This is a genomic window from Pseudomonas sp. BF-RE-21 (assembly GCF_019947305.1).
Lineage (GTDB): Bacteria > Pseudomonadota > Gammaproteobacteria > Pseudomonadales > Pseudomonadaceae > Aquipseudomonas > Aquipseudomonas migulae.
In genome coordinates this window covers 1-44939 of the sequence record NZ_JAGYGF010000054.1, presented here as the reverse complement: position 1 = coordinate 44939, position 44939 = coordinate 1, and the positions used below count along the sequence as shown (strand labels likewise).

41 protein-coding genes are annotated in these 44939 nt (G+C 61.5%); 23 read left to right on the top strand and 18 right to left on the bottom strand.

The features are described 5' to 3' along the window. Positions 1-189: 189 nt before the first annotated feature. Genes KGB25_RS25230 through nirS form a run of 11 tightly spaced genes read right to left on the bottom strand, consistent with a single transcriptional unit; the run spans position 190 to position 9085 of the window. The gene (locus KGB25_RS25230) at positions 190-1680 is read right to left on the bottom strand and encodes a cytochrome D1 domain-containing protein (protein WP_223437167.1); all 1491 of its coding nucleotides are present in this window, start codon (positions 1678-1680) and stop codon (positions 190-192) included. Further along, a complete protein-coding gene (gene cobA, locus KGB25_RS25225; RefSeq protein ID WP_008043667.1) occupies positions 1677-2516 on the bottom strand; it encodes a uroporphyrinogen-III C-methyltransferase in 840 nt (279 codons plus the stop codon). The genes KGB25_RS25230 and cobA overlap by 4 nt, the downstream gene beginning before the upstream one ends. A 52-nt stretch (positions 2517-2568) precedes the next feature. After that, positions 2569-3747: a heme d1 biosynthesis radical SAM protein NirJ gene (nirJ, locus tag KGB25_RS25220; RefSeq protein ID WP_223437164.1), complete on the bottom strand. Its 1179-nt coding sequence runs from the start codon at positions 3745-3747 to the stop codon at positions 2569-2571. A gap of 26 nt (positions 3748-3773) precedes the next feature. Further along, entirely contained in the window at positions 3774-4277 is a 504-nt protein-coding gene (locus KGB25_RS25215; RefSeq protein ID WP_008043669.1) for an Lrp/AsnC family transcriptional regulator, read from the bottom strand. Next, the gene (locus KGB25_RS25210; RefSeq protein ID WP_008034421.1) at positions 4252-4695 is read right to left on the bottom strand and encodes an Lrp/AsnC family transcriptional regulator; all 444 of its coding nucleotides are present in this window, start codon (positions 4693-4695) and stop codon (positions 4252-4254) included. Before KGB25_RS25210 ends, KGB25_RS25215 begins: the two co-directional genes overlap by 26 nt. Further along, positions 4688-5203, bottom strand: a complete 516-nt coding sequence (locus KGB25_RS25205) for an Lrp/AsnC family transcriptional regulator (protein ID WP_008034419.1) — start codon at positions 5201-5203, stop codon at positions 4688-4690. The genes KGB25_RS25210 and KGB25_RS25205 overlap by 8 nt, the downstream gene beginning before the upstream one ends. Continuing rightward, on the bottom strand, positions 5200-5658 hold the full coding sequence (locus KGB25_RS25200; RefSeq protein WP_008043670.1) for an Lrp/AsnC family transcriptional regulator: 459 nt from the start codon (positions 5656-5658) through the stop codon (positions 5200-5202). The genes KGB25_RS25205 and KGB25_RS25200 overlap by 4 nt, the downstream gene beginning before the upstream one ends. 1 nt (position 5659) lies before the next feature. Continuing rightward, the gene (locus KGB25_RS25195) at positions 5660-6838 is read right to left on the bottom strand and encodes a cytochrome D1 domain-containing protein (protein WP_207286764.1); all 1179 of its coding nucleotides are present in this window, start codon (positions 6836-6838) and stop codon (positions 5660-5662) included. Beyond that, positions 6835-7158 (bottom strand): c-type cytochrome, encoded by a 324-nt coding sequence (locus KGB25_RS25190; protein ID WP_223437171.1) that lies wholly within the window; start codon positions 7156-7158, stop codon positions 6835-6837. Before KGB25_RS25190 ends, KGB25_RS25195 begins: the two co-directional genes overlap by 4 nt. Before the next feature lie 19 nt (positions 7159-7177). After that, on the bottom strand, positions 7178-7492 hold the full coding sequence (locus KGB25_RS25185) for a c-type cytochrome (RefSeq protein ID WP_008043673.1): 315 nt from the start codon (positions 7490-7492) through the stop codon (positions 7178-7180). Positions 7493-7516: 24 nt separating this feature from the next. After that, complete coding sequence (gene nirS / locus KGB25_RS25180) at positions 7517-9085, bottom strand: nitrite reductase (RefSeq protein WP_223413864.1); 1569 nt, start codon at positions 9083-9085, stop codon at positions 7517-7519. 313 nt (positions 9086-9398) lie between these two features. On the opposite strand from nirS, the gene KGB25_RS25175 reads away from it, so the two are divergent. The 6 genes from KGB25_RS25175 to KGB25_RS25150 all read left to right on the top strand — a co-directional run bounded on the left by KGB25_RS25175 (position 9399) and on the right by KGB25_RS25150 (position 16198). After that, complete coding sequence (locus tag KGB25_RS25175; RefSeq protein ID WP_008034410.1) at positions 9399-10202, top strand: CbbQ/NirQ/NorQ/GpvN family protein; 804 nt, start codon at positions 9399-9401, stop codon at positions 10200-10202. Beyond that, a complete protein-coding gene (locus KGB25_RS25170) occupies positions 10186-10773 on the top strand; it encodes a cytochrome c oxidase subunit 3 family protein (protein ID WP_223437162.1) in 588 nt (195 codons plus the stop codon). The genes KGB25_RS25175 and KGB25_RS25170 overlap by 17 nt, the downstream gene beginning before the upstream one ends. A 10-nt stretch (positions 10774-10783) precedes the next feature. Next, on the top strand, positions 10784-11041 hold the full coding sequence (locus KGB25_RS25165) for a cytochrome C oxidase subunit IV family protein (RefSeq protein WP_223437160.1): 258 nt from the start codon (positions 10784-10786) through the stop codon (positions 11039-11041). A gap of 1366 nt (positions 11042-12407) precedes the next feature. Further along, positions 12408-12848 (top strand): c-type cytochrome, encoded by a 441-nt coding sequence (locus tag KGB25_RS25160; protein WP_008029662.1) that lies wholly within the window; start codon positions 12408-12410, stop codon positions 12846-12848. 3 nt (positions 12849-12851) lie between these two features. Next, positions 12852-14279, top strand: a complete 1428-nt coding sequence (locus tag KGB25_RS25155; protein WP_008029660.1) for a cbb3-type cytochrome c oxidase subunit I — start codon at positions 12852-12854, stop codon at positions 14277-14279. A gap of 77 nt (positions 14280-14356) precedes the next feature. After that, entirely contained in the window at positions 14357-16198 is a 1842-nt protein-coding gene (locus tag KGB25_RS25150; protein WP_008029658.1) for a nitric oxide reductase activation protein NorD, read from the top strand. 8 nt (positions 16199-16206) lie between these two features. Here KGB25_RS25150 and KGB25_RS25145 read toward each other — a convergent pair whose 3' ends face one another. Further along, positions 16207-16389 (bottom strand): protein DnrP, encoded by a 183-nt coding sequence (locus tag KGB25_RS25145; RefSeq protein WP_223437169.1) that lies wholly within the window; start codon positions 16387-16389, stop codon positions 16207-16209. Positions 16390-16394: 5 nt separating this feature from the next. Continuing rightward, a complete protein-coding gene (locus tag KGB25_RS25140; RefSeq protein ID WP_008029654.1) occupies positions 16395-17078 on the bottom strand; it encodes a Crp/Fnr family transcriptional regulator in 684 nt (227 codons plus the stop codon). A gap of 471 nt (positions 17079-17549) precedes the next feature. On the opposite strand from KGB25_RS25140, the gene KGB25_RS25135 reads away from it, so the two are divergent. Both KGB25_RS25135 and KGB25_RS25130 read left to right on the top strand, forming a co-directional pair. Next, positions 17550-18740, top strand: a complete 1191-nt coding sequence (locus KGB25_RS25135; RefSeq protein ID WP_223437158.1) for an NnrS family protein — start codon at positions 17550-17552, stop codon at positions 18738-18740. A 28-nt stretch (positions 18741-18768) separates the two neighbouring features. After that, the gene (locus tag KGB25_RS25130) at positions 18769-19206 is read left to right on the top strand and encodes a CopD family copper resistance protein (RefSeq protein ID WP_008029649.1); all 438 of its coding nucleotides are present in this window, start codon (positions 18769-18771) and stop codon (positions 19204-19206) included. A gap of 108 nt (positions 19207-19314) precedes the next feature. On the opposite strand, the gene ytfE is transcribed toward KGB25_RS25130, so the two are convergent. Then, positions 19315-19989 carry an iron-sulfur cluster repair protein YtfE gene (gene ytfE / locus KGB25_RS25125; RefSeq protein ID WP_008029646.1) on the bottom strand — a complete coding sequence of 225 codons (675 nt, stop codon included), beginning with the start codon at positions 19987-19989 and terminating at the stop codon, positions 19315-19317. 155 nt (positions 19990-20144) lie between these two features. Here ytfE and norR point away from each other — a divergent pair, with 155 nt between their 5' ends. The 7 genes from norR (at position 20145) to KGB25_RS25090 (ending at position 27718) form a co-directional block, all read left to right on the top strand. Then, positions 20145-21674 carry a nitric oxide reductase transcriptional regulator NorR gene (gene norR, locus KGB25_RS25120; protein ID WP_223437156.1) on the top strand — a complete coding sequence of 510 codons (1530 nt, stop codon included), beginning with the start codon at positions 20145-20147 and terminating at the stop codon, positions 21672-21674. A 78-nt stretch (positions 21675-21752) separates the two neighbouring features. After that, positions 21753-22400 carry a pyridoxamine 5'-phosphate oxidase gene (gene pdxH, locus KGB25_RS25115; RefSeq protein WP_008043454.1) on the top strand — a complete coding sequence of 216 codons (648 nt, stop codon included), beginning with the start codon at positions 21753-21755 and terminating at the stop codon, positions 22398-22400. Positions 22401-23491: 1091 nt separating this feature from the next. After that, entirely contained in the window at positions 23492-24046 is a 555-nt protein-coding gene (gene moaB, locus KGB25_RS25110) for a molybdenum cofactor biosynthesis protein B (RefSeq protein ID WP_008034780.1), read from the top strand. Then, on the top strand, positions 24043-25278 hold the full coding sequence (gene glp, locus KGB25_RS25105) for a gephyrin-like molybdotransferase Glp (protein WP_223437154.1): 1236 nt from the start codon (positions 24043-24045) through the stop codon (positions 25276-25278). The genes moaB and glp overlap by 4 nt, the downstream gene beginning before the upstream one ends. Positions 25279-25356: 78 nt before the next feature. Continuing rightward, entirely contained in the window at positions 25357-26352 is a 996-nt protein-coding gene (locus KGB25_RS25100; RefSeq protein WP_008034782.1) for a peptidase U32 family protein, read from the top strand. 11 nt (positions 26353-26363) lie between these two features. Beyond that, on the top strand, positions 26364-27254 hold the full coding sequence (locus KGB25_RS25095; protein ID WP_192226468.1) for a U32 family peptidase: 891 nt from the start codon (positions 26364-26366) through the stop codon (positions 27252-27254). After that, the gene (locus KGB25_RS25090; protein ID WP_008034784.1) at positions 27248-27718 is read left to right on the top strand and encodes an SCP2 domain-containing protein; all 471 of its coding nucleotides are present in this window, start codon (positions 27248-27250) and stop codon (positions 27716-27718) included. Before KGB25_RS25095 ends, KGB25_RS25090 begins: the two co-directional genes overlap by 7 nt. Before the next feature lie 1010 nt (positions 27719-28728). On the opposite strand, the gene KGB25_RS25085 is transcribed toward KGB25_RS25090, so the two are convergent. From KGB25_RS25085 to KGB25_RS25070, 4 genes are all read right to left on the bottom strand, one after another. Continuing rightward, complete coding sequence (locus KGB25_RS25085; protein ID WP_207286272.1) at positions 28729-29115, bottom strand: putative zinc-binding protein; 387 nt, start codon at positions 29113-29115, stop codon at positions 28729-28731. A 74-nt stretch (positions 29116-29189) separates the two neighbouring features. Then, the gene (locus KGB25_RS25080) at positions 29190-29864 is read right to left on the bottom strand and encodes a Crp/Fnr family transcriptional regulator (RefSeq protein ID WP_008030978.1); all 675 of its coding nucleotides are present in this window, start codon (positions 29862-29864) and stop codon (positions 29190-29192) included. A gap of 86 nt (positions 29865-29950) precedes the next feature. Beyond that, on the bottom strand, positions 29951-30598 hold the full coding sequence (gene narL, locus KGB25_RS25075; protein WP_008030980.1) for a two-component system response regulator NarL: 648 nt from the start codon (positions 30596-30598) through the stop codon (positions 29951-29953). Then, positions 30595-32397, bottom strand: coding sequence for a HAMP domain-containing protein (locus tag KGB25_RS25070; RefSeq protein WP_008043728.1), 1803 nt, complete (start codon positions 32395-32397; stop codon positions 30595-30597). Before KGB25_RS25070 ends, narL begins: the two co-directional genes overlap by 4 nt. A gap of 406 nt (positions 32398-32803) precedes the next feature. On the opposite strand from KGB25_RS25070, the gene KGB25_RS25065 reads away from it, so the two are divergent. The 8 genes from KGB25_RS25065 to moaA all read left to right on the top strand — a co-directional run bounded on the left by KGB25_RS25065 (position 32804) and on the right by moaA (position 44276). Then, a complete protein-coding gene (locus KGB25_RS25065; protein WP_008030986.1) occupies positions 32804-34108 on the top strand; it encodes an MFS transporter in 1305 nt (434 codons plus the stop codon). Beyond that, a complete protein-coding gene (locus KGB25_RS25060) occupies positions 34086-35483 on the top strand; it encodes a NarK family nitrate/nitrite MFS transporter (protein ID WP_008043731.1) in 1398 nt (465 codons plus the stop codon). Before KGB25_RS25065 ends, KGB25_RS25060 begins: the two co-directional genes overlap by 23 nt. 69 nt (positions 35484-35552) lie before the next feature. Then, positions 35553-39326, top strand: coding sequence for a nitrate reductase subunit alpha (locus KGB25_RS25055; RefSeq protein WP_008043732.1), 3774 nt, complete (start codon positions 35553-35555; stop codon positions 39324-39326). Between the two features lies 1 nt (position 39327). Continuing rightward, a complete protein-coding gene (gene narH / locus KGB25_RS25050; protein WP_008030993.1) occupies positions 39328-40866 on the top strand; it encodes a nitrate reductase subunit beta in 1539 nt (512 codons plus the stop codon). 2 nt (positions 40867-40868) lie between these two features. Next, positions 40869-41624, top strand: a complete 756-nt coding sequence (narJ, locus tag KGB25_RS25045; RefSeq protein WP_008043733.1) for a nitrate reductase molybdenum cofactor assembly chaperone — start codon at positions 40869-40871, stop codon at positions 41622-41624. Then, positions 41617-42297: a respiratory nitrate reductase subunit gamma gene (gene narI, locus KGB25_RS25040; protein ID WP_008030998.1), complete on the top strand. Its 681-nt coding sequence runs from the start codon at positions 41617-41619 to the stop codon at positions 42295-42297. The genes narJ and narI overlap by 8 nt, the downstream gene beginning before the upstream one ends. Before the next feature lie 10 nt (positions 42298-42307). Then, the gene (locus KGB25_RS25035) at positions 42308-43258 is read left to right on the top strand and encodes a peptidylprolyl isomerase (RefSeq protein WP_207286276.1); all 951 of its coding nucleotides are present in this window, start codon (positions 42308-42310) and stop codon (positions 43256-43258) included. A 25-nt stretch (positions 43259-43283) separates the two neighbouring features. Next, positions 43284-44276, top strand: coding sequence for a GTP 3',8-cyclase MoaA (gene moaA / locus KGB25_RS25030; protein WP_223437152.1), 993 nt, complete (start codon positions 43284-43286; stop codon positions 44274-44276). The last annotated feature ends 663 nt before the right edge of the window (positions 44277-44939 follow it).

Here is a 44939-nt window from a genome sequence, read left to right as displayed (position 1 = left end):
CCATGGATGGCCGATGGCGGCGGGCCCACGGAGCAGGACCGGAGCGAGGGCATGCCGAGCCTAGGCGAGGCACCGAACGAAAGGGGCAAGAGCCCTTGGTTACTTGGGGCTTTTCCAAGTGACTCGCCGTAAGGGCGAAACCGCCAGCCGCCATCACCAAAAAAACGGATATACACCCAACCCCAACCCCTAATGCGAAGTCCCCTCCACAAACTCAATCTTGTTGCCAACGTTGTACTTGCCCGACGGCTTGTTCATCGGGATACGCTTTATCTCCTCAAGCGTGTCACTGTCATAAACAATCAGCGCCCCATCGGTGGCCCAAATGCTCAGCAGCAAGTGCCGACCATCGCGAGTGAACTCGACGTGCGCCGCCGTCTTGCCAGGCATCGGACGCAAGGTACGGGCGATTTCCAGAGTCTGTTTGTCGATCAAATGAATCGCATCGTTGTCCGGCCCGAAGAACACATCCGTCCAGGCATACCGCGAATTGACGTGACTGCGCATGAAAAACCCCGGCCCCAACGTCGGGATTTCCTTGATCAGCTTCCAGGTCTTGAAATCGATGACCGAGATCAGCCCCTTGCTGATGTTCGGCGTGGCAAACACCCACTGACCGTTGCGTTTCCAATAGGTCCCGGACCCCAGGTGCGGCATGCCCGGTAACGGAATGTCGGTGACCACCTTGCCACTGTCGAGGTCGATCACCTGACCACCTTTGGCCTTGCGCGACGTGGCCAGCAACTGCTTGTAGTCCGGTGAAAAGGAAAAGTCGTCGAGCATGTCCTCAGCCTCGATCCGTCGCGGTTCGAAGTCCGGAGTCCCGGCGCTCGATAGTTCCCAGACTTCCTTCACGTCCTTGAGCGCGACGATGAAACTGTCCCGTGGCGGCGCGGTGTAGACCGCGCTGACCCGTGACGCGGTGCCGTCCTGGCCGATGGCTGGAATGGTTTTGACCAGCGACAGATCGCGGGCATCCAGCACGACAAGATTGCCCGGCAAATAGTTACCCACCAACACCCAGCGACCATCCTTGCTCACCGCCAGGTTACGGGTGTTGAGCCCGGCGCGGACCTCGGCGATCAGCTTCAGGTTGTGCAGGTCGTACAGGCTGACCCAGCCATCGCGCGAGGCGACGTAGACGAAGCGCCCGTCGGGTGAGAACTTCGGCCCGCCATGCACGGCAAAGTGCGAGGTAAACCGCGCCAGCACTTCGAAACGATCGCCGTCGAGGATGTTGATGTGGTGATCGCCAGCTTCCACCACCACGAACAGGTTCAGCGGATCGGCGCCATGCTGGGGCGTGGTGGGCAGCTTGCTGATGTCGGCGAGCATCGAGTGACTGCCGCGAATCTCGTCGTTGCTCCAGGTCGGCGGGGTGGCGGGCGGTTGCTGAAGGTAGCTCACCAGCGCGTCGATCTGCGCCGGGTTGAACACGTTGGCAAACCCGGCCATCTGGCTTGCGGGGCGGCCGTTCTGGATCACGCTGCGGATTTCATCGGGTTTGATCCGGCTCAGACTCTCTGGCAACAACGCCGGCCCGGTACCGCCGAAACGGTTGGCGCCATGGCAGCTTTGGCAATGCTGGCGGTAGTCGTTCGCGGCGTGTTCAAGTGCCGGATCAGCGGCGCCAGCGACAGCACTGACCCATAACAACGGCAGCAGCAGCCCGCGCTTCATAGCGCCACCTTGCCGTGCCGTTGCAACGCCTGGACAGGATAAAAGCGCGCCGGGTATTCCATCGGTTGTGCCGCGAACAGATCGACCACCTTGCCGATCACCGTCAGCGTCGGGATACCGGGCGGGCACTCCAGCGCCAACGTCGGCAGTTGGTGCAACAAACCACGGGCAACGTGCTGGTCGGGTCGCGTGCCGTTGCTGATCAGCGCTGCCGGTGTGTCGGCCGACAACCCGGCCTCGATCAGGTGCCGGGCGATCACCCCGAGGTTCGATAAGCCCATGTAAAACACCAGGGTCTGGCTGCTGTCGGCCAGATCGCGCCAAGGCAGTTTCAACTCGCCGTCGTGTTGCAAGTGGCCGGTGATGAATCGACAGGAATTGACCAGGTCCCGGTGCGTCAGCGGGATGCCGGCGTAAGCGCTGCACCCGGACGCGGCGGTGATGCCCGGCACCACCTGGCAGTCGATGTTGCGCTGCAGCAGATACTGCAACTCCTCGGCGCCGCGACCGAAAATGAACGGGTCGCCACCCTTGAGCCGGACCACGCGTTGCCCTTGCTCGGCAAGGTCGGCCAGCAGCTCGTTGATTTGTTCCTGGGGCAGGCTGTGGCAGCCGCTGGCCTTGCCGACGTAATGCCGGGCGCAAGTGAGGGGGATCAGCGTCAGCAGGTCGGGGCTGATCAGACGGTCGTAAACCACGGCGTCGGCCTGCATCAACAGGCTCCAGGCGCGCAGGGTCAGCAGGCGTGGATCGCCGGGACCCGCGCCGACCAGGGCGACTTCGCCCGGTCTGAACAGGGACGCAAGTGCGGCCGGTAAAATAATCGATGGGTACATGGGACGTCCTTGGTTCTTCATCAGGTTGGCCGGGGCTTGCCAGGCGGATGCTTCAGTGCATGACGCAAGGGATTGTCGTGATGGGCGGCACACCGATTTCTTCATCGCTGAGGTGGCAACCGGGGTCCTGCCCCCACAGATCGCCTTCGGCCCAGGCGCGGGTTCGGGTGTTGCCGTTGCAGATGTCCAGCCAGCGGCATTGGCCACAGCGGCCGCCGACGGCGCGCGGATGCGCCCGCAGCTGTTGCAACAAGGTGTCCGGCCGGTCCAGCCACAGCGTGCGAAACGGTGTGTGCCGCACGTTGCCCACCGAGTGCTGCCACCAATAGGTGTCCGGGTGCACTTCGCCGGTGTTGTCGATGTTGGCGATGCCACTGCCCGAGGCATTGCCGCCCCAGGCGCGCAGCATGTGTTCCAGGCGCGGGTAATGTTCGGGCAGATGCAGCCCTACCCATTGCAGCAACAGAACCGCGTCGGCATCGTTGTTGCCGCTGACGAAATCGCTGTCGCGACCCTGCGCGATGTCTTCCCAGGCGCGTTCGAAAATCTGCGTCATCGCCTCGCGGCTCATCTGTTGCCGGGCGTCGAGCTGGCGGCTGCGTTTGCCGCGACCGCTGTAGTTGAGGTGCGACAGGTAAAACTTTTGCACGTCGTACTCGCGCATCAGCGCCAGCAATTGGGGAAGCTGCGCATGGTTTTCCTGGGTCAGGGTGGTGCGCAGGCCGACCCGAATACCTTGTTCGCGACAGAGGCGGATCGCCCGCATGGAACTGGCAAAACTGCCCTTGAGTTGGCGGAAGGCGTCATGGGTGGCTTCCAGGCCATCGATGCTGATCCCGACATAGTCGAAATTCGCCGCACGGATCTGCGTGATGTTGTGCTCATCGATCAGCGTGCCGTTGGTGGACAAGGCAACAAAGAAACCCTTGGCGCGGGCATAGGCGCTGAGCACAAACAGATCGTCACGCAGCAGCGGTTCACCGCCGGACAGGATGAGCACCTTCACTCCGGCAGCGTGCAGATCATCGATCACGCTCAGTGCGGCGGGCGTATCCAGTTCATCGCGAAAGACACTGTCGGCCGAGGTTGCGTAGCAGTGTTTGCAGGTCAGGTTGCAGCGCCGCAGCAGGTTCCAGATCACCACGGGCGGCCGGTTGCTGCCCGGTGGGCTGGTTCTGGGGGCGGGCGCCTGGCCGGCCAGCGCACGCAGGTATTGGCTGATCCTTAACATGCAACTCTCCTTGAGTCGGCGCGCCTTCAGTGCGTTGCGGGTGGCAGGCGCAATCCGGTTTTTTTCAGGATGCGGCTGCTCACCAGCATCTCGTCGGCGGCACAGGCATCGCCCAGCAAGTAGCGCAGGTGTTCGCGGTAGCTGTCGATTTCTTCGCTGCTGCGTCCGTGCACCATGGCAAACAGGTTGTAGCGCCAGTCCTCACGGCGCGGGCGTCGATAGCAATGGCTGACAAAGGGCTGAGCACCGATCAGCGCACCGAGGCGCGGCATGTCGGCGTCGCGCACATCCCAGACCGTCATGCCGTTGTAGCGATAACCCAGGCGATAGTGGTTGGGGACGGCGGCGATGCGCCGGATGGCGCCCTCGGCCTGCAAGCGCTTGAGCAAGTCCAGGGTGGATTCGATGCTCAAGTCCAGCTGCTCGGCGAGCCAGGCCCAAGGGTCGTCCAGTAAGGGCAGGCCGGTCTGGGTCAGCTCGATCAGGCGATGGGCCAGGGTGTCTTCAGACCGGGAAATACAAACCGACATGGTAGGTCTCCTCTTTGGGCAGATTCAGCAGCGGCAAGCCGGTCAGGGATTCAATGCGCTGCAGGGTCTCGGCGATGCCTTGTTCGGTCGGGCAACCGAGCACAAACCACATGTTCCAGGGGTGTTCGCGTCGATAGTTGTGGGCCACTTCCGGCAGGGCGTGCAGTTGCTCGGCGACGTCTTCGAAGCGTTCTTCCGGCACCGCCAGCGCCGCGAGCGTGAAGGCACCGCCCAGCCGTTCAATGTCGAACATCGGGCCGAAGCGTGTGAGTACGCCGTCTTCCAGCAGTGCGTGGAGCCGATCGAGCAGTTCGCTGCTGCTGCTTTGCAGTTCGGCGGCCAGTACTTTCCAGGGATGGCGCACCAGCGGCAGGCCCAGTTGCAAGCGGTTGATCAGTCGACGGTCGAGGTCATCCACGGTCGGAGGCTCCTGTTGATGAAGGCGCAAAGCGCCCGCCGCATTGTTTGAAGGCGTGGGTGCTGAACAGCAGTTGGTGGGGCAGGTCGCTCAGCAGGTGTTCTTCGAGCAGCGCCTGAATGTGCGCCGCGACTTGATCGCGTTGGCGACCGTGAACCATGCAGAACAGGTTGTATCGCCAGTCAGGCAGGCGTCGCGGCCGCTGATAGCAGAGGGTGATGCCGGGCGCTCGCCCAAGGCGCTGGCCGACTTCGTCGATCAACGCGTCCGGAATGTCCAGCACCAGCATCGCGTTGGCGGTAAAGCCCAGCGCGCGATGGTTGAGCACCAGGCCAACCCGGCGGAACAACCCTTGCTCGTGCCACTGGTGCATTTGCGCGAGCACCTGGTTTTCCTCGGCGTTGATCCGTTCGGCGAGTGCCTGATAAGGACGCGAGACCAGCGGCAACCCGCCTTCCAGGTGCCGACGCAGGGCCAGTGCCTGTTTGGGATTCAATGGCGCTTTCATCGGCTTTCTCCCAGGGCAAAGCCGAGGTCGATGCGGTAAGCGGTCAACATCGGCAGGTCCAGTGGGGTGAGGCCGGTGTCGTACTCCAGTTCTTCGAGAATGCGCTCGATGTGTTGGCGATCGGGGCCGGTCAACACAAACCACAGGTTGTAGTGATGCTCGCGCGCATAGTTGTGATTGACCTCGGGGTATTGGCTGACGCGCTTGGCAACTTGATGCAGGCGTTCGGCGGGCACGGCGAGGGCGGCGAGGGTGCTGGCGCCGGCACGGCTGTGGTCGAACACCGGGCCGATCCGCGACAAGGCCCCGGCCAGTTCCAGGCGTTGCAGGCAGGCGATCACTTGCGACTCGCTGCAACCCAACACCTGGGCCATTTCGAGATAAGGTTCAGGGCACAGCGGCATGCCATGCTGGAAGCGATCGATCAGTTGGCAGGCAAGCAGGTCGAGGTCCATTTCAATAGCCCATTTTTTGTGCGCGGCTGCTGAAGAAGATGCCGCTCGGTGCGGTGGCCGGCAGGGTGCTCAGCTGTTTCAGGCTGTACGGGTCCCAGACCTGAACCTGATTGCCGTCGCGTAACGACAGCCACAGCTGATCGCCGCGTGCGGTGAATTCCATGTGCAGCACCGCCGGGCCGGGTCGCAGGTCGGCGACCACGGCGTGGGTTTCGGTGTCGATCACCTGGACCCGATCGTTGTCCGGGTAGGCGAAATTGACCCACAGTTGCCGACCGTCCGGGCGCGAGGTGACGAACACCGGTTGGCCGGCCACAGGGATCACGGCGCTCTGCTGCCAGGTGCGCGAATCCATCACCAACACTTGATGGCGACCGACAGCGGGCACGAAGGCCTGATGGTCGGCGACGGCCCAGCCCTCAAGGTGCGGCATTTTGTAGACCGGCAGTTTTGCCTGGCCGCGTCCGTAATCACCGAGCACCCGCTTTACCCCACGCTCGGGATGCCAGAGGTCGAGTTGCGCCATGCCGTCTTCGCCGAACAGGCCGGCCATGTAGTAGCGCCCGTCCGGGGTGATCAGCGCGTCGTAGGGTTGCTCGCCGATGTCGGTGAAGCGGCTGATCTGCGGGGTGGTGCCCTGGCTGAAATCCAGGGTCCAGATCTCGCCGGTGTCGAACAGGCTGAACACAAAACGCTGGCCGGGCGCGTCGACCAGGCCGACCACGCGGGAACGCTTGCTGCCATCGGCCAGCGGGGTGGCGGGAATGTCGGCCACCAGCTGCAAGGTCTGTGCATCAAAGACCTTGACCCCGCCGGGCACATAGTTGGAGACCGCGATCAGCTTGCCGTCCTGACTGATGGCGCCGCCGATGCTGTTGCCGCCCTGGATCACTCGGTGATCGATGCGTCGGGTCAGCAGGTCGATCTTGCTCAGACCGCCGTCGCGGCCGAACACATAGGCATAGCGCTGGTCGCGGGAGAACACCACCGAGGCGTGGGACAGGTCGCCCAACCCTTCGAGCCGGGCCAGCGAAGTGCGGTTGTCGCTTTCGATGATTTGCAGGCTGCCGGTGGCGCGTTCCACCACCACGCCCAAGTCGCCGGTGCCACGCAAGGGTGGCTGAGCGCAGGCGGACAATAACAGCCCGGTCGCCGCTGACAGCAGGATTGAACGGATCATGGTGCGGGATATCCCTGGAGAAGAAGATCGATCAGCCAACGGATGTCGGCGGTGCTGAGCAGCGGGGCCCAACCGGGCATCGCGGTGCCGGGCCGGCCATGGGTGACGGTGGCGATCAGGCTGTCCCTGGACTTGCCCGCCAGCGCTGTGCGGGTCAGTTCGGGGCCGAGGCCGCCGGTCATGTGCAGCCCATGGCAGGCGCCGCAGTCCTGGGCCAGCAGGTGTTCGAGTTGCGCCTGACGCTGGGCGTCGGGCGCGGCAACCGTGGTTGCGCAAATGAGGAGGAGGGCCGCCAGAACCAGAGCCTTTGGAAAAATCATCATGGCGCCCTCCAGGCGGTTATTTGAGCGTCAGGACCCAGGTCGCGAGAATCTTCGCTTCCTCATCCGTGACCGGGTTTGCCGGCATCGGCATCGGTCCCCAATTGCCCTGTGTGCCGTTTTTGATATGACTGGCCAGGGTGTCCGCGGCCCCGGCTACGCCCGCATTCTTGGCCGCTACATCCTTGAGTGCCGGGCCGACCAGTTTGGTGTCGATGGAGTGGCAGGCTGCGCAGGGTTTGCTCTTGAACAGCTCCAGCGCGTCCTGGGCCATGGCCGGTTGCACGCTCAGCGCAGCGGTCAGGGCGAACAGTGAAAGCAGAGTATTTTTCATGGTGTTTCCTTGCATTGATGGAGCTCAATAGATGTCGTGTTGGGTGTTGTAGACGTTGAACTTTCCGGTGGGTGTGATCAGTCGTTTGTCCTTGATGACTGACTTGAGCTTCAGGGTTTTATCGTCGATCACCACCAGCGCCGATTCGTCGGCCTGGCCGCTCCACACGGAGAACCAGACTTCATCGCCGGCCTTGTTGTATTCCGGTTGCACGACGCGCATCGCCCCTTGCTTGATGCCCGCGTATTCGGCGATGGGCAGCACGGTGTAGCCGGCGTCGAGCTTGTCGATGTTGAACACCGCCACCGACTGACTGAGTTTTGCGTCCGGGTTGAGGGTGGTGTCGACGTACAAGTGACGGGAGTTGGGGTGGGTCTTGATGAACAGCGATCCACCGCCCTGGCCCTTGATCGAGGCGACCTGTTTCCAGGCGTATTGCGCGTGTTTGACCGGGTCGGTGCCGATCAGCGAGATGCCTTCATCGCCCAGGTGGCTGGTGGCCCAGACCGGTCCGTAGGTCGGGTGGTCGAAGTTGGCGCCGCGCCCAGGGTGCGGGGTTTTGCCGACGTCCACGAGCGCGGTCAACTTGCGCTCCTTGGAGTCGATCACGGCGACTTTGTTGGAGTTGTTGGCGGCGGTCATGAAGTAGCGGTGCGTGCTGTCCCAACCGCCGTCATGCAGGAACGGCGCGGCGTCGATGGAGGTGACGGTGAGGTTCTTGATGTCCTGGTAATTGACCAGCATGACCTTGCCGGTTTCCTTGACGTTGACGATGAACTCCGGCCATTCGTGGGACGCGATGATCGCCGCGACCCTCGGCTCAGGGTGATATTCCTGCTTGTCGACGGTCATGCCGCGTGTCGAGACGATCTGCTTCGGCTCCAGGGTTTCGCCGTCCATGATGGTGAACTGCGGCGGCCAATAGGAACCGGCGATGGTGTACTTGTCTTCGTAGCCCTTGAATTTTGAGGTCTCGACCGAGCGCGCTTCGATGCCCACTTTGACTTCGGCGACCTTGGTCGGCTCCACCGGCCACAGGTCGATCATGTCGATCCGGGCGTCGCGGCCAATCACCAGCAAGTAGCGGCCCGAGGCGGAGATCCGCGAGATGTGCACCGCATAACCGGTCTCGATCAGCTTGACGATTTTCTTGCTGTCGCCGTCGATCAGGGCAATCTTGCCGTCATCGCGCAACGTCACCGAAAACAGGTTGGGCAGGTCAAGTTTGCTCAGTTGTTTTTTCGGACGATCCTCGGGTTTGACCAGCACCTTCCAGGTTTTCAGCGTCTCGGCCATGCCCCATTCCGGTGGTGTCGGCGGCGTGTGCTGAACGAACTTGGCCATGGCCGTGATTTGCTCCTTGGTCAGGGCATTGGACGTCCCCCAGTTCGGCATGCCTGCCGGTGAACCGTAGGTAATCAAAGCCTCCAGGAACGGTTGCCCGCGCGACTGGGTGATGTCCGGGGTCAGCGGCTTGCCGGTCGCCCCTTTGCGCAGCACGCCGTGACAGCCGGCGCAGCGCTGGAAGTAGATTTCCTTGGATGAATCGAACTCGGCCCGGCTCATGTCGGGAGCGCCAGCGGTTTTGACCATGGGCGGTGAGGCGGCGGGCTCGTTGGCTCTGGCTGCGTGAGACACCGCAAAGGCCAGTGTCGAACACAGGGTGGCGACGGTCAGAGCAAACGTTTTTCTATTGCTGATCAGCATTCCATTTCTCCTCAGGCAAGACCTTTGCGATGCGCTGGAACGACAGCGCAGGACGCAGGTTCTTAGTGCGCTGCAAGGCTATGCCCGAGCAGGCCAATGCCCGCTTGACGGCGATCAAGTTTGTCGGCCATGTCACTTGCCAGGTTGTCGCAGGGGTCCGTAGCGTGTCCCTCAATTCTGTTGTTGAATCAGGTGCCCCATGGACCATCTCCCGTCTGGCGAACACAAGGCCGAACCCTTCTATCAACCGCTCAACAATGAGGAGGCGCTGTTCGAGCAGGCCTGGCAACACGGCATGCCGGTGCTGATCAAGGGGCCGACCGGTTGCGGCAAGACCCGTTTCGTCCAGCACATGGCGCATCGGTTGAACTTGCCGCTGTACACCGTGGCGTGCCACGACGACCTGAGCGCGGCTGACTTGATCGGTCGCCATCTGATCGGTGCCCAAGGCACTTGGTGGCAGGACGGACCGCTGACCCGCGCGGTGCGTGAAGGCGGCATTTGTTATCTCGACGAAGTGGTCGAGGCGCGCCAGGACACCGTGGTGGTGTTGCATCCGCTGGCCGACGATCGTCGCGAATTGTTCCTGGAGCGCACCGGCGAGGTGTTGCAGGCGCCGCCGTCCTTCATGCTGGTGGTGTCCTACAACCCCGGTTACCAGAACCTGCTCAAAGGCATGAAGCCCAGTACCCGACAACGCTTCGTGGCGATGCGTTTCGATTACCCGCCGGTGGCCGAAGAGGAGCGCATTGTTGCCCGCGAGGCTCAGGTGGACAGCGCGCTGGCGGCGCAAGTGGTCAGGCTGGGGCAGGCGCTACGGCGGCTCGATCAGCATGATCTGGAGGAAGTCGCTTCGACGCGGTTGCTGATTTTCACCGCACGAATGATCCGCGCCGGCATGAGCCCGCGTGAGGCGTGCATGGCCTGCCTGGCCGAACCATTGAGCGACGATCCGCTGACCGTTGCGGCGCTGATGGACGTGGTTGATGTCCACTTCGGTTGAACCCGGCGGTGTTGCGCCCAGGCATTTGCCGGGCGATCTGGCGATGTGGTTTTTCATTCTGGCCGAGCTGTCGGTGTTTGCCATTCTGATTCTGGTGTTCGCCGTGACCCAGGCACTCAAGCCGCAGCTGTTCAGCGAAAGCCGTCTGTTGCTGAACACGTCGACCGGTCTGGCGATGACCCTGAGCCTGCTCACCGCCGGGCTGTTCGCGGCGCTGGCGCAGGCGCAAGTCAGGCGCTCACGGCCTCGCCACGGCGCTGTCTGGTTGCTGGCGGCGTTGCTCGTCGCCAGTGTCTATGTGGTGTTGAAAGTCACCGAGTACCGACACTTGCTGGCCTCGGGGCTGGGGATGGAGCACAACACGTTTTTCACGTTGTACTGGATCCTCACCGGGTTTCATTTTCTTCATGTGTTGCTTGGCATGTTCATCCTCGGATGGCTGGCCGAGCGTTGCCGTCGTGGGTTGTACGACGCCAGTAATCGCAGCGGATTTGAATCCGGCGTGTTGTATTGGCACATGGTTGATCTGATCTGGGTGGTGTTGTTTCCGCTGGTTTACGTGCTGGGTTGATGAGGTTTTCATGTCTGCTTCCAGGTTTTTGTTTGTCTGCTGGGCAGCGTTGGCCACGCTGAGCGTAAGCACTGTGTTGCTGGCGCAGTCGGGGGCGACAGGGGTGTTGTCCGTGGCCATTTTGCTGGTGGCGGTCGTCAAGGCCTGGTTGATTACTGATGGCTTCATGGAAATGCGCCATGCGCCGCGATTGTGGCGTCGGTTGTTGGTGAGTTGGGCGTTGGTGTTGGCGGTGGTTGTGGGGGTGATGTTGGTGGTGGTTGATTGAGTACATATCCGTTTCTGTGGTGATGGCGGCTATTGGTTTCGCCCTTACGGCGAGTCACTTGGAAGAGCCCCAAGTAACCAAGGGCTCTTGCCCCTTTCGTTCGGTGCCTCGCTGTGGCTCGGCATGCCCTCGCTCCGGTCCTGCTCCGTGGGCCCGCCGCCATCGGCCATCCCTGGCCGGGGGCGGCTAACCCGGCATCCATGCCGGGTTGCCCACTGCGCAGAACCTCCACTCGGCCTCTCGAGGGGGCGCTCAGATCAAAAGCTGAAGGCGAGCTAACGCTCGGCCTGATGAGTGGTGGAAATCAAAAGCATACGTGCCCCCTGTAGGAGCCGGCTTGCCGGCGAAAATCGTCTGGACAACGCGTTCATTCAGACAGCCCGCGTTATCGTTGACGTCCATCGCCAGCAAGCTGGCTCCTACAAGGGAAATGCGTAGGTGTTTGGATAAATACGATCAACTGTAGGAGCCGGCTTGCCGGCGAAAAGCGTCTAGGCGACGCGTTCATTCAGACACCCCGCGTTATCGTTGACGTCCATCGCCAGCAAGCTGGCTCCTACAAGGGAAATGCGTAGGTGTTTGGATAAATACGATCAACTGTAGGAGCCGGCTTGCCGGCGAAAAGCGTCTAGGCGACGCGTTCATTCAGACACCCCGCGTTATCGTTGACGTCCATCGCCAGCAAGCTGGCTCCTACAAGGGAAATGCGTAGGTGTTTGGATAAATACGATCAACTGTAGGAGCCGGCTTGCCGGCGAAAAGCGTCTAGGCGACGCGTTCATTCAGACACCCCGCGTTATCGTTGACGTCCATCGCCAGCAAGCCGGCTCCTACAGGGGGAATGCGTAGATGTCCGAAATTAGTGCAGCCACCACAGTGCGGGAGTGTGCACACGACCAAAGAGCCAGGTCGGCTTTCAGGCCGCCTCGGCGGCTGTGGCGGTAGTCGCCCCCTCGAGAGGCCGAGTGGAGGTTCTGCGCAGTGGGCAACCCGGCATGGATGCCGGGTTAGCCGCCCCCGGCCATGGATGGCCGATGGCGGCGGGCCCACGGAGCAGGACCGGAGCGAGGGTATGCCGAGCCTGGGCGAGGCACCGAACGAAAGGGGCAAAAGCGCTTTGGTTACTTTCGCGCTTTTCGAAAGTGACTCGCTGTAAAAGCGAAACCATTAGTAGCCGTGACCACAAAAACGGATATGCCTCCCCCCTCAAAAAAACCGACCGCCTGACACAAAGCCATCGCCGGCAAGCCAGTCTCGCTCCCACAGTAATACCCGAGCAAAACCATCGGAGTTTCTTGATCGCCATCAAGCAGGTTTCAACCCTTCGCTTCCTATCATGGACGGGCCAAGCAAAGAGGAAGCGACCATGTCAGAGACCTTCACCAAAGGCATGGCCAGGAACATCTACTTCGGGGGAAGCATCTTCTTCTTCCTGGTATTCCTGGCCTTGACCTACCACACGGAACAGACCTTCCCGGTGCGCAGTAACGAAGCGCAGTTAACCGAATCAGTGATTCGCGGCAAAACAGTCTGGGAGCAAAACAACTGCATCGGCTGCCACACGCTGCTGGGCGAGGGCGCCTACTTTGCGCCTGAGCTGGGCAACGTCTTTCAGCGGCGCGGCGGGGAGCAGGGCTTCAAACCTTTCCTGCATGCCTGGATGAAAATGCAGCCGCTGGGCGTACCGGGCCGGCGCGCGATGCCTCAGTTCAAATTGAGTGACCAGGAGGTGGATGACATCGCCGAGTTCCTCAAATGGAGCTCGAACATCAACACCAATGGCTGGCCGCCAAACAAGGAGGGCTGAGCAATGAGCATTGCCAATCCACATCTGAAATTCGCCTCGCAAGCCGTGGCCAAACCGTACTTCGTGTTTGCCCTGATCCTGTTCCTCGGTCAGGTGCTGTTCGGTTTGATCATGGGCCTGCAATACGTGATCGGAGACTTTCTGTTCCCGATCATTCCGTTCAACGTGGCGCGGATGGTGCACACCAACCTGCTGATTGTCTGGCTGCTGTTCGGCTTCATGGGCGCGGCCTACTACCTGATCCCGGAAGAAGCCGACCGAGAGCTGCACAGCCCGAAACTGGCGATCCTCCTGTTCTGGGTGTTCGCCGCCGCCGGTGTGTTGACGATCCTGGGCTACCTGCTGGTGCCTTATGCGGGCCTGGCCAGGCTGACCCACAACGAGTTGCTGCCGACCATGGGCCGGGAGTTTCTCGAGCAGCCGACCATCACCAAGATGGGCATCGTGGTGGTGTGCCTGGGTTTCCTCTACAACATCGGCATGACCCTGCTCAAAGGTCGCAAGACCACCGTCAGCATGGTGATGATGACCGGGTTGATCGGGCTCGCAGTGTTCTTCCTGTTCTCCTTCTACAACCCCGGCAACCTCGCCCGTGACAAGTTTTACTGGTGGTGGGTGGTGCATCTTTGGGTGGAAGGCGTGTGGGAATTGATCATGGGTTCGATGCTCGCCTTCGTGCTGATCAAGATCACCGGGGTAGACCGGGAAGTCGTGGAAAAATGGCTGTACGTGATCATCGCCATGGCGCTGATTACCGGGATCATCGGCACCGGTCACCACTTCTTCTGGATCGGTGCGCCCGAGGTCTGGTTGTGGGTCGGCTCGATCTTTTCCGCCATGGAACCGCTGCCGTTCCTGGCCATGGTGATCTTCGCGTTCAGCATGGTGAAAAACCGTCGTCGGCAACACCCGAATCGTGCGGCCACGCTGTGGGCCAAGGGCACCACGGTCACGGCGTTCTTCGGTGCGGGCGTCTGGGGTTTTCTGCACACGTTGGCCCCGGTCAACTTCTACACCCACGGTTCGCAACTGACGGCGGCTCACGGTCACCTGGCCTTCTACGGCGCTTACGCGATGATCGTGATGACCTTGATCAGCTACGCCATGCCACGCTTGCGCGGCTTGGGTGAAGCCGGCGACGAGCGTTCGCAGACGCTGGAGATCTGGGGCTTCTGGTTGATGACCCTGTCGATGGTGATGATCACGTTGTTCCTCACCGCTGCCGGTGTCGTGCAGGTCTACCTGCAACGCTGGCAGGCCGACGGAATCGCGTTGCCCTTCATGTCCACGGTCGAACATTTGCAAGTGCTGTTCTGGGCCCGCCTGGGTTCCGGTGTGGGTTTCTTCGCCGGGTTGCTCTGCTACTTGTTCAGCTTCAAGCAACGTGGCCGCGCCGCTTTGCGCGCCCCGGCTGCCGTGGTTCCGTCATGAGCCTGCATAACGGCTAGAAAAGGTCGGCCCGGCTGAGACAGCGGGCCGTTTTTTGCTTTGGAAAAAGGGCAACTACCATGGCCTTTACCGTTGAACTGGAAGAGTGGGTCGGCAGTGTCTGGCACCGTTTCATCACCCGGCGCGCCAGTGCGGATTTCCCCGAGGCACGCGTTGAGCTGATCAGCCAGCAACGCCCGCTGGCGCTGTTGTTTCGCGCCATGGGCGGTGCCAACGGTGTCGGCGTCGAAGCCGCCAGCGACCGCGATCTGCTGCTGCGGCGCAACGTGTTGCAGCAGATCGCCGGCACCTGCAAACAAGTGCCGTTGGCGTGGTGCGACGCGGCGAATCTTCGGCTGCCGTCGAGCCTGGCGGTGTTTCCTGACGTCGCTCTGAACGAAGAACTCTATCGTTGGCTCGCGCTGCTGGCGGCGCAGGCCGGGCCGATGCGTCACTGGGGGCGGGACAATCAGCGCTGGACGCAACAGCTGTTGCAGCGCTTCCCCGCGTTGCGCGTCCGCTATCAACGCCTGGTCGATGCTCATCTGCAATTGCGCCCGGATCCGGCCTCGTTGAACCGCAGCGAAGCGGCGCTGGAGCGGGCGTTATGCCAGGCGTTGCGTGAGCCGGGCAGTGTCGAGCATTTTCCTCGTAGCGAACGCGCTGCCTGGCCGTTGCCATTGTGGTTGTACCCGCCGCAAAATTTCGCCAGCGCGCAGGCAGCCGATCTGGGCGATGAATCCGAAGAGTCGTTGACCACGCCACCCGGCGAACAGAAAAGCGGACGCAAACGCGCCACGCGGATCGATGAAAGCACCCGTGATGGCGGGCTGTTGGTGGTGCGCCTGGAGAACCTGTTCAGCTGGACCGAACACGTGGATCTGGATCGCTGGTCGGACGACAGCGAAGACCCGGACGCCGCCCGGGTCGCCGATGACCTGGACGAACTGACGCTGTCGCGCACCCGTCTGCGCAAGGGCGGTGGCCTCAAGCTGCACCTGGATCTGCCGCCGGCCGATGTCGACGATATTCCCTTGGGCGAGGGCATCAAGTTGCCGGAGTGGGACTATCGCAAGCAGCGGATGCAGGACAGCTTCGTCAATCTGCAAATGATGGTGCCGCGCGACTGTGAAGCCCAGCCGCTGCCGCCACGGCTCAAGGCCTCGGCGCGACGTTTGCGCCGTCAGTTCGAGCACCTGCGCAACGACCGCCAGTGGTTACGTCAGCAACCCCAAGGCTCTGAACTGGACATGCAGGCCTGGCTGGATTTTCACGTTGAACGCGAGCATGGCGAGTGCGCCGAACGGGGTTTGTTCATGGAACAACGCCAGACCCGCCGCGACCTCGCGTGCCTGTTGCTGGCCGATGTGTCGATGTCCACCGACGCCCATCTCAACGATGAACATCGTGTCATCGACGTCATCCGCGACAGCCTGCTGCTGTTCGGCGAAACCCTGTCGGTGCTGGGTGATGACTTTGCCCTGTACGGGTTTTCCTCATTGCGTCGCCAGCAAGTGCGCATGCAGGAACTCAAGTCGTTCACCCAGCGATATGACGACAACACCCGAGGTCGCATCCAGGGACTCAAGCCGGGTTATTACACACGCATGGGCGCCGCCATTCGCCAGGCCACCAAACTGCTGGGCACCAGTAAACGTCGGAGCAAATTGTTGTTGCTGCTGACCGACGGCAAACCGAATGATCTGGATTTGTATGAGGGCCGCTACGGTGTCGAAGACACCCGCGAGGCGGTGCGGGAGGCGCGGCGCCAGGGGTTGACGCCGTTCTGCATCACGATTGATCGCGAGGCCGGGGACTACTTGCCGTACATGTTCGGCGCCAATGGCTACACCTTGATCCGCCAGCCCGAACAACTGCCCCTGCGCTTACCGCAGTTGTATCGCCAGTTGACCCAGCCTTGACCCTGGCTTCAGCGCGGCAGCCAGAAAAACATCGCCACGCAAAAAACCGTCAGGCCGATGCAGAACCACATGAACCGATGCTGCCGACGCTCCCCGGCGCGTTCGGCCAGCGCCGGCAGGGGCATGCCGCAGTGGCGGCATTCGGTTTCTTTTGATGGGTTGGCGTGTTGGCAATACAGGCAGACGGGCATGGCGCTCACTCGAACTGTTCCAGGCGTGGACGATCAAGAATGGCGATCTGGCGGCCGTCCTGGGTAATGATTTTTTCATCGATCAGGCGGCGGATGATGCGCGAAAACGTCTCCGGCTGGATCGACAGGTGCCCGGCAATCAGTTGCTTGGCCATCGGCAGTTCGAATTGACTGTCGATGGTTTGCTGGCGCACCAGTTGCGTCAGCAGATAGCGCACGACCCGGTGGGTAGCGTTTTTCAGTGACAGGGTTTCGATTTCGTTGACCCGCTGGTGCAGGCGAACGCAGAGCTTGCCCAGCAGCGCGAAGGTCAGCCGGCTGTTGTTCTGCAGCAAGCGCATGTAGGTGCTGTTGGATAACCGGTAGAGCTGGGTAGGGCAGACCGCTTCGGCCGAGGCCACATAGTTGGGGGTGTCCATCAGCATCATCGCTTCTGCGAAGGTTTGCCGATCGCTGAGCACCTCGAATACTTTCTCCTGCCCGTCGGGTGTCAGGCGGTAGATCTTCACCGCCCCGGCAATCACGAAATAGAACGAATCGGCCGGCTCGCCCTGACGGAACAACGGCTCGCCTTTATCGATGCTCAGCAGTTGGCTGGTACTCATCAATTCATCCAGCTGTTCTTCATTCAATGGCTCGAACAAATGATGACTGCGCAAAATCTGGTGATGGACGCGATGAAGCACCATGGGAATTCATCCTGAAGGTTGAGGAGGTGGCTTGCGATCAAGAATCAGACAAGGCCCAGGGAGATGCCGCTGGCTACCGCCAGGACGGAGGTCAACACCACAAACCAGGCCAGTGGCTGGACGACTTTTTTCATGAGGACTCCCGGGATCGAGTTTGCTTTGAGTTCCCGAGGCTTGAGCAAAACGCGGGCCATGCCTGAAGGCCTTTGTTTATTGGGGTTGTAGACGGACAGGGTAAAAAAGACCCATGCATTCAGGGTAAAAACAACCCTTAAATGGTCATTTTTACCCTGCGTCAGCTACCGTTACAGCTAGGAAGTGCCGCCAGCCGTTGATCTGGAGCGGGGGCACGCCCCTTGCACACTTGATCTGCGACAAAGGCAATTGCTCGGCAATACCCGATGATTGCACCCGGAATTACCTTGCGCGCAGGTTGGCGCCAGGTCAGCAACAAGGTAGAGGAGTGGCTTTATGCAAGTGCTTGACCGCCGTAAAGCGATGGCCATCGCGCCGCTGTTACGTCTGGCCTTTCGGCCGTTCTTCCTCGCGGGCGGCCTGTTGGCCGTGCTGGTCATCCCGCTTTGGCTGGCAGCCTTCAGTGGTTCGTTGTCCGCGTGGCAGCCGGCCGGTGGGTGGCTGGGCTGGCATCGGCATGAATTGCTGTTCGGGTTCGGGCTGGCGATTATTGCGGGCTTCCTGCTGACGGCCGTACAGACCTGGACCGGTCGCCCCGGCCTCAGCGGCAAACCATTGGCCGCGCTGGCGCTGCTGTGGTTGGCGGCGCGCGTGGCGTGGCTGCTCAATGCCCCGTGGCCGCTGCTGGTGGTGCTGGAAATGGCGTTCCCGCTGGCGGTGGCGGCATTGATGGGCTTCACGTTGTGGAAGGTGCGGCAAAAGCGTAACTACCCGATTGTGGTGGTCCTGCTGTTGCTGGCCGGGGCCGACGGGTTGTCCGTGTCGGGGCTGGTCGCAGGTCATGAGGGCTGGCAGCGTCAGGGCGTGCTGACCGGCATCTGGCTGGTGGCGGCCATGATGGGGTTGATCGGCGGCCGCGTGATTCCGTTCTTCACCCAGCGCGGCCTCGGCCGGGTTGACGCTGTTGCCCCTTGGCCATGGCTGGATTGGCTGCTGCTGATTGGCTCGCCACTGGTGGCGTTGCTGTATGCCGTCGGCCCTGCGCTCAACGCCAATGTCTGGGTGGGTTTGTTGTTCGCGGTGCTGGGGGCTGGGCATCTGGTGCGCCTGGTGCGCTGGCAAGATCGCGGCCTGTGGCGCGTGCCGTTGTTGTGGTCGCTGCACCTGGCTTACGGCTGGCTGGCGGTGGCTTGTCTCGGCATGGCGCTGTGGCATTTCGGCGTACCGCTGAACCCGAGCCTGGCAGTGCATTGCCTGACAATCGGCGCCATGGGCGGTCTGGTGCTGGCGATGATCGCGCGGGTAACGCTCGGGCATACCGGCCGTGCGCTGGAGCCACCGTCGGGCATGACCTTGGCGTTCATTTTGCTCAACCTGGCGTGTCTGAGTCGGGTCGTGTTGATTGTGTTTTTCCCTTTGCCGGCGTTGTGGCTGGCCGGTCTGTGCTGGACGCTGGCGTTTGCGCTGTACGCCTGGCGTTATGGGCCGATGCTGCTGCGGGCCCGGGTCGACGGTCATCCGGGATGAGCAGGCCAAAGAATGGAGGCGGGCGATGATGTATCCCTTTTTGTTGATTACGCATTTGCTGGCAGCCATCGCCTTCATCGGCACGCTGTTTTTCGAAGTGGTGATCTGGCACCGCGCCCGCCAGCCGCTGGCAGAAGCGGCGCGAGCAACGGCGGATCAGGCGATTGCCGTGCGCTCGCGCAAGGTGCTGCACGGTGTGGTGTTGCTGTTGTATGGCGCCGGCATCGCGCTCGCCTGGCAACACCGCGGTGTTTTGAGCCAGCCGCTGGCCAGCAGTTTTGGCACCTTGCTGAGCCTGAAAATCATCCTGGCCCTGAGCATCATCGGCCATTACCTGCTGCTGGCGTATTGGTTGAAAAGCGCGCGGCTGTCCACGACCCGCGCGACCTGGATTCGCCGTAGCATCCTCGGGCACATGGTGTTGATCGTGATCCTGGCCAAGGCAATGTTCTATTGGCACGGCTGATGGCGCTGTAAAACCGGTAGTTCTGAGGTGGCGCCATTCGCGAGCAAGCCCGCTCCCACAGGGGAATGTTGATCCCTGTGGGAGCGAGCCTGCTCGCGAAAAGTGTGATCAGTGGTGTGGGTTCAGGGCGTTGATGAACAGCACGTTGTTTTCCAGGTGAATGTGTTGCATCAGGTCGTCCTTGAATTCCAGCAACCCGCGATAGAGTGCGCGCCAGGTGTTGCAGGCATCCGCCGGCGGGGTGATGTGGTGGGTCAGGGCGAGCATCTGTTCCAGCGCTTCGCCATGTTGATCATGTTCGAAACGCAACACCTGGATCGGCGGTGCGGCCTGCGGGCCGATGCCCTGTTGCAGCATCGGGAAGAGCACTTGTTCTTCCTTGAGCATGTGGCCTTCGAGTTCTTGCTGCATGTCGCTCAGCAGATCGGCCAGGCCGTTGGGGCAGGTGCTGCGCGCCCCGTGCACTTGCTCGACGCGTCGGGCCAGGCGGATCAGTTCCGGCAGTTGCTCGCGGTGGCGGGCGTGGTAGCGCGTCAGGAGGTGGGCAATCAACGCCTCGGACGTTTCGGTGCGCCAGTCGTGCTGGGTTTCGCCGGTGTCTTGCAGGGTTTCCAGGGCATCGGCAATCAGCAGCGGATCGAGGTCTTTGCCAAGGGCCGCTTCCCGCAGGCTTTTATGCCCGCCGCAACAGAAGTCCAGTTTGAAGTTGTGAAAGATTCGGGTGGCGCCGGGAATGTCGCAGGCCAGTTGGCCGAGGCTTTGTTCCAGTAGGGTCTGGCTCATCAGGGGTTCCTTGCTTGGGTTTCAACGGTTCCCCTGGCTTGTTGCATCCGGCGTGCCATATTTAACTGATTGATAAATATGAATTTATTTTTAGTTGTGGTGATGCGCACCCTGACGCATTAGGGTGAATCCCACCATAGAGGGTAATTAAAACCATGCTGCGTGAAAGCCTGGCGGCCGACCTGATTGTCGAGTTGCCCAATGCCGTGCGGTTGCAACGACTGGTCCAGACCCTGCGCCAATACTTCAACAGTGGCGCGGTGGGTTTATTGCGTCTGGATGACGACAGCCTCAGGCCCGTGGCGACGGTGGGGCTGGTGCATGAAGCGTTGGGGCGCCGGTTCGTCATTGCCCAGCATCCCCGGCTGGCGGCGATCATGGCCTCGCGCGAGCCCGTCTGGTTCGAGCCCGACAGTCGCCTGCCGGATCCTTACGACGGATTGCTCGACAACCACATCGGCGAACCGCTGCCGGTGCATGACTGCATGGGCGTGAGCCTGTATGTCGAGGGGCGGATCTGGGGTGCGATCACCCTCGATGCGCTGCACGCTGGAACCTTCGACAGCCGTGCACGGGAGGAACTCAAGCGCTGCACCTTGCAGATCGAAGCAGCCGTGCGGGTCACTCGCCTGGAACAGGAAAACCGCAGCTTGCGCCTGTCTCGCAGCGATCCTCAGGATTTGCGAATGCCGGTCGAGGAGGGCGAGATCCTCGGGCAGAGTGAGGTGTTGCATCAGCTACTCAATGAGCTGGACGTGTTGGCCGACTCCGATCTGCCGGTGTTGCTGCTGGGCGAAACCGGCGTTGGCAAAGAACTGTTCGCCCGGCGCTTGCATCGTCTGTCGCGGCGCAGCCACAAGCCGCTGATTCAGGTCAACTGCGCGGCCTTGCCCGAGTCGTTGGCGGAGAGTGAATTGTTCGGACACGTCAAAGGCGCCTTCTCCGGTGCCACGGGTGACCGTGCCGGGCGCTTCGATGCGGCCAACGGTGGCACGCTGTTTCTCGATGAAGTCGGTGAGTTGCCATTGAGTGTGCAGGCGAAATTGCTGCGCACCTTGCAGAACGGCGAGATCCAGCGCCTGGGTGCGGACAAGCCGCTGCATGTCGATGTGCGCATCATCGCCGCCACCAACCGGCACTTGCCGGACAGCATTCGCGATGGCCTGTTTCGGGCCGATCTGTATCACCGTCTCTCGGTGTACCCGGTGCCGATCCCGTCGTTGCGCGAACGCGGCAATGACGTGTTGATGCTGGCTGGGCATTTCCTTGAGCTCAATCGGGCGCGGCTCGGCCTGCGTGGCTTGCGTCTGTCGCCGGCGGCGGAACGCGCGTTGCTGGCGTATACCTGGCCGGGCAACGTGCGCGAGCTGGAGCATGTGATCAGTCGTGCCGCCTTGAAGCAGCTCAGTCGCGGTAGCAGTCGTGCGTTGATCATGACGCTGGAGCCCGAGATTCTTGATCTCGACAGTGCTCCGAATGCACCGCAGGTTGCTTCTGAACCTTCCGACGCCGCTCCGGCTGATCTGCCATTCCAGCCGCTGGGTGAAGCCGTCGACGATTATCAACGCAAGAAAATTCTCCAGGCCCTGAGCCTGTCCGGGGAAAACTGGGCCAGCGCGGCGCGGATTCTGGAAGTCGATCCGAGCAATTTGCACAAACTGGCGCGGCGTCTGCGGCTCAAGTAATCGACACTGTTGATGGCGGTCAAGGTCGGTTGGCGCAGTGCCTCGCACACTGAGCAAAACCTTCCGGAGATCACTGTCATGCCGCTTTCCCTGGCCCAAATGCGCCGCAACTACACCCTGTATGGCTTGCAGGACGAGCATGCGCTGGATGACCCTTTGGTGATGTTTCGCCAATGGCTGCAACTGGCCCGCGACACCGAGAGCGCGCCTGTCGAAGCCAATAGCATGATGCTGGCGACGGTCGACAGCGATGGGCGGCCGCACTGTCGTGTCCTGTTGCTCAAGGGCTTGAGCGAGGAAGGTTTTACGTTCTTCGGTCATTACCAGAGTGACAAGGGTCAGCAACTGGCCGCCAATCCTTATGCCGCCATGACGTTTTTCTGGCCGGGGCTGGAGCGGCAGGTGCGTATTGAAGGTCGCGTCTCGAGGCTGGATCCGGCGTTGTCGGATGAGTACTTTGATTCCCGGTCCATGGCCAGTCGTCTCGGTGCCTGGGCTTCGCCGCAAAGCCGTCCGCTGGCGAGTAGGGCAGCGCTTGAATTGCTGTTGGCTGACACGATCAAACGCTTCGTCGGGCAGACTGTGTCGCGACCTGAGCAGTGGGGTGGGTACTGCCTGCATCCTGAGCGTCTGGAGTTTTGGCAGGGGCGTGCGGACCGGTTGCATGACCGTATTGACTATCGCTTGCATGAGGGTGTCTGGAAACGGAGCCGTTTGGCGCCTTGAGTCTGATGGGAAATGGTGGGGGGCTTTGTTGGTGTGTATATCCGTTTCTTCGGTGATGGCTGCTATTGGTTTCGCCCTTACGGCGAGTCACTTTGGAAAAGCCCCAAAGTAACCAAAGGGCTCTTGCCCCTTTCGTTCGGTGGCTCGCTAATGCTCGCCATGCCCTCGCTCCGGTCCTGCTCCGTGGGCCCGCCGCCATCGGCCATCCATGGCCGGGGGCGGCTACCGCGGCATCCCTGCCGCGGTGCCCACTGCGCAGAACCTCCACTCGGCCTCTCGAGGGGGCGACTACCGCCACAGCCGCCGAGGCGGCCTGAAAGCCGACCTGGCTCATTTGCGTACGCGTTGTCCTTCTCTGTTGCGTTCACTCATTCTGGACGTGTACACCAATCCCCTGTAGGAGCCGGCTTGCTGGCGATGGCGTCCGTCCAGCCAATACATACGTGACTGACTCACCGCCATCGTCGGAACGCCGCCCGCAGCAAGCCGGCTCCTACAGTTGATCGTATTTATCCAGACACATACGCATTTCCCCTGTAGGAGCCAGCTTGCTGGCGATGGACGTCAACGATAACGCGGGGTGTCTGAATAAACGCGTTGTTCGGACGTTTTTCGCCGGCAAGCCGGCTCCTACAGGGAATCCCATACGCTTTTGATTTCCACCACTCATCAGGCCGAGCGTTAGCTCGCCTTCCGCTTTTGATCTGAGCGCCCCCTCGAGAGGCCGAGTGGAGGTTCTGCGCAGTGGGCAACCCGGCAAGGATGCCGGGTTAGCCGCCCCCGGCCATGGATGGCCGATGGCGGCGGGCCCACGGAGCAGGACCGGAGCGAGGGCATGCCGAGCCTTAGCGAGGCACCGAACGAAAGGGGCAAAAGCGCTTTGGTTACTTTGGGGCTTTTCCAAAGTGACTCGCCGTAAGGGCGAAACCAATAGCCGCCGCGACCGCAGAAACGGATATGTACACCAACAAAGTTTTACGCTCATCGCGCTATACCCATGCGCCCGAGAGGTACCTCCTTGGAGGAATAGGCTCATCAAGGATTCCGGTTCAGGCTTGGGCCCATACCCTCATCTACGGGAAAACCTGGACATGGCCCATCTGGCGCAACGCACATTTGAACCCCTGAACATTGCCGTGCTGACCATCAGCGATACACGCACCTTCGACACCGACACCTCAGGGCAGACCCTGACCGATTTGCTGCAAACCGCCGGGCATGTATTGATCGATCGTGACCTGGTCAAGGACGATATCTATCAGATCCGCGCCACCGTTTCCCGGTGGATCGCCGACCCCGAAGTACAAGTTGTGCTGATGACCGGCGGCACCGGTTTCACCGCTCGCGACAACACGCCGCAAGCTGTCCTGCCGCTGCTGGACAAACACGTGGAAGGCTTCGGCGAATTGTTCCGTCAGGTATCCCTGGAGGAAATCGGTATGTCCAGCCTGCAATCCCGGGCACTGGCCGGCATGAGCAACGGCGTGCTGGTGTGCTGCGTACCCGGTTCGCCGGGTGCCTGCCGGACGGCCTGGAACAAGATCCTGCTCGAACAACTGGACAGTCGCACCGGCCCCTGCAATTTCGCCCCGCATTTGAAACCTCAGGCCCAACGCAACATTGATGCCTGTGAGACACGCTCATGACCGGCCGGGTGTGCGACCTCGGCAACCTGATGCCGGTGGACGAGGCCATCAGCCGCCTGCTCGATCAGGCACCGCCGCCGCCCCTGGTGCAAATGATCCGCCTGGATCAAGCGATGGGGCGCGTGCTGGCAGCGGATATTCATTCCCCGGTGAACCTGCCGGCCTGGGACAACAGCGCCATGGACGGTTACGCCCTCAGGGCCGTCGACCTGCCCGAGGAGGGTGGCTGGCTGTTGATCGGCGGGCGAATTGCGGCGGGGGATCAGGCGTGCGCACCGTTGCTCGCGCAACAAGCGGTGCAGATTTTTACCGGTGCACCCTTGCCTCCGGGCGCCGACACCGTCGTGCCGCAAGAGCGTTGCCGGATCGACGGCGAGCGTGTCTGGTTGCCGCCCGCAAGCGTTGGCGATCACGTGCGCAAAGAGGGTGAAGAAGTTCGTCGCGGGCACCTGCTGCTCAAGGCGGGAAAGCGCCTGCGCGCACAGGAAATCGGGTTGCTGGCCGGCGCCGGAATTGCGCGGATCGAAGTCTATCGACCGTTGCAGGTGTGTTTGCTCAGCAGCGGCAATGAACTGCGCGAGCCGGGCGATCCCTTGGCGCCGGGACAGATCTACAACAGCAATCGCTACTGTCTGGCGGAGCTGTTGCGTGGATGGGGCGTGGAGGTGCATGACTACGGCGTGATGGCCGATGAACTGGCGGCCAGTCGGCACGCCTTGAGCCTGGCGTCGTCGGAATGCGACCTGTTGCTGAGCAGCGGCGGCGTTTCGGTCGGCGAGGAGGATCATCTCAAGCACGCCATCGAGGAACTGGGCAGCATCGATTTCTGGCGTCTCGCCATGCAGCCGGGCAAACCGCTGGCCTTTGGCGAAGTGGCGGGCAAACCGTGGATCGGCGTACCCGGCAATCCTTCGGCGGCACTGATTACCGCGTTGGTGGTGGTGCGACCGTTCTTGCTCCGGGCTCAGGGTATGACGGACGTGATGCCACGGCCACTGGCCGTGCCCGCCGGGTTCGAGTGGTTGCAACGCAACAAGCGTCGGCAATACCTGCGAGCCAGGTTGACGCCCGGCGCAGACGGCCAGTTGCGCGTGGAACTGCACCCTCAGCAAAGCTCGGCGATGTTGACGGCCGCGTGCTGGGCTGACGGGCTGGCAGTGATCGACTGCGAGCAGCAAGTGCTCAAGCACGACAACGTGATGTTCCTGTCCTTTGCCGACCTGATGCAGTGAGGGCAATTGATTGCCGTCAAGGCAGTGCCTGCCGGTCTGGCTAGACTGGCAGCGCCGCTTTTTTCATGAGGATTACCCATGCAACTGGTCTGCCCGGCAGGGAACCTGCCTGCGCTCAAAGCGGCGGTGCGCCAAGGCGCCGATGCCGTGTATGTCGGCTTTCGCGATGACACCAACGCCCGGCATTTCGCGGGGCTGAACATGGACGATAAGCAGTTCGACGCCGCCGTCGCCCACATCCGTCAGCATCAACGCAAACTCTATGTCGCCGTCAACACCTACCCGCAACCCAAGGGCTGGGAGCGCTGGCAGCGGGCGGTGGACCGTGCTGCCGATTTCGGTGTGGATGCGCTGATTGCCGCCGACCCCGGGGTGCTCAACTATGCCAGCCAGCGCCATCCGCAACTGGCGTTGCACCTCTCGGTCCAGGGCTCTGCGACCCACGCCGCCGCGCTGGCGTTTTACGCGCAGCGCTACGATATTCGGCGCGCCGTGCTGCCACGGGTGTTGTCGTTGGCGCAGGTGCGCCAGGTGGCCGCCAGCAGCCCAGTGCCCATTGAAGTCTTCGGCTTCGGCAGCCTGTGCATCATGGCCGAAGGGCGTTGCCACCTGTCGTCCTACATCACCGGCGAGTCACCGAACCTGTGCGGCGTCTGTTCGCCGGCCAAGGCGGTGCGCTGGAGCGAGGACGCCGAAGGGTTGAGCGCGCGGCTCAGTGAAGTCCTGATCGACCGCTACACCCCCGACGAACCGGCCGGTTACCCGACCTTGTGCAAAGGCCGTTTCCTGGTCGACGGCAAACGCTTTCATGCCCTGGAAGAACCCACCAGCCTCGACACCCTGGACCTGCTGCCGGAGCTGACGGCCATCGGCGTCGAAGCCGTGAAAATCGAAGGCCGTCAACGCAGCCCGGCCTATGTCGAGCAAGTCACCCGGGTCTGGCGCGCCGCGCTGGATGCCCATCGCGGCGCGCCGGGCGCTTTTCGGGTCAAGGAAGAATGGCGTCAGGTGCTGGCCGGTTTGTCCGAGGGCAGCCAGACCACCCTGGGTGCTTATCATCGATCATGGCAATGAGGGGACGCGACATGAAGCTCAGCCTGGGACCGGTCCTGTTTTATTGGGACAAGGAGCAACTCAGCAACTTTTACGCCGAGATGTCGGCCATGCCTCTGGACGTGATTTACCTGGGGGAAACCGTGTGCTCGAAACGCCGGGCCTTTTCACTGGATCAGTGGCTGGGACTGGGGCGCGAGTTACAGGAGTGCAGCCGGGCGCAGTTGGTGATCTCCAGCCTGACGCTGATCGAAGCAGCGTCGGAACTTTCCAGCCTGCGCCGCCTGTGTGACAACGGCCAACTGCTGGTGGAGGCCAATGACATGGGCGCGGTGCAGTTCCTCGCCGAGCGCCAGTTGCCGTTTGTGGGTGGCCCGGCCCTCAATCTGTACAACGGCCACTCGCTGGCGCAGCTGCTCGACTGCGGAATGACCCGCTGGGTGCCGCCCGTGGAGTGTTCGGCGGCGCTGATCCGCGACGTGATCGGGCAGGTCCGTGAACTGGGCCGAGCGGTACCGGAAGTTGAAATTTTTGCCTATGGGCATTTGCCCCTGGCCTATTCCGCCCGCTGTTTCACTGCCCGCGCGGAAAACCGGCCCAAGGACGACTGCCAGTTTTGCTGCATCAACTACCCCGACGGCATGGCGCTGACCAGCCAGGAAGGGCAGCCGCTGTTTACCCTCAACGGTATTCAGACCATGTCGGCCGAAGTCACCAATTTGCTCGCCGATTATTCCGGGCTGGTGGACTGCGGCGCCGATCTGTTGCGCCTGAGCCCGCGTGCGCAGGGCATGGCTGAGGTGATTGACAGTTATCAGCGGGTTCGTTCGGGCGAGATGCCGCCGTTGTTTGTCGAAGGGTGCAATGGCTACTGGCATGGCCAGGCCGGCATGTTGCGCGTCGAGGAGGTCGGCCTGTGCTGAACCGAAAAAAGTGGCTGCTCAAAGGTGCCGACCGGTTGTTGCCGCTGGTGCGTCGGGTGCCGTTTGCCGTGCAGCGCCTGGCGTTGCAGCAGGCGCTCAATCGTTGCCTCGCCGAGCCGTTGCGCGATGGTGAGTTTGAGGTGTTGCGCGGGCGTTGGTTGTGTTTGCGGATTCCGGATCTGGGGTTGTCCTGGTACTTGACGCTCAGTCGTCAGGGGTTGCGGATTGCTGAGCATGCTGTGGCGGCTGTGACGATCAGCGGGAACTGGCGTGAGTTTTTACTGTTGGCCAGTCGTCAGGAGGATCCGGACACGCTGTTTTTTCGTCGGCGTCTGGTGATTGAGGGCGACACAGAATTGGGGTTGGCGTTGAAGAATTTGATCGACAGTCTTGATCCTGATGTGTTGCCGGTCTGGTTGTGGCGGAATCTGGAGCGGGCGGGGAAGGGGCTGGCGGCGGGGTGACCGGTATTGCTTGCCGGCGATGGCTGTGTGTCGAGTTTTTTGATGGTGTACATATCCGTTGCTGCGGTAACGGCCGCTTATGGTTTCGCCCTTACGGCGAGTCCCTTTTTCAAACGCCAAAAAGGAACCAAAAGGCTTTGCCCCTGACGTACGGCCCTTCGCCTAGGCTCAGGGTACCCTCGCTCCGGTCCTGCTCCGTGGGCCCGCCGCCATCGGCCATCCCTGGCCGGGGGCGGCTACCGCGGCATCCTTGCCGCGGTGCCCACTGCGCAGAACCTCCACTCGGCCTCCCGACGGGGCAGATCAAAATCAAAAGCCAAAGCAAAGCAAAAACGAGGCGGCCTGCCAGCCGACCTGTCTCTATGATCGTACGCATTCCCCTGTAGGAGCCGGCTTGCTGGCGATAGCGTCCGTTCAGTCAATAAATATGTTGGATGACCCACCGCTATCGCCAGCAAGCCGGCTCCTACAGTTGATCGTATTTATCCAGACACATATGCATTCCCCTTGTAGGAGCCAGCTTGCTGGCGATGGACGCCAACGATAACGCGGGTTGTCTGAATGAACGCGTCGCCCAGACGCTTTTCGCCGGCAAGCCGGCTCCTACAGGGATCGCGTGCGCTTTTGCTTTTCACCACTCATCAGGTCGAGCGTTAGCTCGCCTTCAGCTTTTGATCTGAGCGCCCCCTCGAGAGGCCGAGTGGAGGTTCTGCGTAGTGGGCAACCCGGCATGGATGCCGGGTTAGCCGCCCCCGGCCATGGATGGCCGATGGCGGCGGGCCCACGGAGCAGGACCGGAGCGAGGGTATGCCGAGCCTAGGCGAGGCACCGAACGAAAGGGGCAAGAGCCTTTTGGTTACTTTGGGGCTTTTCCAAAGTGACTCGCCGTAAGGGCGAAACCAATAGCCGCCGTTACCGCAGCAATGGATATGTACCCCATCAAAAAAACTCGTCAGCCGAAACACAGCCATCGCCAGCAAGCCGCCCCCTACAGGGAATGTTCGCTCCCCTCAAACCCGGCTTTCATGCTGCCGGGTATCACTGACAATCAACCCCCTGATCCCCTCAAACAACTCATCGCTCTGCGCCTCGGTGCAATCCTCGCCATAACGCTTACGCACCCCGTAATGACTCAGAATCAAATGCACATCCGCATGCAATCCATGCTGCTTCAGACAGTTCTCGACACATTGCAGCGGGCAACCATCCAGCGCAAAGATCCGCCGCCCCGACCGCGCCTTGTTGACCAGCGCGGCCACATGCCCGCCGACACCGGCGATGCAGGACATTTCAGCAACGCCACTGCGATCCAGGCGCACAGCCAATGTGTTGGCCAGTTGCGCAACATTGGAACAGCCGGAACAGGCATAGACCAGAGGCAAAGTCGAAGGGGGCATTGATGCTCTCCGTTGATGGGGTGTTCAAGTGTGCAAGGCACAGGGCATTGCGCATTGATGGCAGTCAATTCCGGTTACTGGAACGCCGCCAGGTCCTCTTCCGCGAGGATGCTGATGTGGCGTCGCTCCATGGCGATCAGGCCGCTGTCCACCAGGCGATGCAAAATCCGCGAAAAGGTTTCCGGCTGAATCCCCAGCTTCGACGCCACCAGGCGTTTGGACATCTGCAAGACAATCTGGCCGGTGACCGGGTTGCGTTCCTGAAACAGGAAATTGATCACCCGACGGCTCGCGCTCGCCATGGTCAAGGTGTCGATGTCCCGCAGCCGCAAGTGCAGGTGCACGCTCATACTCGCCAGAATCGCCAGGCAGACTTTCGGCTGGTCCTCCAGCGCATTGCGATAGTGGGTGCCCTCGATGCTGACCAGCACGCTGTCCTTCAACGCGGTGGCACTCACCGGGTAGAGCCGGGCCTGGCTGAACAGCAGCGCTTCGGCAAAGGTTTGCCCGGGCTGGATGATCTCCACCAGGTTTTCCTGGCCTTCGCCAGTGAGCCGGTACAACTTGACCTGGCCGCTGACCAGCAGAAAAAAGCGTTTGGCCGGATCGCCCTGATGCATGAGCGTGCTGTGACAAGGCAGGCGCTTGAGCATGGCCAGGGCACAGACTTCCTCGAAGACTTTCTCCGGCAATTGGCTGAACAGATGATGACGACGCAACGTTAAAACGATGGAAGGGTGGGTCAGCATGGCGTACCTCCGCTGACGGTCATAGTAGAGAGCGCAGGCCGGTTGACCTATGCCTCTGCAGGCCTACCTCCAAGGAGGCATGGCCGTCAGCCCGCACTGCGCAGATGCTCCATGGCCCACACCGCCGCCTCGACCCGCGAGCGCAAACCGAGTTTGTGCAGCAGGTTCTTGACGTGAACCTTGACCGTCCCTTCGGTGATGCCCAGCTTGTGCCCGATGACCTTGTTGCTGAAGCCGCTGGCGATGGTTTTCAACACCTGGCGTTCGCGCTCGGTCAGTTCGACCACCGCCTGGCGTGGCGGCGAGCGTAATGCCTGGGCCATGACCTGGGTCAGGCCGGGGCTGATGACCAATGCACCGTCCAACGCTTCGCGGATGTACTGGATCAACAGTTCGGGCTCCATGTCCTTGAGCAGATAACCGTCGGCATCCAGGCGCAACGCGTCGCGAATATCGTCCTCGGCGTCCGACACGGTGAACAGCAACACCTTGCCGGTGTAGTGCATCGCGCGCAGTCGACGCAGGGTTTCAATGCCGTTCATTTGCGGCATGTTGTTGTCGAGCAACACCAGGTCCGGTTGCAGCGGTTCGATCAGGCTGAGCGCTTCCTCGCCATGGTTGGCTTCGCCGACGATCAGGAAGTCATCTTCCAGTTCGAGCATTTGACGGATGCCGCGACGCATCATGGGATGGTCGTCTACCAGCAGGATTCTATGGTGTGGGGACGGGTTCATGTGACGCTACCTTCTGTGTGCTGTCCGAGAAATTCCGGGTGGAATTCCAGCTGGACGAGGGTGCCTTGAGGCTCCCTGGAAAATATGTGCAAGTGGCCGCGCAAGCTCCGCGCCCGCTCATCCATGATGTTCAGGCCGTGATGTTCGCGCTGGTCGACGTCGCCGCTGAAGCCGCGCCCGTCATCCTCGACCGAAAGCCTCACGGTTTCGCCGTCCTGACGCAGTTCCAGCCAGGCGTTTTGCGCGTGAGCGTGGCGCAGGCAATTGGAGAGCGCCTCGCGCGTGATCTGCAGGATATGGATCTGCTCGCTGGCCGAGAGTTGAAAGGCCAGCGCATCGACGTGCAGGTGCACCTGGAATTCGCCGCGACGGGAGAATTCCGCGGCGGTGTCCTTGAGCTCCTGCACCAGCCCGGCATCGTGAATCTGCAAGCGGAAAGTGGTCAGCAGTTCGCGCAATTGGCGGTAGGCATTGTTCAGTCCTTCGCGCAGTTCGGCGGTGACGTTTTCCAGGGTCTGCACCGGTTCGCCCCGGCGCATCAGGGTCTGCATGCGGCTGACTTGCAGCTTCATGTAGGACAGGGCCTGGGCCAGTGAGTCGTGCAGTTCGCGGGCGATGATCGTGCGCTCTTCCAGCAACAGCAGCCGATGATCCTGTTCCCGTTGGCGCTTGAGTGAGAGCGAAGTGCCGATCAGGTTGGCCAGGGCCTGGATCAGTTGGGTTTCCCAGGCTTGCGTGGGGTGGCCGTCGACAAAGTAAGCCTTGAGTTCACCCAGTTCGCTGCCCTGGTTGCTGATGCTGAAGGATTGCGGCCTCGCGTCGTGGTGTTTCTGGCACGTGGCGCAATCGCTGCTGGCGCAGACGTCGCGGATGTTGGCGCCATGCAGGGCGATCAGTTGCTGGGCAGGAGCCTGCGCCTGGCCCTGCAAACACAGCGACAGGCGCAGGCCCGGCAGGCGTTGCTGGAAGCGCCGGATCAACTCGTCCAGCCCTTCGGCATTGGCCAGGCGCGTGGCCAGGCTGCGGCTGCTTTGATACAGCAGCTCCAGCGCAGCGTTGGCTTGTTGCAGGTTCAGGGTTTTTTGCCGGACCTGACTTTCCAGCGTGCGGTGCGACTCTTCTATCGTTTCGGCCATGGCGTTGAAGCTCGTGGCCAACTGGCCCAGTTCGTCCTGGGACTGATGGTTGACCCGCACCTTGAAATCACCGCGTCGAAAGCGCTGGGTTGCGTCCACCAATTCCTTGAGGGGCGTGACGACGCCGTACTGCAACTCGTACAAACCGATCAGCAGGACAATCATGGTGGTGAACAGCGCCATGCCCTGGATCACTTGTTGCCAGCCCTGCTTTTGCTCGCTCTGGCGCTGGAGCAGGCTGACGAACTGGTTCAGTTGCTCAACGAACGGCCGGGCCTGGGCTTGAAACGCCACGGCATCGCCGCGTTCCAGCGCCGGGCGCAACGCTTCGTTCCATTGTTGCTGGAGTTGCCCGTAGCTGGTTTGCAACGCGGTGGTCGGGCCATCTTCCAGCACGGCCTTGAGTGACTGACTGTTGAGGCGACGTTGCAGGCTTTCAGTGATGCCGATGATTTCTTCATCGGTGGCACCGGCGGCGAGTTTCCAGCTCAGGTGGTAGGTTTCCATGCGCACCGAGCCCGCGGTATTGATGGCGGCGGCATCGCCCTGGCTGAACCAGGCGATCAACCCGGCGCTCAACGAGCTGGCGAGCGCGAGCACGGCGATCAGGATCACCGCGAGCCCGGCGCGGGCGGGCAGGGAGCTGCGCAACCAGCGAATCATCGGCGCAGGTCCCGGGGGTAAAGCAGAAAGCAGAGCATGTATAGCTCCAGAGTGAGGTTGTTTGTTATGGCCTCTTCGCGGGCAAGCCTCGCTCCTACAGGATTGGGTCCGGCTGCCGAAAATGGGAACGACTTCAATCCTGTAGGAGCGAGGCTTGCCCGCGAAGGCGATCCAGAGGCGCGCTACCTCTAAAGAGTTGTCGACGGCTCCCTGTCGACAGAACACTGGGTGGAAAAAGTTAAAACGCTGATAAATAAGGGGTTTTAAGCATTCTCCGGTCTACCTCCTTGGAGGTAGGCAGTGCAAGCATAGGCTTGGGCCCGCTTGGGCTTCGTTGACGTGGATCAAGTTTTTACGGGGTTGCTCTCTCTAGTCTGCCGCCATGGCTAACTGACTGGAGAGCATTGTGACCCAACCCCGTGTACGACAAGGCTTGGTGCTGGGCATGAGCACGCTGGCCTTCACTGTATGTTTCATGGTCTGGATGATGTTTGCCGTGCTCGGGGTGCCGATCAAGGAACTGCTCCAGCTCAACGAAACCCAGTTCGGCCTGCTGGCCGCGACCCCGGTCTTGACCGGCTCGCTGGTGCGTTTGCCGCTGGGGCTGCTGACCGACCGCTTTGGCGGGCGCAGCGTGTTCTTTCTGCTGATGCTGTCTTGCGTCGCACCGCTGTACCTGATCAGCCACGCCACTGCTTATTGGCAGTTTTTGCTGCTGGGCCTGTTCGTCGGTTTGGCCGGTGGCTCGTTCTCGGTCGGGATTGCCTACGTCGCCAAGTGGTTCGACAAAGAGAACCAGGGCTTCGCCATGGGCATCTTCGGCGCCGGTAACGCCGGGGCTGCGGTCACCAAGTTTCTCGCCCCGGCCCTGATCGCCGCCGGCAGTTGGCAGCTGGTGCCGAAAGTCTTCAGCGCCATCCTCTTTATCACTGCGCTGTCGTTCTGGTTCCTCAGTGCCGAAAACAAGGACCACCGCAGTGCCTCGGGCGCCACGCTGCGTGAGCAACTGCGTTCGCTGAAAGATCCCGCGGTGTGGCGCTACTGCCAGTACTACTCGATCGTCTTCGGCGGCTATGTGGCCCTCGCGCTGTGGATGACCAAGTACTACGTGCAGGAATACGGTTTCAGCCTGCAAAGCGCGGCGCTGCTGGCGGCGTGTTTTTCCCTGCCCGGTGGCGTGCTGCGTGCCGTCGGTGGCTGGATGTCGGATCGCTGGGGCGCGCAAAGCGTGACCTGGTGGGTGTTGTGGGTCAGCTGGATCTGCCTGTTCCTGCTCTCGTACCCACAGACCCAACTGCAAGTGCAGACCATCAACGGCACCGTGGATTTCCACATCGGCCTCAATCCCGCGCTGTTCACCGTGCTGCTGTTCGTCATGGGCATTGCCTTCGCGTTCGGCAAGGCCTCGGTCTTCAAATACATCGCCAATGACTACCCGAAAAACATGGGCGCGGTGTCCGGCATCGTCGGTCTGGCCGGTGGCCTGGGCGGTTTCGTGCTGCCGATCATGTTTGGCGCCCTGGTGGACCTCACCGGCGTGCGCTCGTCCTGCTTCATGTTGATGTACGGCGTGGTCTGGGTCTCCCTCACCTGGATGTACTTCAGCGAAATGCGCAAAAGCCCGGTGCTTGGTAAAGCGCCGACGCTGACCCCGTCCCCGATTTCCAGCATTGCCCAAGGAGAACAACATGTCCGTTCTGCAAAAGCCTGAAAAAGGGCCGGTCATTCATGACTGGCGCCCCGAGGACCCTGCGTTCTGGGGAAGCAGCGGCAAACAGACCGCCACGCGCAACCTGTGGATCTCCATTCCCGCGCTGCTGTTGGCCTTCGCGGTGTGGATGGTCTGGAGCACGGTGATCGTGCGCCTGAACGCCATCGGCTTCACCTTCACCACCGACCAGTTGTTCTGGCTGGCGGCGTTGCCGGGCCTGTCCGGCGCGACCTTGCGCGTCTTCTATTCCTTTATGGTGCCGATCTTCGGTGGCCGGCGCTGGACCGCCCTGAGCACCGCATCGTTGCTGGTGCCATCGATCTGGATGGGCTTCGCGGTGCAGGACCCGGGCACCCCGTACAGCGTGTTCGTATGGATTGCCTTGCTCTGCGGTTTTGGCGGCGGCAACTTCGCCTCGAGCATGTCCAACATCAGCTTCTTCTACCCAAAGTCCCAGCAAGGCACGGCCCTGGGCCTCAACGCCGGGTTGGGTAACCTGGGTGTCTCGGTGATGCAGTTCTGCGTACCACTGGTGATCACCTTCGGCGTGTTCGGCGTCATGGGTGGCAATCCGCAAACCCTGCCGGACGGTGGCCAATTGTGGCTGCAGAACGCCGGGTTCATCTGGGTGCCGTTCATTGTCCTGGTGACGGTGCTGGCCTGGTTCGGCATGAACGATTTGTCCAGTGCGCGGGCCTCGTTCAGCGAGCAAGCGGTGATCTTCAAACGCAAGCACAACTGGCTGATGTGCTGGTTGTACCTGGCGACCTTCGGTTCGTTCATCGGTTTTTCCGCTGCGTTTCCATTGCTGATCAAAACCTCGTTCCCTGATGTGATTGCACTGAAATTCGCCTTCCTCGGCCCATTGGTGGGTGCGCTCGTGCGTCCATTGGGCGGCTGGCTGGCGGACAAGCTCGGCGGCGCAAAAGTGACCCTGTGGAACTTCGTCGCGATGATCGTGATGGTCTTCGGCGTCATGCACTTCCTGCCGCAGAACGGTACAGGCGGCAACTTCTACGGCTTCCTCGGCATGTTCATGCTGCTGTTCATCACCACCGGCGTGGGCAACGGCTCCACCTTCCGCATGATCCCGGTGATCTTCCGCACCCAGCATGAAAAAGCCGCTGCCGGAAAATCCCCGGCCGTGCGCGAACAAGCACTCAAGAATGCCGGCAAAGAGTCCGCCGCCGTCCTGGGCTTCAGTTCGGCCATGGGCGCCTTCGGTGCGTTCTTCATTCCCAAATCCTTCGGCACTTCGATGGCCCAGACCGGCGGACCGGAGATGGCCTTCTACATGTTCGTCGGTTTTTACCTGAGCTGCATCGTCGTGACCTGGTGGTGGTACGCGCGCAAAGGCGCCGCGACACCCTGCTGAGACGACCCGAATCCAACCATTGCGTGGGCGGGGCACAGAACCCCGCAGCAAGCCTGAGAGGACTACACCGTGAGTCATTTACTGGATCAATTGCGGTTTTTCAATCGCAAGCAAAACGAGTTTTCCGAGGGTCATGGAGAGACCCGCAAAGAGTCGCGCGACTGGGAGAACGTCTACCGTTCGCGCTGGCAGTACGACAAGATCGTGCGTTCCACCCATGGGGTGAACTGCACCGGGTCTTGCTCGTGGAAGATCTACGTGAAGAACGGCCTGATTACCTGGGAAACCCAGCAGACCGACTACCCGCGCACCCGCAACGACCTGCCCAACCATGAGCCTCGTGGCTGCCCGCGCGGCGCCAGTTACAGCTGGTATATCTACAGCGCCAACCGGCTCAAGTACCCGAAAATCCGCAAGCCGTTGCTCAAGCTCTGGCGCGATGCGCGCCAGACCATGGCGCCGGTCGAAGCCTGGGCCAGCATTGTCGAGGACAAGGCCAAGGCCGACTCCTATAAAAGCAAGCGCGGCATGGGCGGCTTCATTCGTTCCAGCTGGGACGAAGTCAACGAGATCATCGCGGCGTCCAACGTCTACACCATCAAACAGTACGGCCCCGACCGGATCGTCGGGTTCTCGCCGATCCCGGCCATGTCGATGGTCAGCTACGCCGCAGGTTCGCGTTACCTGTCGCTGATCGGCGGCGCCTGCCTGAGCTTCTACGACTGGTATTGCGACTTGCCACCGGCCTCGCCGATGGTTTGGGGCGAGCAGACCGACGTGCCGGAATCGGCCGACTGGTACAACTCTAACTACATCATTGCCTGGGGTTCCAACGTTCCGCAGACCCGTACCCCCGACGCGCACTTCTTCACCGAAGTCCGTTACAAGGGCACCAAGACTGTGGCGATCACCCCGGACTATTCGGAAGTCGCCAAGCTCACCGACCTGTGGCTGAACCCCAAGCAGGGCACCGACGCGGCGCTGGCGCAAGCCTTCAACCATGTGATCTTCAAAGAATTCCACCTGGATAAACCGAGCGCCTATTTCACTGACTACGCCAAGCGCTTCACCGATCTGCCGGTGCTGGTACTGCTCAAGCAAATGGCTGACAAGGCGCCGGGCGCCGGTTACCAGCCGGACCGCTTCCTGCGCGCCAGCGACTTGACCGACAACCTCGGCCAGGAAAACAACCCGGAATGGAAAACCATCGCCCTGGATACCAGCGGCGAACTGGTGTCCCCTCAGGGCTCCATCGGTTATCGCTGGGGCGAGAAGGGCAAGTGGAACATCCTGCCGCGTGAGGGTGGTGAAGGCCGCGAGATAGATCTGAAACTGAGCCTGATCGGCGATGACGTGGCCGAAGTGGCGTTCCCGTATTTTGCCGGCGAGTCCCACGAGCACTTCCAGCACGTGGCCGGCGATGCCGTGCAATACCGTCGTGTGCCGGTGCACAGCCTCGTTCTGGCTGACGGCAGCGTGGCCAAAGTCGCCACCGTGTTCGACCTGTCGGCCGCTAACCTGGCGATCGACCGTGGCCTGGGTGGCGAAAACGTCGCCAAGGATTACAACGACGCCTCGGTGCCCGGCACCCCGGCCTGGCAGGAGCAGATCACCGGCGTCAGCCGCGAGAAAGCCATCCAGATTGCCCGTGAGTTTGCCGATAACGCCGACAAGACCAAGGGCCGCTCGATGATCATCGTCGGCGCGGCGATGAATCACTGGTACCACATGGACATGAACTACCGCGGGCTGATCAACATGCTCATGCTCTGCGGGTGTGTCGGTCAGACCGGTGGCGGTTGGGCGCACTACGTCGGCCAGGAAAAACTCCGTCCGCAATGCGGCTGGCTGCCCCTGGCGTTCGGTCTGGACTGGAACCGTCCGCCACGGCAAATGAACGGCACCAGCTTCTTCTACGCCCACAGCTCGCAGTGGCGCCACGAGAAGATGAGCATGCACGACGTGCTCTCGCCATTGGCCGACAAGTCGCAATTCCCCGAGCATGCGCTGGACTACAACATCCGCGCCGAACGCGCCGGCTGGTTGCCTAGCGCACCGCAACTCAACACCAACCCGCTGCACATTTGCCGTGATGCCGCTGCTGCCGGCATGGAACCGAAAGACTACGTGGTCAAGTCGCTGCAGGACGGTTCGCTGCGCTTCTCTTGCGAGCAACCGGACAGCCCGGTGAACTTCCCGCGCAACATGTTCATCTGGCGCTCCAACCTGCTGGGCTCCTCGGGCAAAGGCCACGAGTACATGCTCAAGTACCTGCTCGGCACCAAGAACGGGGTGATGAACGAAGACATCGGCCAGGTCGGCGACTGCAAACCGGAAGAAGCCGAATGGGTGGACGAGGGCGCCATCGGCAAGCTCGACCTGGTGACTACGCTGGACTTCCGCATGTCCTCGACCTGCGTCTATTCCGACATCGTCTTGCCGACCGCGACCTGGTACGAAAAAGACGACATGAACACCTCGGACATGCACCCGTTCATTCACCCGTTGTCGGCCGCGATCGACCCGGCGTGGGAATCGCGTTCCGACTGGGAAATCTACAAAGGCATCGCCAAGGCGTTTTCCAGCATGGCCGAAGGGCACCTGGGCGTCGAAAAGGATCTGGTGACCATTCCGCTGATGCACGACAGCGTCGGCGAACTGGCCCAGCCGTTTGGCGGCACCGACTGGAAAAGCGAAGGCGTGGCACCGGTGCCGGGTAAAAACGCACCGAACCTGCACGTGGTCGAGCGCGACTACCCGAACATCTACAAGCAGTTCTCGTCCCTCGGGCCATTGCTGGAGAAACACGGCAACGGCGGCAAGGGCATCAACTGGAACACCGAGGCCGAAGTGAAGTTCCTCGGTGAGCTCAACCACCACGAACGGGACGCCGGTATCAGCCACGGCCGTCCGAAAATCGACTCGGCCATCGATGCAGCGGAAGTGATCCTGTCGCTGGCACCGGAAACCAACGGTCACGTAGCGGTCAAGGCCTGGGCCGCGCTGTCGGAATTCACCGGCATCGACCACAGCCATCTGGCGGTGGGCAAGGAGCATGAGGCAATTCGCTTCCGCGACATCCAGGCGCAGCCACGCAAGATCATTTCCAGCCCGACCTGGTCGGGGCTCGAAGACGATCACGTCAGCTACAACGCCGGTTACACCAACGTTCATGAAGCCATTCCATGGCGCACCATCACCGGTCGCCAGCAGTTCTACCAGGATCACCCGTGGATGCAGGCGTTCGGCGAGCAACTGATGAGTTACCGGCCGCCGGTCAACACCCGGACCATCGCCGGGGTGAAAGGCAAGCGCAGCAACGGCCACAAGGAAATCGTCCTGAACTGGATCACGCCGCACCAGAAGTGGGGCATCCACAGCACCTACAGCGACAACCTGTTGATGCTGACCTTAAGCCGTGGCGGCCCGATTGTCTGGCTGTCGGAGAACGACGCGAAAAGCGCCGGCATCGAGGACAACGACTGGATCGAGTGCTTCAACGCCAACGGTGCGCTGACCGCCCGTGCGGTGGTCAGTCAGCGGGTCAAGGACGGCATGGTGATGATGTACCACGCCCAGGAACGGATCGTGAACGTGCCCGGATCGGAAACCACCAAGACCCGTGGCGGCCACCACAACTCGGTGACCCGCGTCGTGCTCAAACCGACCCACATGATCGGTGGCTATGCCCAGCAGGCCTACGGTTTCAACTATTACGGCACGGTCGGTTGCAACCGCGACGAGTTCGTCGTGGTGCGCAAAATGTCCAAAGTCGACTGGCTCGATGGTTCGTCCGGTGATGACCTGCCGCGTCCTCTGCCGACCGATATCGAGGAGAACTGAGATGAAGATTCGCTCACAAATCGGCATGGTGCTGAACCTGGACAAGTGCATCGGTTGCCACACTTGCTCGATCACCTGCAAAAACGTCTGGACCAGCCGTGAAGGCATGGAATACGCCTGGTTCAACAACGTCGAAAGCAAACCCGGGATCGGCTACCCGAAAGAATGGGAAAACCAGGACAAGTGGAAGGGCGGCTGGATCCGCAATGCCAACGGCTCGATCAACCCGCGCATCGGCGGCAAGTTCCGCGTGTTGGCCAACATCTTTGCCAACCCGGACCTGCCGAGCCTCGACGACTACTACGAGCCGTTCGACTTCGATTACCAGCACCTGCACACCGCACCGCTGGGCGAGCATCAGCCGACGGCGCGCCCACGCTCGCTGGTCTCCGGCAAGCGCATGGAGAAAATCGAGTGGGGCCCGAACTGGGAAGAAATCCTCGGCACCGAATTCGCCAAGCGTCGCAAGGACAAGAACTTCGACAAGATCCAGGCGGACATTTACGGCGAGTACGAAAACACCTTCATGATGTATTTGCCGCGCCTGTGCGAGCACTGCCTCAACCCGGCGTGTGCGGCATCGTGCCCGAGCGGGGCGATCTACAAGCGTGAAGAAGACGGCATTGTCCTGATCGACCAGGAAAAATGCCGCGGCTGGCGCATGTGCATCAGCGGCTGCCCGTACAAGAAAATCTACTTCAACTGGAAAAGCGGCAAGTCCGAGAAGTGCATTTTCTGCTACCCGCGTATCGAAGCCGGGATGCCGACCGTGTGCGCCGAAACGTGCGTCGGTCGTATCCGTTACCTCGGCGTGTTGCTGTACGACGCCGACCGCATCAGCGAAGTGGCGAGCACCGCCAATGAGCAGGATCTGTACGAGAAACAACTGGAGATCTTCCTCGACCCGAATGACCCGGCGGTGATCCGTCAGGCCCTGGCAGACGGTGTGCCGCAGTCGGTGATCGATTCGGCCCAGCGTTCGCCGGTCTACAAAATGGCCGTGGACTGGAAACTCGCACTGCCACTGCACCCGGAATACCGCACCTTGCCGATGGTCTGGTACGTACCGCCACTGTCGCCGATTCAAAACGCCGCAACTGCTGGCACCGTCGGCATGAACGGGGTGATTCCGGACGTCGACAGCCTGCGTATTCCACTGAAGTACCTGGCCAACCTGCTGACTGCCGGCGATGAAAAACCGGTCAAGCGTGCGTTGAAACGCTTGCTGGCGATGCGTGCCTACAAGCGTTCCGAGCAAGTCGATGGCGTGCAAGACCTGCAAGTGCTGGCGGACGTCGGTTTGAGCGTGGACCAGGTCGAGGAAATGTACCGCTACCTGGCCATCGCCAACTATGAGGACCGTTTTGTGGTACCGACCGCCCACCGCGAAGACGCCATGAGCGACGCCTTTGCCGAACGCTCCGGTTGCGGTTTCAGTTTCGGCAGCGGTTGCAGCGGCAGCTCCGACACCAACATGTTCGGCGCGAAAAAGGCCAACCGTCGCGACGTCCTGAAAACCGTGCAGTTGTGGGAGGAATGAGCATGCAAATTCTCAAAGTGATTTCGCTGCTGCTCGATTACCCGACTGAAACGCTGATCAGCGGCCGCGACGAACTGGAGCAGGCGATCATTCAGTCGCGGGAAATCAGCCCGAAGCAGCGCGGTGCGTTGTTCGAGTTGCTGGAGCTGATCTGCGCCAATGACCTGATGGACGGGCAGGAGCACTACGGTGCGCTGTTCGGTCGGGGGCGCGCGCTCTCGTTGCTGTTGTTCGAGCACGTGCACGGTGAGTCCCGCGACCGTGGCCAGGCCATGGTCGACATGATGGCGCAGTACGAGGACGCCGGTTTTGCCATCGGCGTCAAAGAGCTGCCGGACTACATCCCGCTGTACCTGGAGTTTCTGTCCACTCGCGAAGACATCGAGGCCCGCGAGGGCCTGGCGGATGTCTCGCACCTGCTGGCCTTGCTCGCGGCGCGTCTGGAAGAGCGTGAAAGCGCCTACGCCAGTTGCTTCCGGGCGCTGCTGCAGATTGCCGGGGCCGAGCCGCATCAGGCCGTGGCCGACCTGCGTGAGCAGGTCGCGGCGGAAGTGCGCGACGACTCGCTCGAAGCCCTCGACAAGATCTGGGAAGAGGAGGCCGTGGACTTTCTCCAGGCCGAACAGCAGGACCGTTGCGGTTCGCTGCCAAGCGCGCCGGGCAAGGCCCGGGAAGAAAGCGCGGTGCCGTTGCACTGGGTGGATTTTCAGCATGAAGGACTGGCCGCCGCGCCAGTCCAGGAGGTAGGCAATGTCTAAATGGAACCTGTTGTTGTTCGGGATTTATCCCTATATCGCTTTGGCCATTTGCCTGATCGGCAGTTGGGCTCGCTTCGACCTGTCGCAGTACACCTGGAAGGCGGGCTCCAGCCAAATGCTCAACCAGCGCGGCATGCGTGTGGCGAGCAACTTCTTCCACATCGGTGTGTTGTTCGTGCTGGCCGGGCATTTCGTCGGCCTGCTGACGCCCGCGTCGGTTTATCACCATGTCATCAGCACTGAGAACAAGCAGTTGCTGGCGATGGTGTCCGGCGGGTTCTTCGGCCTGTTGTGCCTGATCGGCCTGCTGATGCTGGTCAACCGGCGCCTGAGCGATCCTCGGGTCCGCGCCACGTCCAGTACGTCGGACATCCTGATTCTGCTGGTGCTATTGGCGCAGTTGCTGCTCGGCCTGCTGACCATCGTTGCGTCCACCGCGCACATGGACGGTTCGGTGATGGTGATGCTCGCCGACTGGGCGCAGAACACCGTGCTGTTGCGGCCGACGGAAGCGGCGGCCTCCATCGCGCCGGTCGGGCTGACCTACAAGCTGCACGTGTTCCTCGGCCTGACCCTGTTTGTGCTGTTCCCCTTCACCCGTCTCGTACATGTGATCAGTGCACCGGTCTGGTACCTGGGACGCCGTTATCAAATCGTTCGGCAGAAATTCTGAGGAGACAATCATGTCAGGTGGATGTGGATGTGGCGGCGGTAACGGCGGCAGCGGTGGCTGCGGATCTTCCAAACAAGTAGAGGTTGCGGTGCCGGACGATGTCGCACCGTTTGAAGAGCTCGCGGTTGAGCCTCCGGCGGCCGATGACGCGCCCGCGCAGTTGATCGCCAGCAGTGAGCAGGAGTGGCCGATCATCAGCGTCAACGAGGTGGTGATCACCCCGGAAGCGATGGCCCAGGAGCTGCAATATCACCCGGCCGAAAGCCGCGAAGAGGCGGTGTATCTGGCCGCCAAGGCGCTGGTGATCCGCGAGTTGTTGCAGCAGCGCATTGCCGAACTGGGCGTGTCGCTGGAGGTCGGTGCCGGTGAGAACGAAGAAGAAGCCGCCACGCGCTTGTTGCTCGAACGCGAGGTGATCGTGCCGCAATGCGACGAGCAAACCAGCCTTCGTTACTACGAAAACAATCGCGGGCGCTTTCACAGCGCGCCGTTGCTGGCGGTGCGGCACATCCTGCTGGAGTGCGCGCCGGACGATGCCGAAGCCCGCGAGCTGGCGCATGCCCAGGCAGAAATCCTGCTGCAACGGCTGGAAGACTTCCCCGGCAGCTTCGCCGAGCTGGCGGTGAAATATTCGGCCTGCCCTTCGAAGGCGCAAGGCGGTTCTCTGGGGCAGATCAGCAAAGGCCAGACCGTGCCGGAACTGGAGCGGCAGTTGTTCACGCTGGCACCGGGGCTGGCCAGCAAACCGCTGGAAAGTCGTTATGGCTGGCATGTGGTCAGCGTCGATCAGCGGATCGAAGGCATGCCGTTGCCCTATGAAGCGGTGTCGACGGCGATCCGCACGCAGTTGCAGCAGGGCGTCTGGCAAAAGGCCCTGGTGCAATACCTGCAAACCCTGATTGGCGCGGCGGATGTCCGCGGTATTCATTTGCAGGGCGCTGACTCACCGCTGGTGCAGTGAGCCTCAAGGCTAACCGGGAGATGTGATGAACGCTGTGATGCAGGATGGTTTTGGGCGGCAGATCGATTATCTGCGGATGTCGGTGACGGACCGGTGTGATTTTCGTTGTGTGTATTGCATGGCGAAAAACATGACCTTCCTGCCGCGTCAGCAGGTGCTCACGCTGGAGGAAATGCAGCGCCTGGCAACGCTGTTCGTCGGCCTGGGCGTGCGCAAGATTCGCCTCACCGGCGGTGAGCCGTTGATCCGTCCCGGCATTGTCGATCTGTGTCGCAACATCGCCGCGTTGCCCGGTTTGCGCGAACTGGTGATGACCAGCAACGGCTCGCAGCTGGGCCGCCTGGCACGGCCGTTGGTGGAGGCGGGTGTTAAACGGATGAACATCAGCCTCGACAGCCTGGACGCGCAGAAATTTCGCGCGATCACCCGCAACGGCGATCTCGATCAGGTGCTGAGCGGCATCGAAGCGGCGCGGGATGCGGGGTTTGAGCGAATCAAGCTCAACTGCGTGGTGATGAAGGGGCGCAACTTCGATGAGGTCCCGGCGTTGGTGCAATACGCCATCGACCAGCGCATCGATATCAGTTTTATCGAAGAAATGCCGCTGGGCGACGTCGGGCGATCACGGGGCGAATCGTTTTGTTCCAGTGATGACGTGCGCACGTTGATTGCTCAGCGTCATCGCTTGCTCGACAGTACGGAAAACAGCGGCGGGCCGGCGCGTTATGTGCGCCTGGAACGCCATCCCGAGACCCGGATCGGTTTCATTTCGCCCAACAGTCACAACTTCTGCGGTACTTGCAACCGGGTGCGGATGACCGTGGAAGGCAAGCTGCTGTTGTGTCTGGGGCAGGACGATGCGCTGGATTTGAGAGGGTTGCTGCGGCGTTATCCGCTGGATGACCAGCCGGTGATCAATGCGGTGCAAAAGGCTTTGCGCGGTAAACCGTTGCGCCATGATTTCACTCCGGAGGGGGATGTGCAGATTGTTCGGTTCATGAATATGAGTGGTGGTTGAGCAAGTCTGTGAAGCAGAAAACCCACTGTGGGAGCGAGCCTGCTCGCGATGGCTTTGTGTCAGGCGGTCGGTTTTTTGAGGGTGTACATATCCATTCCTGCGGTAACGGCCGCTAATGGTTTCGCTTTTACAGCGAGTCACTTGGAGAAGCGCCAAGTAACCAAGCGCTTTTGCCCCTGTCGTTCGGTGCCTCGCTAATGCTCGGCATGCCCTCGCTCCGGTCCTGCTCCGTGGGCCCGCCGCCATCGGCCATCCATGGCCGGGGGCGGCTAACCCGGCATCCATGCCGGGTTGCCCACTACGCAGAACCTGCGCTCGGCCTCTCGAGGGGGCGACTACCGCCACAGCCGCCGAGGCGGCCTGAAAGCCGACCTGGCTCTTTGGGGGGACGCGTTGTCCTTCTCTGCTGCGCTCACCCATTCCGGACATGTACACCGATCCCTTGTAGGAGCCAGCCTGCTGGCGATGGACGTCAACGATAACGCGGGCTGTCTGAATGAACGTGTTGTCCGGTCGTTTTTCGCGGGCAAGCCTCGCTCCTACAGGGAATCGCGTTTGCTTTTGATTTCCACCACTCATCAGGCCGAGCGTTAGCTCGCCTTCCGCTTTTGATCTGAGCGCCCCCTCGAGAGGCCGAGTGGAGGTTCTGCGCAGTGGGCAACC

Bases quoted from the DNA above. Each gene is read 5' to 3' on its own strand.
- KGB25_RS25130 (WP_008029649.1), top strand. From the start codon at position 18,769: ATGTATCCCTTTTTGTTGATTACGCATTTGCTGGCAGCCATCGCCTTC.
- KGB25_RS25085 (WP_207286272.1), bottom strand. From the start codon at position 29,115: ATGCCCCCTTCGACTTTGCCTCTGGTCTATGCCTGTTCCGGCTGTTCC.
- narI (WP_008030998.1), top strand. From the start codon at position 41,617: ATGTCTAAATGGAACCTGTTGTTGTTCGGGATTTATCCCTATATCGCT.
- KGB25_RS25155 (WP_008029660.1), top strand. From the start codon at position 12,852: ATGAGCATTGCCAATCCACATCTGAAATTCGCCTCGCAAGCCGTGGCC.
- KGB25_RS25190 (WP_223437171.1), bottom strand. From the start codon at position 7,158: ATGATTTTTCCAAAGGCTCTGGTTCTGGCGGCCCTCCTCCTCATTTGC.
- nirJ (WP_223437164.1), bottom strand. From the start codon at position 3,747: ATGTTAAGGATCAGCCAATACCTGCGTGCGCTGGCCGGCCAGGCGCCC.
- KGB25_RS25060 (WP_008043731.1), top strand. From the start codon at position 34,086: ATGTCCGTTCTGCAAAAGCCTGAAAAAGGGCCGGTCATTCATGACTGG.
- narL (WP_008030980.1), bottom strand. From the start codon at position 30,598: ATGAACCCGTCCCCACACCATAGAATCCTGCTGGTAGACGACCATCCC.
- KGB25_RS25230 (WP_223437167.1), bottom strand. From the start codon at position 1,680: ATGAAGCGCGGGCTGCTGCTGCCGTTGTTATGGGTCAGTGCTGTCGCT.
- KGB25_RS25150 (WP_008029658.1), top strand. From the start codon at position 14,357: ATGGCCTTTACCGTTGAACTGGAAGAGTGGGTCGGCAGTGTCTGGCAC.
- moaB (WP_008034780.1), top strand. From the start codon at position 23,492: ATGGCCCATCTGGCGCAACGCACATTTGAACCCCTGAACATTGCCGTG.
- KGB25_RS25165 (WP_223437160.1), top strand. From the start codon at position 10,784: ATGTCTGCTTCCAGGTTTTTGTTTGTCTGCTGGGCAGCGTTGGCCACG.
- ytfE (WP_008029646.1), bottom strand. From the start codon at position 19,989: ATGAGCCAGACCCTACTGGAACAAAGCCTCGGCCAACTGGCCTGCGAC.
- KGB25_RS25215 (WP_008043669.1), bottom strand. From the start codon at position 4,277: ATGTCGGTTTGTATTTCCCGGTCTGAAGACACCCTGGCCCATCGCCTG.
- pdxH (WP_008043454.1), top strand. From the start codon at position 21,753: ATGCCGCTTTCCCTGGCCCAAATGCGCCGCAACTACACCCTGTATGGC.
- KGB25_RS25095 (WP_192226468.1), top strand. From the start codon at position 26,364: ATGAAGCTCAGCCTGGGACCGGTCCTGTTTTATTGGGACAAGGAGCAA.
- KGB25_RS25175 (WP_008034410.1), top strand. From the start codon at position 9,399: ATGGACCATCTCCCGTCTGGCGAACACAAGGCCGAACCCTTCTATCAA.
- glp (WP_223437154.1), top strand. From the start codon at position 24,043: ATGACCGGCCGGGTGTGCGACCTCGGCAACCTGATGCCGGTGGACGAG.
- KGB25_RS25205 (WP_008034419.1), bottom strand. From the start codon at position 5,203: ATGAAAGCGCCATTGAATCCCAAACAGGCACTGGCCCTGCGTCGGCAC.
- KGB25_RS25200 (WP_008043670.1), bottom strand. From the start codon at position 5,658: ATGGACCTCGACCTGCTTGCCTGCCAACTGATCGATCGCTTCCAGCAT.
- moaA (WP_223437152.1), top strand. From the start codon at position 43,284: ATGAACGCTGTGATGCAGGATGGTTTTGGGCGGCAGATCGATTATCTG.
- KGB25_RS25070 (WP_008043728.1), bottom strand. From the start codon at position 32,397: ATGATTCGCTGGTTGCGCAGCTCCCTGCCCGCCCGCGCCGGGCTCGCG.
- KGB25_RS25035 (WP_207286276.1), top strand. From the start codon at position 42,308: ATGTCAGGTGGATGTGGATGTGGCGGCGGTAACGGCGGCAGCGGTGGC.
- KGB25_RS25185 (WP_008043673.1), bottom strand. From the start codon at position 7,492: ATGAAAAATACTCTGCTTTCACTGTTCGCCCTGACCGCTGCGCTGAGC.
- KGB25_RS25100 (WP_008034782.1), top strand. From the start codon at position 25,357: ATGCAACTGGTCTGCCCGGCAGGGAACCTGCCTGCGCTCAAAGCGGCG.
- KGB25_RS25195 (WP_207286764.1), bottom strand. From the start codon at position 6,838: ATGATCCGTTCAATCCTGCTGTCAGCGGCGACCGGGCTGTTATTGTCC.
- KGB25_RS25080 (WP_008030978.1), bottom strand. From the start codon at position 29,864: ATGCTGACCCACCCTTCCATCGTTTTAACGTTGCGTCGTCATCATCTG.
- cobA (WP_008043667.1), bottom strand. From the start codon at position 2,516: ATGTACCCATCGATTATTTTACCGGCCGCACTTGCGTCCCTGTTCAGA.
- KGB25_RS25145 (WP_223437169.1), bottom strand. From the start codon at position 16,389: ATGCCCGTCTGCCTGTATTGCCAACACGCCAACCCATCAAAAGAAACC.
- KGB25_RS25140 (WP_008029654.1), bottom strand. From the start codon at position 17,078: ATGGTGCTTCATCGCGTCCATCACCAGATTTTGCGCAGTCATCATTTG.
- norR (WP_223437156.1), top strand. From the start codon at position 20,145: ATGCTGCGTGAAAGCCTGGCGGCCGACCTGATTGTCGAGTTGCCCAAT.
- narJ (WP_008043733.1), top strand. From the start codon at position 40,869: ATGCAAATTCTCAAAGTGATTTCGCTGCTGCTCGATTACCCGACTGAA.
- nirS (WP_223413864.1), bottom strand. From the start codon at position 9,085: ATGGTCAAAACCGCTGGCGCTCCCGACATGAGCCGGGCCGAGTTCGAT.
- KGB25_RS25135 (WP_223437158.1), top strand. From the start codon at position 17,550: ATGCAAGTGCTTGACCGCCGTAAAGCGATGGCCATCGCGCCGCTGTTA.
- narH (WP_008030993.1), top strand. From the start codon at position 39,328: ATGAAGATTCGCTCACAAATCGGCATGGTGCTGAACCTGGACAAGTGC.
- KGB25_RS25160 (WP_008029662.1), top strand. From the start codon at position 12,408: ATGTCAGAGACCTTCACCAAAGGCATGGCCAGGAACATCTACTTCGGG.
- KGB25_RS25170 (WP_223437162.1), top strand. From the start codon at position 10,186: ATGTCCACTTCGGTTGAACCCGGCGGTGTTGCGCCCAGGCATTTGCCG.